We start from the raw sequence: 54810 nt of genomic DNA, 5'->3' as shown, positions 1-54810 counted from the left end.
GCGCGCAGCCGGGCGTCCAGCTCCGCGTGCGCGGCGGCGGCCTCGTCGAGCCGGGCGCGCTCGTCGTCGACGTCGGCGGGGATCCGCGTGGCCTCCTCGAGCGGCACCGCCTCGGCCTCCGCCTCGGCGAGCCGGCGCGCGCGGCGGCGCGAGGCGATGATGCCGAACGCGCCCACGCCGATCTGGAACATGCCGAGCCAGCCGGACGCGTCGTTGACGGGAGCGAGCACGTGCCACGCGCCGAGCGCGATCCAGCCGATGTTGACCCACATGGGCCACGCGAACCCGGATGCGGCGCGCGCGCCCTCCCTGGGCTCGTCCGTGCCGCGTCCCTCGTCGCTCATGCCGTTCCTCCGTGCCGACCCGCCAGTGACCGCGAGTGTGTCACGCGAGGTCGTGAGTCGCCTGGAGCCAGACGAACGTGCGCGGGCTGAGGACGATCCCCTTGGTGAGGCGGAGGCGCTCGTCGCGCACGAGGTCGACGGCGTGCTCCGCGAACCCGCCGAGCGTCTCCGCGGAGACCGTCGCCGGCTCGTCGCCGAGGTTCGCGAGCACGAGGACCGTGCCGTCGTCGTGCGGGCGCTGGTAGCCGAGCACGTGCGGGTCGTTCGCGTCGAAGCCGACGACGCGCGTGCCGCCGAGCGCGGGCGTGGCGCGGCGGACCGCGACGAGCCGGCGGATCCCGGCGTGGATGACGCCCGTGCTCGTGGTGCGGTCGTCGCGCTGGTCGTAGCGCTCGAACGGGTAGAGCGGGCGGTTCACCCACCTGCTGTCGTCGGCGTGCGCGGGGACGTCGTCGTAGCCGTAGTCGTTGAGCTGGCCGACCTCGTCGCCGAGCACGATCAGCGGCAGGCCGCCCGTGCTGAGCGCGATGGAGTGGGCGAGCAGGATCCGCTCGACCGCGCCCGGGTCGTCCTGTTCGAGGCCCGCGAGGGATGCCGTGGTGCCGGCGACCGCGCCGCCCGGGTGCCGGATGCCGCGCGCGTGGCTGCCGGGGAACCCGCCCACGTGGTACTCGGCGAGGAAGCGACGGTGCTCGTCGGGGTCGATGCCGAGGGCGCGCGCGTCGTCGTCGTCGAAGGCGAAGCGGAGCGCGTCGTGGCTGCGGACGCGCGCGGTGCGCGCGGAGCCGGCGGGCACGTCGCCGCGGCGCTCGAGGGCGCGCGCGAGCAGGGCGGCGGATCGGGTGGCGAGCGCCTCCCAGACGAGCGCGGTGAGCGCCGGGTCGTCGGCGAGGCGCACGGCGTCGCCGTCGAGGAGCTCGGCGGATCCGCGGGGGTCGGCATCGGCGGCGACGGCCAGCGCGAGCGCGGGGGAGACGCGGCGTCCGAGGGCGGCGATCAGACGGAGGAGCGCGGCCCGGTCGGCGTCGTGGCGCTCGCCGAGGACGTCGGCGGGATCCACGCGGACCACGTCGGCCCCGGCGGCGGCGAGGGCGACGGCCTCGCGGACGGCGCCGCGGATCCGGTCGGCGAGGGGCGCGTCGGCGTCGACGGGGGAGAGGTCGACCGCGAGCGTGAGGCCGGCGGCGTGCAGGGCGTCGGCGAGGTCGCCGAGGTCGGCCGCGGATCCGAGGCCCGCACGCACGCGCACGCCCGGCGCCGGGAGCGCCGCGGGATCGGGATCGGGGTCGGCGGCGGCGGAGGGCTCGGCGACGGGCGTGATCTGCAGGTGCGTGAGGCCGAGGTCGCGGAGGGCGGGGATCCGCGCGGCGAGGCCACGGAGGTCGTCGGCGTAGCGGTCGACGTAGCAGACGCCGCCCGTGCGGCGGTCGAGGTCGAGGCCGTCGGGGGATCCGTCGGTCGGGGCGCGGCGGGCGCGCACGTCGCCGAGGTCGGCGGCCAGCGCGTCGGCGAGCTCGTCGGCGTCGTCGCCCACGAGCGGACGCAGCTCGGCGGCGACGGCGTCCCGGTCGAACGGGGGCGCGCCGGCCGGTTCGGCGGGGGCGCGGTCCTCGTCGGTGGACGCGTGGTCCGCGCGCGCGTCGTCGCGGTCGTGTCCGCCATCCGCGGGATCGGTCGTGAGCGCTGCGCTCCCCATGCTCGGTCCTTCCTCCGCATCCGGCGGGCACCGTCGCCCGACCCCCTGATCCTACGGGCGGGCGGTGCCCGAGACCCTCTGAACCGTTCGTGCCCTTCGCATCTCCTCGCTCGGCGGCCAGGCGCACCTGCGTCCCGGGCGGCCGCGCGCCTCGCGGGCGCGCGCCCGCACGGGTAGGATCGGACCCGTCGCGACTGGCGTTCGGATGGGTCACCATCGGGGAGCGACTCACACGGTTGGTGGCCGTACGCCTGGGCCACGACGCATCCATTCGTCCACCGTGCTCAAGGAGTCCCATGCCCGTCGACCAGTCATTCAACGCCCCCCTCTCCGAGGTCGACCCGGAGATCGCGGCGGTCCTCGAGCAGGAGCTCGGCCGTCAGCGCGGCACCCTCGAGATGATCGCGAGCGAGAACTTCGTCCCGCGCGCGGTGCTGCAGTCGCAGGGATCCGTGCTCACCAACAAGTACGCGGAGGGCTACCCGGGCCGCCGCTACTACGGCGGCTGCGAGTTCGTCGACGTCGCCGAGCAGCTCGCCATCGACCGGGCGAAGAGCCTCTTCGGCGCCGAGTTCGCCAACGTCCAGCCGCACTCGGGCGCCACCGCGAACGCGGCCGTCCTCGCCGCCATCGCGCAGCCCGGCGACACCATCCTCGGCCTCGAGCTCGCGCACGGCGGCCATCTCACGCACGGCATGAAGCTCAACTTCTCGGGCAAGCTCTACGACGCGGCCGCGTACGGCGTCGATCCCGACACCTTCCTCATCGACATGGACGTCGTGCGCGAGAAGGCGCTCGCGCACCGCCCGCAGGTCATCATCGCGGGCTGGTCGGCGTACCCCCGCCACCTCGACTTCGCCGCGTTCCGCGCCATCGCCGACGAGGTCGGCGCGAAGCTCTGGGTCGACATGGCGCACTTCGCCGGCCTCGTCGCCGCGGGCGTGCACCCCTCGCCCGTGCCGTACGCCGACGTCGTCTCCTCCACCGTGCACAAGACCCTCGCGGGCCCCCGGTCCGGCGTGATCCTCAGCCGCGACACCGCGCTCGCCAAGAAGCTCAACTCCGCCGTCTTCCCGGGGCAGCAGGGCGGCCCGCTCATGCACGTCATCGCGGCCAAGGCCACGGCGTTCAAGATCGCGGCCACCGAGGAGTTCGCGGACCGGCAGCGTCGCACCATCCAGGGCGCGCAGATCCTCGCCGAGCGCCTCGTCGCGGCCGACTCCACCGAGGCCGGCGTCTCCGTCCTCACGGGCGGCACCGACGTGCACCTCGTGCTCGCGGATCTGCGGAACTCGCCCATCGACGGCAAGCAGGCGGAGGACGCGCTGCACGAGGTCGGCATCACGGTCAACCGCAACTCGGTGCCGTTCGACCCGCGCCCGCCGATGGTCACCTCCGGCGTCCGCATCGGCACGTCGGCGCTCGCGACCCGCGGCTTCGGCGAGACCGAGTTCACCGAGGTGGCCGACATCATCGCCGAGACCCTCAAGCCCGGCAGCGACCTCGCCGCCCTCCGCGCGCGTGTGCTCACGCTCACCGACGGCTTCCCGCTCTACGAGGGCCTCACCCAGTGACCGCGGTCGTGCTCGACGGCGTCGCCACCGCGTCGGCCGTCAAGTCCGAGCTGGCCGTCCGGATCCGCGCCCTCCGCGAGCAGGGCCTCGTGCCCGGGCTCGGCACGCTCCTCGTGGGCGACGACCCGGGATCCCGCTCCTACGTCGCGGGCAAGCACCGCGACTGCGCCGAGGTGGGCATCGAGTCCATCCGCGTCGACCTCCCGGCCGACGCCACCGAGGCCGACGTGCGCTTGGCGATCGAGCGGCTCAACTCGGATCCGGCCGTCACGGGCTACATCGTGCAGCTGCCGCTCCCGGCGGGCATCGACGAGAACGCGATGCTCGAGCTCATCGACCCGTCGAAGGACGCGGACGGCCTGCACCCGACCAACCTCGGGCGGCTCGTGCTCGGCGTGCAGGGCGAGCTGACCTCGCCGCTGCCGTGCACGCCCGCGGGCATCGTCGAGATGCTCCAGCGCTACGAGGTGCCGATCGCCGGCCAGCACGTGGTCGTCGTCGGGCGCGGCCTCACGGTCGGGCGCCCGCTCGGCCTGCTGCTCACCCGCAAGGGCCTCGACGCCACCGTCACGCTCACGCACTCCCGCACGCGCGACCTCGAGCAGGAGGTCCGCCGGGCGGACATCGTGGTCGCGGCCGTGGGCGTCGCGCACCTCATCGAGCCGGAGTGGGTCAAGCCGGGCGCCGCGGTGCTCGACGTGGGGATCACGCGCGTCGTGGATCCCGAGACCGGCAAGGCGCGCCTCACGGGCGACGTCGACCCGGCCGTCGCCGAGGTCGCCGGGCACCTGTCGCCGAACCCGCGCGGCGTCGGGCCGATGACCCGCGCGATGCTGCTCGCCAACGTGGTGCAGGCCGCCGAGCGCGACGCGCACCTGGCCGCCGAGCTGCGCGGCTGACGGCGCTCGCCGCGACAGCGCTCGACGCGCGCGCGGCGGCGACGGTGGAGGGGACGGCCGGTCAGGCCGTCCCCTCCTCGCGTCCGGGCTGCGTCGACTCGCCCAGCAGGACGGCCGGCGTCGGGATCGCCCCCGCGTGCAGCCGCGCGTTCTCGACGTAGTGGTCGGCGTTCGCGCGGAGGCCCGCCACCTCCTCGTCGGTGAGCTCGCGCCGCACCTTGCCGGGCACGCCCGCGACGAGCGAGCGCGGCGGGATCACCTGCCCCTCCAGCACGACGGTGCCGCCGGCGAGCAGCGACTCCCGGCCGACGACCGCGCCGTTCATCACGGTGGCGGACATGCCCACGATGCAGTCGTCCTCGATCGTGCAGCCGTGAAGCACCGCGTTGTGGCCGACGCTCACGCCCCGGCCGACCGTGAGCGGGAAGCCCGCGTCGACATGGCAGCTCACGTTGTCCTGCAGGTTGGAGCCCGCGCCGATCCGGATTTCCGCGGCCTCGGCACGCAGCACGGCGTTGAACCACACGCTGGATCCCGCCGCGAGCGTCACCCGCCCGACGACGCGCGCGCCCGCCGCCACGAGGGCGTCGGGCGCGATGTCGGGCGCGGGCGATCCGGGGAGCGCGCGGACGGTGGCCTGGGGATCGACGGTCATGCCGCCAGGGTAGGCCGCGGGGTCAGGCGCGCGGGCGCATCCGCGTGCCGCGCTCCATCGGCGCGAAGCCCGCGGCGACGTAGGCGTCCCACGGGGCGCGGTAGTAGGGGAGCGGCGAGGCGTTGATGAACACGTCGCGCCCGCCCAGCTCGCCGACGCGGCGGCAGACGTCGAGCGCGAGGGTCTGCGCGAGGCCCCGGCGGCGGTGGGCGGGCACGATGCCGAGCGGCTCGAGCTCCGTCCACCCGCTCGCCGGGTCGAGCCACGCCGTGCAGGTGCCGGCGAGCGAGCCGTCGGGGGCCTCGATCACGAGGTCGAGGTCGCGCCGGTACACGGCCGCGGCCTGCATGGCCGCGTAGCCGTCCGCGTCGAAGCGGCTCTCCGCCTCGGGGTCGATGCCCTCGCCGGATCCGTCGGTGAAGGGCAGCTCGACCGGCTTCCAGGCGCGGCGGTGGGCCTCGACCTTGGCCTGCTCCTCGCCCTCCTCGACCGGGCGGATGCGGTACCCCTCGGGCGGCCGCGCTCCCGTGTCGCGGGCGGCGTGGCGGAGCCCGGCGAGCGGGATCGCCTCGTCGACGAAGCCGCGGGCCGCGAGGATCCCGCGCAGCCGGTCCTGGCTGCGGTGCACGGCGACGCTCACGGGCGCGTCCCCGGCCGCGTCGAGGAGCCACGCTGCCAGCAGGTCGGTCGTGCCGTCGTCGCCGGGCGCGCACTCGACGCGCGCGTCGTCCGGCGAGAAGGCGGCCCAGCCGATCACGGCGCCCGCGTCGTCGCGGACCACGGCGATCCGCTCCGGCAGCTGCCCCGTGGACGCCTCCCACGCGAATCCGCCGGGGTGCGTCGACGCGGGGAACCACGCCGACAGCGCGCGCCCGATGTCGCGGACGGCATCGTCCCGGTCGTCGGCGATCTCGGTCAGTCCCGCCGGTGGTCGCATGCCGCCGAGCCTAGGGGCAGGCCCGTCCCTACTGCTCCGCCTTCGCCCCGTCCGACGGCATCACCGTGAAGACGGTCGGGCCCGTGTAGCCGTGCTCCGCGAACGCGCCGTCGATGGCGACCTGGAGGCGCGACAGCGAGTCGACGTCGATGAGCGCGATGGCCGATCCGCCGAAGCCGCCGCCCGTCATCCGCGCGCCGATCGCGCCCTCGTTCTGCGCGACCTCGACCGCGAGGTCGAGCTCCGGGACGCTGATCTCGAAGTCGTCGCGCATCGAGCGGTGGCTCGCGTCGAGCAGCTCGCCGATGGCGCGCGGCCCCTCCTCGCGGAGCGCGCGCACGGTGTCGAGCACGCGCTGGTTCTCCGTGACGATGTGGCGCACGCGGCGGAACGTCTCGTCGTCGAGCACCTCGCGGGCGCGGACCAGGTCGTCGACCGCGAGGTCGCGCAGCGACGACACGCCCATCAGGCGCGCGCCCTTCTCGCACGACTCGCGGCGCGCGCGGTAGCCGCCGTCGGCGTGCGCGTGCGCGACGTGGGTGTCGATCACGGCGATCGTGAGGCCGGCCGCCTCGAGCCCGAGCGGGATGACCTCGGCGTCGAGGGAACGGCAGTCGAGGAACACGCCCGCATCCTGCTGACCGAGGAGGCTCGCGGACTGGTCCATGATCCCGGTCGGCGCGCCCACGATCTCATTCTCGGCGAGCTGGCCGACCGCGGCGAGGGTCGGCCGGTCGAGGCCGAGGCGCCAGATGTCGTCGAGCGCGAGGGCGATGGATCCCTCGAGCGCGGCCGAGGAGGACAGCCCCGCGCCCACGGGCACGTCGCTGTCGATGAACACGTCGAAGCCGGGCACGGCGCCGAGGTCGGCCCCGCGCTGGCCGAGCGCCCAGGCGACGCCGAGCGGGTACGCCTGCCAGCCCTCGATGCGCTCGCCCGTGAGGTCGGCGAGGCGCGCCTCCACGACCTCCTCGGAGAAGGAGCTGGCCAGGCGGATCCGGTCGTCGTCCCGCGGCGCGAGCGCGATGACCGTGCGGCGGTCGATCGCGAACGGGAACACGAAGCCCTCGTTGTAGTCGGTGTGCTCGCCGATGAGGTTCACGCGCCCGGGCGATGACCACACGCCGTGCGGCTCGCGCTCGAAGCGGGCGCGGAAACCCTCGCGCACGTCGTCTCGGATGTCGGTCATGCGTCCTCCACTGCCTTGCGGATCATCTCGGCCGCCTTCTCCGGCGGCACGTCGCCGATCCAGGCGCCCATGGCCGCCTCGGATCCGGCCAGGAACTTGAGCTTGTCGGCCGCGCGGCGCGGCGACGTGATCTGCAGCATCAGCCGGATCTCGTCGCGGTGCGCGTCCACCGGCGCCTGGTGCCAGGCGGAGATGTACGGCGTCGGGGTGTCGTAGAGCCGGTCCATCCCCTGCAGCAGCTTGAGGTACATCGTCGCGAGCTCGTCGCGCTCGGCCGCGGTCGTCTCCGCGAGGTCGGGCACGTGGCGGTGGGGGAGCATGTGGATCTCCACGGGCCAGCGCGCCGCGAACGGCACGAACGCCGTGTAGTGCTCGCCGCGGAGCACGACGCGCTCGGACGCCTGCTCGGTCTCGAGGATCCGCTGGAACAGCCCCGGGCCGAACCGCTCGATCGACTCGACGAGGCGGCGCGTGCGCGGCGTGATGTAGGGGTACGAGTAGATCTGCCCGTGCGGGTGGTGCAGCGTGACGCCGATGGCCTCGCCGCGGTTCTCGAACGGGAACACCTGGCGGATCCCGGGCAACGCGGAGAGGGCGCGCGTGCGCTCGGCCCACGCCTCCACCACGGTGCGGGCGCGCGACGGCGCGAGGCCGCTGAACGAGCCGGTGTGCGCGGGGCTGAAGCAGACGACCTCGCAGCGGCCGACCGAGGTGCGGGTGCGCTCCAGGCCGATGGAGGTGAGGTCGTCGTCGTCCACGGGCGCGTCCACCCCAGCGGTGTCGGCGAGCGCGGGCCCGAAGGACGGCGACTTGTTCTCGAAGACCGCGACGTCGTACATGCTCGGGATCTCGGACGGGTTGGTCGGGCTCGCCGGGGCGAGGGGATCCAGCTCGGCCGGCGGCAGGTGCGCGCGGTTCTGGCGCGCGGCCGCGATGGACACCCACTCGCCCGTGAGCACGTCCTGCCGCATCGTCGCGGTGGGCGGCCGGGGCGCCGCGGGGCGGGCGTCGGCGGCGCGCTCGGGCGGGAGGGTCGTGTCGGCGTCGTCGAAGTAGACGAGCTCGCGGCCGTCGGACAGCAGCGTGCGGCGCTGCGTGATCCCGGACGGCGACGTCGTGACGGTCTGGTCGGCATGCATGATCCCTCGATCCTACGGGCTCTCAGGGCTCGGATCTGCGCTCGCGAAACCTACGGCTTGCGTTCCGGCAAGCGGTGGGCGAGGCTCGCGGGATGGCCGACGACTCCGCTCCCGTCCCCGCGGCGACCCGCCGGTCTCGCATCCTCGAGCGTCTCGCCGACCGCGGCTTCGCGACCGTCGCCGAGCTCGCGGCCGACGCCGGCGTCTCGGCCGTCACGATCCGCGCCGACCTCGACGCGCTCGCCGACTCCGCCGCGGTCCAGCGCGTGCACGGCGGCGCGGTCCTCCGTTCCGGTCTCGCCGCGCGCGAGCAGAGCCTCGAGGTGACGCTCGAGTCGGCCGCGGACGCCAAGCGCGCCATCGGCCGGGCCGCGGCCGACCTCGTGGAGAGCGGCCAGAGCGTGGTGCTCGACGTCGGCAGCACGACGCTCCAGGTGGCCCGCGCGCTCGTGGCGCGCGAGGACCTCGTCGACGTCACCGTCATCACGAACGGCCTCACCCTGGCGCTCGAGCTCGAGCGGGCCATGCCGCGCTTCACCGTGGTCGTCACCGGCGGCACGCTCCGGGCGCTGCAGCACAGCCTCGTGGATCCGCTCGCCACCGTCGTGCTCGACCGCCTGCACCCGGACCTCGCGATCATCGGCTGCAACGGCGTCGACGTGCAGCGGGGGATCACCAACGTGAACCTGCCCGAGGCCGAGGTGAAGCGGCGGATGGTCGCCGCGAGTGCCCGCACGGTGGTCGTCGCGGACGGGGCCAAGCTCGGGCGCACGCACCTCGGATCCGTCGCGCCGCTCGACCTCGTCGACACGCTCCTCACGGACGCCGACGCGGATCCGCACGAGGTCGGCCGGCTGCGCGACGCGGGCCTGCGCGTCGTCGCAGCGGCGGGCGAGCCGTCCGCTGCCGCGCGGCCGTAACGTGGATCCCATGAGACCCGTCACCGGAGAGCAGCACCACCTCGTCCACGCCGGCCCGTCGGGCGAGCTCCGCGCCACCGTCGTGCAGCTCGCCGCCGCGATCCGCGGCCTCACCATCGACGGCGTCGACCTCGTCGAGCCCTACGGCGACGACGTCGTCGCGCCGATGGGCGCCGGCATGGTCCTCGTGCCGTGGCCGAACCGGATCCGCGGCGCCCGCTACGAGCTCGACGGGAAGGCCCAGGCGCTCGACGTCTCCGAGCCGTCGCTCGGCAACGCGTCGCACGGGCTCCTCCGCAACACGGGCTACGCGGCCTCCGACCGCGCCGACGACCGCGTCACCCTCTCCGCGACCGTCTTCCCGCAGCACGGCTACCCGTTCCTCCTCGACACCTCCGTCACCTACCGGCTCACCGACGACGGCCTCGTCGTCACCCACCGGATCCGCAACGACTCCGCCGCCGCCGCTCCCGTCGCGGTCGGCGCGCACCCGTACCTCGCTATCGGCGGCGTGCCATCCGCGGAGCTGACGCTCACCGTCCGCGCCGACACGTGGTCCGAGGTCGACGACGCGCTGATCCCCGTCGCCGACCACCCGGTCGACGGCGCCGCCGAGGACCTCCGCACGGGCCGCGTCGTCGGCGAGCTCGACCTCAACACCGGCTACGGTGACGTCCACGTGGAGGGCGGCATGAGCCGCCATGGCCTCACCGCGCCAGACGGCCGCGGCGTCGAGCTCTGGGCCGACGCGTCGTTCGGGTTCCTGCAGGTCTACACGCCGCGCGAGTTCCCGACCCACGGCGGCCAGGCCGTCGCCATCGAGCCGATGACCGCACCGGCCGACGCCTTCAACTCCGGCGTCGGCGTGCGCCGCCTCGCCCCCGGCGAGGAGTGGACGCTCAGCTGGGGCATCCGCGCGACCGGCTTCTGACGGGGACCCGGACCGGGCCTGTGCACGCGGCCCGCGAGACGCCGTGACGTGTGGCCTGATGGGCGGATCCCCACCGCCAGGAGGCCGAGCATGACGAGACGCCCGCCCGCGACGCCGAGCGCATCTCCACGACGGTCGGTCGTCGCCATGATCGTGCTGGCGGCGGCGATGCCCCTGGCCGCGCATCTGGTTCCCGACCTCGCCGCGGTCTGCTGGTCGGCGGGGCTGCTCCTGGTCGTCCTGGCGCTGGTCGTCGTCGTCCGGCGCCGCCGGCGAGCAGGCTAGCCCTCGTCCTCCTGCGCCCACTGCAGCGCGACCCGCTGCGTGTACCGCTCGAGCGCGATCCGGTTCTCCTCGGGCTCGCGCAGCCCGTCGATGTAGGCGAGCAGCCGTCCGACGACGCCCGAGAGGTACTGCACGCCGCGGTCGTCGTGCTCCTCGAGCGCGGACTTCAGCAGGTCGTAGCGCTCGCTCGTCTCCTCGGCGGTCAGCATCGCGATCACGAGTTCGTCGGCCTGCATGCTCATGCGATCCAGCATCGCATCGCCTCCGCCGTGGCCGTCGCGCGGCAGGCGACGGGATCCCCGTGCGCACGCGGATCCGGGCCCCGTGGAGACCGTCATCGCGCCTCCCCGAACTGGGGGTACGCTCCGGGCGGCAGCAGGCCGCACCCTTGCCCTATCCAGCGTGGGGCGTCCGGTGCTCGGGGGAGCGGATCGACGCGACCCGACCGCGCCCGTCAGCACGGCCCACCCGGAAGGCTCCCCCTTTGCCCGAGTCACGCGCGCACGCGCCTGCGCCCATCACCGACCTGCCCGCCGAGGCACTCGCCCAGGACGCCCCGGCGCCCGCCGAGAGGCCGCCGCTCCTCGGCCGCCGCGCCGTCTTCCTCGCCGCCGTCGGCGCGACCGCGGGTGCCGCATCCGTCGCCGCACCCGCCGTGGCGCAGCCCGCCTCGGCCGCCGCCGTCGTGGGCGACCAGACGCGCGTCTACTACCCGGAGCAGTTCGGGTTCGTGCCGTCGGCGGCCGATCACACCAAGGCCATGGCCGCGTTCTTCGCGGCGCTGCAGAAGACCGGCGGCCGGGGGATCCTGCCGCCGTGCGAGATCCGCGTCACGTCGACCGGCATCGACTACTCGAGCGCCGCCTGGCCCAAGCAGCCCCTCTCGGGCGCGCCGTACGGGTACCCGGCCATCTCCATCGAGGGCTACGGCCGACGTGTCACGACCATCCGGCAGATCGCGGGATCCACGGGCGACGTCTTCAAGGTGCAGGGCAAGATCGGCGCCGACGCCGGTCCCGCCGCGAACAACAAGGCCACGGTCTCGCTCACCGGCTTCAGCATCACCGGCACGCGCACGGGCCGCCACGGGCTGTACCTGCGCTCGCTGCTGCACTGCCGGATCACCGACATCGAGCTGAACTCCACCGGCGGCGCCGGCGTCTTCTTCGCCCGCGCGGCCTTCACCGCGGCCAGCGACGAGTACTCCTACGCGAACGTCATCGAGGGCCTGCGCGTCATCACCGCGGGCACCTGGGGCGTCGACTGCGACGGGGTCAACGCCATCGACATCGTCATGCGCGACACAGAGATCGTGAACTGCACGGCGGGCGGGATCCGCATCGCCCCCACCAACGCGCGCTTCGAGAACACGCGCGTCATCGGCTGCGGGGCCGGCAACAAGGCGGCCCGCGGCTTCCTCGCGATCCCCACGAGCAACGCGTCGTCCATGGTCTCCGAGCTCGGCATCAACGGCATGCGCCTCGAGGGCAACTCCGGCGCGGGCGGATACCAGATGGAGATCGGGGCGGGCGTCGGCGCCACCGTCGTCGGCTACAACATCGTGACGGGCGGCGACGGCGGCGCCCACGGCATCGGCGTCGGCCTCGTCGACCAGGGCGGGAGGCTGGCCCAGGACACGTTCGTCGGCCGCGGCACCATGTTCATGACCCCGAGCAAGTACCCGTCGCAGCGCGTCGTCGTGGTGGGCGCGTTCGCGCGCGACACCCGCGTCGAGCGCCCGTCCCTCCCCAACAACCCCGACACGCCATTCGCCTCGATCGTCACGGACCGGGGCGTCCGCAGCGTCGACGGCTTCGGCCGCGCGCTGACCGATCCGGGGACGGGCTCCGCGCCGGCCGGCTGACGTCCGGGCGCCGCCTCAGTCGGCGAGCGCCGCGAGCGACGTCTGGATCCCGGCCGCGATGACCTCGTGCCCGGTGGCGCTGGGGTGCCACTCGTCCTCCGTGCGGAGGTCGGGACGGTCCACGGGCAGCCAGCTCTCCGGACCCGTGGCGTCGATCACGTGGGCCTTCCCGAGCGCGGGCCCCGTGTACGCGGACGCGAGCTTCTCGTAGCTCTGCACGCCCGTCATCGGCGTGATGATCACGGTCTGGGCGTCGGGCCAGCGCTCCGCGATGTCGGCGAGGGTCCGGGTCACGCCGCTGCGCACCGCGACCTCGCCCGGCTTGATGTCGTTGACGCTGCCCTGGAGGACCACGAGGTCGGGCGTGAAGTCGTCGTCCATCGCGGCCAGGCGATCCGGGTACGAGGGCTGGTCGGACGTGGCGGCGAACCCGGTGCCGGCCGCCGCGTTCAGGCGCACGTCGGTCCAGCCCTCGAGGTCGGCGAGGAGCGCCGGGTAGGCGGGCCGCCCCGACGTCTCGATGCCGTGGCCGAGGATGAAGGAGTCGCCGAACATGAGGACCGCGGGATCCTCGGGGAGCTCCAGCGGCGCCACGGGCGCGATCGTGTTGCCGGGCCCGGAGACGAAGCCGGACTCCGCGACGGCGCCCGCGTTCTCGACGGGTTCCGCGCCGGTGCCGAGCGCCGCGACGACCAGGCCGACCGAGCACGCCGCGACGGCGGCCGCGGCCGTCCAGCCGGCGATCCGCCATGCTGCCCGCGCCTTCGCGCCCGCCCGGTATCCGTATTTCCCCACCCGTGAACCGTACGTTCGATCGCGGTCGGCGGTGGCGTCGAAGTCCCACCCCGTTCGGGGGGCGATCACCCCGCCACTGGGATCACCACTGGATCCGCCTCCCGCCGCCGCCCTCCGACACGAGCCGGACACATCGACCCGATACGGTGCCGAGCATGTCTGGGGGAGACGGAACGACGGTCACTGCTGCGCGCGCGGACTGGGTGGATGCGGCCAGGGCGATGGCCATCCTGCTGGTGGCGCTGTTCCATGCGGGCCTCCTGCTGATGCAGGAGGACCTCGCCTCACCGGTCTGGGCGACCATCAACAGCGCGTTCGTCACCTTCCGGATGCCGATCTTCTTCCTCGCCTCGGGGCTCCTCGCGGGGTCGGCCGTGCGCCGCTCCTGGCCGGAGCTCTGGAACTCCCGCATCGCGATCCTCGTGTGGGCGCTGGCGATCTGGTCGGTTCTGCGCTTCCTCTACTTCTCGCTGGTGCCGCTCGACTCGCGTCCGCACGAGGGCGACCCGCGGGCGCTGCTGCTCGCGTTCGTGTTCCCCGCGACGGGCCTCTGGTTCCTGCACGCGCTCGCCGTGTTCCTCGTGGTGGCGAAGATCGCGCACGGGCGCGTGCCGCCGTGGATCCAGCTGGGCGTCGCCGCCGTCCTCTCCGCCCTCTTCCTCAGCGTGCTGCGCATCGGCAGCCTCAGCTGGGACGGCATGGCGAAGTACCTCGTCTTCTTCCTCATCGGGCTGCACGCCAAGGACCTGGTGTTCCGCGTCGCGTCCCGGCCGCGGCCCGTCGCGGCCGCGGCCGCCCTGGTCGCGTTCGGCGCGGCGGGGGTCGCCGTCGAGCTGACCGGCATCAGCGGCGTCCCCGGCGTGCTGCTCGTCGTCTCGTGCCTAGCGATGGCGGTCGGCGTGCTGTGGGCGGCCCTGCTCGCGCGCACGCGGCTCGTGCGACCGCTGCGCTTCCTCGGCCGGAACACGCTGCCCATCTACGTGGCGCACGTCCTCGTGATCGCCGCGGCCTGCGCCGTGCTCGACGCCGTGGGCTTCCAGGCGTCCGGCGCCATGCCGTACCTGCTGCCCCTGGTGGTGAGCGTCGTCGCGATCGCGGCGTCCCTGGCCCTGCACGCGGTGGCGATGCGCACGCCGCTGCGGTTCCTCTACCGCACGCCGCCGTTCCTCGTGCTGGACCGGGGCGGTCGGGGCTGATCCCGCAGGGCGCCGGCGTGCCGGGCGTCCGTCGATCCGTGCCGGTGGGCCCCGTCGGGCTCGAACCGACGACCCAGGGATTAAAAGTCCCTTGCTCTACCAACTGAGCTAGAGGCCCGCGCCCCCGATGCTACGGGATGGGCGGGGGCCGCCTCGGAGCGGGGCGACGTCGCGCGAGGCCGCTCGGGAGGATCCGTCCGGCGTACGCTTGCCGGGATGTCCGGCGAATACCACAAGCCCACCAAGTTCTCCGGGGCCAAGTTCGAGAGCATGCTCGGCGGCGACGACCCCGCCACGATCAGCCGCGTGGCCCACGAGACCGCGTCGGCGCTGCTGGCGCGCGTGCGGGCGGATCCGGACCCCGCGGTCGTCGAGCGCCTCATCGCGTACACCGACGAGCACGGCATCGACGCGGTCGCCGAGCTGTGGTCGCGCGCCAGCCCGCGCAGCCTGCCGGGCGCGCTCTGGCGGCTGTACCTCATGCGCGCGCTCATCCGGCAGGATCCCGACGGCATCAGCCTCCTCTACCAGCGCGGGACCGAGGTGGCCACGACCATCGACCCGGTCGTCGCCGGCGCCACCGCTCCGACCGGCCCGGCGGAGATCGTCGAGCTCGCCGACAGCATCCTCCGCGGCCTCTTCACGGGCGACTTCGCGGTGGCCCTCGACCGCGCGGGCGCCTTCAGTCGGCTGGCCGCCCTCGGCGCCACGAGCGTCGCGGACGACCTCGACGCGACGGCGTCGCCGGAGCGCGCGGGGGACCTCACCACGCGCGCCCTCCGCCTCTCGCAGATGGCCGCCGACCTCGTGCAGTGCGCCCGGCTCTGGCGGAGCGACCGCCTCGACTGACCCGTCCCACGCGTGGATCCGCCCGTTCGCTGTGAGCGCGACCCCCGGGACGACAGCCCGCGCCGACTCGGTTACAGTGGTTCCTGGTCGGGCCGCAGTACTCCCGGGTACCAATATTCGCCGCTCCGAGCGGCCTCGCGCCGAGAGGCGTCCTGCGGCCCGGCTCCTCATCTCCCTCCCCCTCCTCCGCGGAGGGACGGCCCCCGTGCGAGCGGCCGAGATCCCCGCGTCCGCACCGCCGAATCCCCACGGCCTGTGACCAATCCGTGACGCGACTCGCGCCGAAGAGTCATCGTGAGGCGCTCACCCGCCTCGCATCCGTCACCCGCGAGGGTGCGACCCGCATCGGTCGGGTCCTGCCCGCGTGGCAGGCCGCCCGGCCATCCCAGATGTCCCGCACCGCGGGATCCCGGCTGGTGCGGGGCACCGCATGCCCGCGGATCGGCTCCCCACCATCCGCACCACGACCGGAAAGCACCACATGACCTCCCCGCAGCACCACCCAGGCCAGGCGGGCCCCGCCCTGCCTGCATGCGGTTCGCTCGCGGGTCTGAGATGCTGGGGCTCGTGCCTTCATCGATCGAGCGTCCCCACCTCCCAGGGCCGGCGGACCCCGAGTCGAAGGAGTCGCTCCTCGGCCGCGTCGCCCAGGGCGACCGGCGTGCCTTCTCGGAGCTCTACGACCAGCTCGCTCCCCGTGTCCTCGGACTCGTCCGCCGACTCCTCGTCGACCACGCGCAGTCGGAGGAGGTCACGCAGGAGATCTTCCTGGAGATCTGGCAGTCCGCTTCCCGCTTCGATCCCGCCAAGGGCGCAGCGACCACGTGGGTGCTCACCATGGCCCACCGCCGCGCGGTCGACCGCGTGCGCGCCTCCCAGTCCAGCCGCGATCGCGATGTCCGCATCGGCATCCGCGACCACGAGAACGGCTACGACCAGGTCTCCGAGACCGTCGAGATCAGCATCGAGCACGAGAGGGTCAAGAAGGCCATGACGAAGCTCACCGAGATCCAGCGCCAGGCCGTCTCCCTCGCCTACTACGGCGGCTACAGCCACAGCGAGGTCGCGTCGATGCTCGACGTGCCCATCGGCACCGTGAAGACACGCCTGCGCGACGGCATGATCCGCCTGCGCGACGAGATGGGGGTCGCATCATGACCACCGACGACGACATCCGCACGCTCACCGCGGCGTACGCGCTCGGAGCGGTCGACGCCGAGGAGGCCGCCGAGTTCGAGGCCCTGCTCGAGCGCGACCCCGTCCTGCGCGCCGAGGTCGAGGAGCTGCGGGCGACCGCGGCCGACCTCGCCTGGACCGCCGAGCCGGTGGATCCCTCGCCGCGCCTCAAGGTCGACATCATGGCCATGCTCGACGCCACGCCGCAGCTGCCGCCGCTCGTCGCGCCGACCGCGGCGACGGACGACGACCGCCGACCCGCGCCCGTCACCGAGCTGCGTCCCGCGGCCTCCGCGGGCGCTGTCCCCGGTTCCTCCGCGTCATCGTCCTCCGCTCCGCGCGAGCGCCTCGGATCCGCATCCGCCCGCGCCTCCGAGCGGTGGTTCCGCAAGCCCGGAGCCCTCATCGGCGTCGCCGCGGCGGCCGTCGTGCTCGTCGTGGGCGGCGTGGTCGTCGGCACGAACGTGGGCGGCCCCGGCACCTCGCAGGCGCCGGTCGCCTCCGCCTACGAGCGGGTCACCACGGCCTCCGACGTCGTCATCGACAAGCGCGACGTCGTCGGCGGCGGCACGGCCACGGTCTACTTCTCCGCCTCGGAGGCCAAGACGGCCGTCGTCCTGAACGACGCCTCGCCGCTGCCCGAGGGCCGCGTGCTCCAGATGTGGTACGTCGGCGCATCCGGTCCCGTGTCCGCCGGGGTCATGCCGGCCGCGGACGGAGCGGGTCACGCCGTGCTCGACGGCAGCTACACCCCCGGCGACACCGTGGCCATAACGGTCGAGCCCGAGGGCGGATCCGAGCAGCCCACCACCGAGCCCATCGTGGCGGTCACCAGCACCTGATCGGCGCCGCACGGCCCGTTCATCGGAAAGGCCCCCGCATCCTGAGGATGCGGGGGCCTTCGCCGTGCGAGGAGTCGGGATCAGCCGAAGCGGCCGCTCACGTAGTCCTCGGTCGCCTGCACGCTGGGCTTGGAGAACATCGTGGTGGTGTCGTCGTACTCGATGAGCTTGCCGGGCTTGCCGGTGCCGGCGATGTTGAAGAAGGCCGTGCGGTCGGAGACGCGGCTGGCCTGCTGCATGTTGTGGGTCACGATGACGATCGTGTACTGCGCCTTGAGCTCCTCGATGAGGTCCTCGATGGCGAGCGTGGAGATGGGGTCGAGCGCGGAGCACGGCTCGTCCATCAGCACCACGTCGGGCTGCACCGCGATGGCGCGCGCGATGCAGAGGCGCTGCTGCTGGCCGCCCGAGAGGCCGGATCCGGGGAGGGCCAGGCGGTCCTTCACCTCGTTCCAGAGGTTGGCGCCCTGCAGGGACTGCTCGACGAGCGCGTCCGCGTCCGACTTGGAGATCTTGCGGTTGTTGAGCTTGACGCCCGCGAGCACGTTGTCGCGGATCGACATGGTGGGGAACGGGTTCGGCCGCTGGAAGACCATGCCGACCTGGCGGCGCACGAGCACCGGGTCGACGCCGGGGCCGTAGAGGTCGTTGCCGTCGACCAGCACCTCGCCCTCCACGTACGCACCGGGGATCACCTCGTGCATGCGGTTGAGCGTGCGGAGGAAGGTCGACTTGCCGCAGCCGGACGGGCCGATGAACGCGGTGACGGTGCGCGGCTCGATCCGCAGGTTGACGTCCTCGACCGCCTTGAACTTGCCGTAGTAGACGTTCAGGTCGTTGACTTCGATGCTCTTGGACAAAGGTGTTCCTACCGATCGGGTGAGTGGGCCGGGGGAGCGGGTGCTAGCGGCCGAGCTTGGGGGCGAAGATGCGGGCGATGAGCCGGGCGATGACGTTCAGCACCATGACGATGAGGATCAGCACGAGCGCGCCGGTCCACGCGCGGTCCACGTAGGCGAACGCGTCGCTGCCCTGGTCGGCGTACTGCCGGAACACGAACACCGGCAGGGTCATCATCTGGTCCTTGAAGGGGTTGTAGTTCATGCTCTGCGTGAACCCGGCGACGATGAGGAGCGGTGCGGTCTCGCCTATGACGCGGGCGATCGCGAGCATCACGCCCGTGACGATGCCGGCGAGCGACGTGGGCAGCACGATCTTCACGATCGTCAGCCACTTCGGCACGCCGAGCGCGTAGGAGGCCTCGCGGAGCTCGTTCGGCACCAGCTTGAGCATCTCCTCGGCGCTGCGCACGACCACGGGGATCATCAGCACCGAGAGCGCCAGCGCGCCGCCGAAGCCGAGGCGGACGCCGGGGCCGAGGAATATCACCAGCAGCGCGTACGCGAACAGGCCCGCGACGATCGAGGGGATGCCCGTCATGACGTCGACGAAGAACGTGATGGCACGGGCCAGGCGGCCGCGGCCGTACTCGACGAGGTAGATGGCCGCCATCAGGCCCACGGGGATGGAGATCACCGCGGCGATGGCCGTGACGATCAGCGTGCCGATGATGGCGTGGAGGCCGCCACCGCCCTCGCCCACCACGTTGCGGAGGCTCGAGTTGAAGAACAGCGGGTCGAAGCGGTTGGAGCCGTTGGTGACCGCCGTGAACACGAGCGAGATGAGCGGGATGAGCGCGAGCACGAACGCGACCGTGACGAGGATCGTGATGACCCGGTCCTTCGCCTTCCGCTCGCCCTCCACGGCGAGGGAGAAGCAGAACAGCGCGACGCCGAACAGGATCGTGCCGAACACGGCCGTGCCGACGAGGTTGAAGCTGTCCGCGGCGCCCGAGAGCTCGAGCACCAGGAACACGGCCGCCATGACGAGCCAGGACACGACGAAGATCGCCGGGGCCGTGAACCGGTGCAGCTTGCCGGCGGTGAGGGAGTTGGGGAGGGTGCTCGCGACGGGACGCGTGCGGGAGGGTGCGGTCGTCGCCATTAGTTCGCTCCGGAGAAGGCCTTGCGGCGGCTGATGATGTAGCGGGCCAGCATGTTCACGGCCAGCGTGATGACGAAGAGCATGAGGCCGGATGCGATGAGCTCGTTGATCTTGAGGCCGTACGCCTCGGGGAAGCTCAGCGCGATGTTCGCGGCGATGGTGTTCGAGTTCGTGGACTGGAACCAGGCGAAGTTCACGACCGCGGCGGGGGAGAGGACGATCGCGACCGCCATCGTCTCGCCGAGGGCGCGGCCGAGGCCGAGCATGGAGGCGGAGATGATGCCGGGGCGGCCGAACGGCAGGACGGCGGTCTGGATCATCTCCCAGCGGGTCGCGCCGAGGGCGAGCGCCGCCTCCTCGTGCAGCTTCGGCGTCTGCAGGAAGACCTCGCGGCAGAGCGCGGTGACGATCGGCAGGATCATGACGGCGAGGACCACCGCGACCGTGAAGATCGTGCGGCCGGTGCCCGAGACGGGGCCGGCGAAGAGCGGGAACCAGCCGAACGTGTCGGTGAGGAACGTGTAGAACGGCTGCAGGAACTTCGCCAGCACCGCGATGCCCCAGAGGCCGAACACCACGGAGGGGACGGCGGCGAGCAGGTCGATGACGTAGCCGAGGCCCTGGGCCAGGCGGCGGGGCGCGTAGTGCGAGATGAAGAGCGCGATGCCGATGGCGACGGGGACGGCCATGAGCATGGCGAGCGCCGCGGCGTAGACGGTGCCGAACATGAGCGGCCCGACGTAGGCCCAGAAGCCGCCGCCGCCGGAGATCTCGGCAGGAGGTGCGGTGAGGGCCGGGATGCTCTGCACGATGAGGAACAGCGCGACGGCCGCGAGGATCACGAGGATCAGCGTGCCTGACCCGCGGGAGAGGCCGGAGAAGACGCGGTCGCCCACGCGGGCCTTGGGCTTCGCGTCCCGGGAGCTGCGGGGAGCTGCGGTGGCGGCGGCGACGTCGCGCGGCCGATCGGACTCGGGAGCCTGGGGAGGCTGCGGGGCGGCGGTCGTCATGGGTCGGGATCCCTTGGGTCGAGACGGTGGGGCTGGGGGCGGCGGGGCCGCCCGTGGGAGCGCCCCCTGACCCGCGCTGGCGCGGATCAGGGGGCGGACGGCTGGTGCTACTTGATCGACTCGACCGCGGTCTTGACCTGAGCGGAGACCGTGTCGGAGAGCGGCGCGGCGCCGGCCTTCTCGCCGGCGAGCTGCTGGCCCTCGCTGCTGGTCACGTAGCCGAGGTAGGCCTTGACGAGCTCGCCGACGGCCGGGTCCTTGTACTCCTGGCAGGCGATGAGGTAGCTGACGAGGACGATCGGGTAGACACCCGACTCGGTGGTGGAGTAGTCGATGTCGAAGACGACGTCGTTCGCCTCGCGGCCCTCGGCCTCGGGCGAGGCCTCGACGACGGCGGCTGCGGCCTCGGGCGAGTAGCCGACGAACTCGTCGCCGACCTTGATCTTCGCGACCCCGAGGGTGCCGGCCTTGGACGCGTCGGCGTAGCCGATGATGTTGGTGCCGCCCTTGACGGCGTCGACCACGCCGGTCGTGCCCTGGGCCGCCTCGCCACCCTGGTAGGGCCAGACGCCCTTGGGCTCCGCGTCCCAGACCGTCTTGGCCGTGGTGTTGAGGTACTTCGCGAAGTTCTCGGTGGTGCCCGAGTCGTCCGAGCGGTGCACGGCGGTGATGCCGGCGTCGGGCAGGGTGGCGTCGGGGTTGAGCGCGACGATGGCCGGGTCGTTCCACTTCGTGATGGTGCCCTTGAAGATGCCTGCCGTGGTGGCGGCGTCGAGGTTCAGGTCCTTCACGCCCTCGACCTGGAAGATCAGCGCGATGGGGGAGATGTACGCGGGGAGGTCGATCGGCTTGACGCCGTCGGCGCACTGGCCGAACGTGCCCGTGAGCTCGTCGGTCTTGAGCGCGCGGTCGGAGCCGGCGAAGTTCGCGTTCTGGCCGCCGGCCATGAACGCCTCGCGGCCGGCGCCGGAACCCTCGCCGGCGTAGGTGACGGTGACGCCGGGGTTGGCGGTCTGGAACGCGGCGTTCCAGGCCTCCTGGGCTGCGCCCTGGGAGGTGGCGCCGATGCCGTTGAGCGTGCCGGACAGGGTGGACGCCGATGCGTCGCCGCCCTCGGCGGGCGCCTCGTTGGAGGCGCAGGAGGAGAGTGCGAGTGCGGTGACGGCGGCGAGCGCTGCTGCGCTGCTGAGACGCGAGATCTTCACGTGATGGAGCCTTCCGGGTATTTCTTGCTGTGAGGAGGCAGGTGCATGCCCCTCGACGAAGCTATGTCGGGCTCTTGACCGGTTCGGCCGATATCGGTGAACGGGAGGTGAACAGACCGCGTGGATCGGCACGGGCTCAGGCGTGCGGGCGCACAGTTGTCGGTCGGCCGTGTTCGGGGTTTCGAGGCGGCCGGGCGCCGTCAGGCCGACGGCCCGTACGTCTCCACCGCGAGGATCCCCGCCTCGGGGTCCGACGCCGACAGGTGCACCACCGAGAACTCGGCGGGTGACAGCATCCCCGCCCGCGGCATGCGGCTCGCGCGGGGCGTCTCGGTGGCGAGGGCGATCTCGTGCAGGATCTCCGGCAGGACCGGGCTGTGGCTGCAGAGCACGGCGCTGCGGGCCTTGCGCACGCGCTTCGCGACGGTCTCCCGCACGGATCCTCCGTAGGTCTCGTACGCGTCCTGGCTGATGCCCGCGTCCTCCTTCACCCGACGGCCGAGGGCCTCCGCGAGGGGCGCCACCGTCTGCATGCAGCGCTCGGCGGTGCTGCTCGTGACGACCCGCGGACCGAAGGCGAGGAGCGTCGGCACGATCGCCCGCGCGTCCTCCCGCCCGCGCGCGCTGAGCGGCCGCGACGCGTCCGCTCCATCCCACTCGTACGGCTGCACGGCGTGGCCGTGGCGCAGGGCGATGAGGGCGAACGACCGGTGCGAGCCCGTCTCCACGAGCCCGGCGAAGAGGTCGAGGATCTGCACCTCGCCCGGGTAGTCGAGGCGCTTGCGGGCGTTGGGGATCGAGACCCACTCGACGCTCTCGACCTCGTCGTCCGGCTCGAAGCGGCTGGCCTCGACCATGGCGTCGGTGGCCTCCGCCGCCCAGTAGCTCACCGACTTGCGGCGACCGCCGGAGATGCCGTACTCGATGGCGCCGAGCGGCACGCCGAGCGCGACCCGGAGGCCGGTCTCCTCGTGCACCTCGCGGACGGCGGTCTGCGGGAGCGTCTCGCCGGGATCCACCTTGCCCTTCGGCAGGGAGGTGTCGCGGCGTCGCGTGCGGTGGATGATGAGCACCCGGATCCGGCCGTCTACCACGCGCCAGACGACGGCGCCCGCGGCGAAGACGGAGGGGGCAGGGGGCACGTCCCCCACGCTAGCGGGGCCGGGGCTCCGTGGAGCCCCGCTCAGCGGAGCACGCGCCGCTTGCGCTTGGACACGATGCCCATCACCGCGGTCTGCAGGTCCTCCAGCGTGGTGCCGTCCGCGCCCTTGTTGCGGCGCGTCCACTCGCCGGCGGAGTCGAGGATCCACGCGGAGGTCGTGTCGGCCATGGCGCGGTCGAACAGGTCCTCGATCTCCTGCAGGTGCGCGGGATCCACGAGCCGCACGAGCGCCTCCACCCGGCGGTCGAGGTTGCGGTGCATCATGTCGGCGCTGCCGATGAAGGTGGCCTGGTCGCCGTCGTTGACGAACGAGAACACGCGGCTGTGCTCGAGGTAGCGCCCGAGGATCGACCGCACCTCGATGTTCTCGCTGAGCCCCGGCTGCCCCGGCGTGAGCGAGCAGATGCCGCGCACCCAGACCTGCACGGGAACGCCCGCGTTGCTGGCCCGGTAGAGCGCGTCGATGATCTTCTCGTCGACGATGGAGTTGACCTTGATGCGGATGCCGCTCGGCTTGCCGTCGAGCGCGTTCTGCGTCTCCACCGCGATGCGCTTGAGCAGGCCCTTCCGAAGGTGCAGCGGCGCGACGAGCAGGCGCTTGAACTTCTTCTCGATGCCGTAGCCGGAGAGCTCGTTGAACAGGCGCGTGAGGTCCTTGCCCACCACGTCGTCCGCCGTGAGGAGCCCGAGGTCCTCGTAGATGCGGCTCGTCTTGGGGTTGTAGTTGCCCGTGCCGATGTGGCTGTAGTGCCGTAGCACCCCGCCCTTCTCCTGGCGGATGACGAGCGCGAGCTTGCAGTGCGTCTTGAGGCCCGCGACGCCGTAGACGACGTGCACCCCGGCCTTCTCGAGCTTGCGGGCCCACGTGATGTTGGCCTGCTCGTCGAAGCGGGCCTTGATCTCCACCAGCGCGAGCACCTGCTTGCCCGCCTCGGCCGCGTCGATGAGCGCCTCGACGATGGGGCTGTCGCCGCTCGTGCGGTAGAGCGTCTGCTTGATGGCGAGCACGTGCGGATCCGCGGCGGCCTGCTCGAGGAACGCCTGCACGCTCGTGGTGAACGACTCGTAGGGGTGGTGCAGCAGGATGTCCTGCTGCGCGATGGAGCGGAAGATGTCGGCCCGCGAGTTGTCCTCGGCGGGCTTCAGCGCGACGGCCGTGGTGGGCACGTTGTTCGGGTAGTGCAGCGCCGGGCGGTCGAGCTTGGCGAGGTCGAACAGGCCGCCGAGGTCGAGCGGGGACGGGAGCGTGAACACCTCCTGCTCGGTGATGTCGAGCTCGCGCATGAGCAGGTCGAGCGTGACCGCGTCCATGTCGTCCGAGATCTCGAGGCGGATGGGCGGGCCGAACCGGCGGCGCAGCAGCTCCTTCTCGAGGGCCTGGATGAGGTTCTCGGTCTCGTCCTCCTCGATCTGCACGTCCTCGTTGCGCGTGACGCGGAACACGTGGTGCTCGACGATCTCCATGCCGGGGAACAGCGTCTGCAGCTGGTTCGCGATGAGGTCCTCGAGCGCGATGAAGTCGATGGGGCCGGAGCGCGTGTCGGGCGTGAGCGGCATGAAGCGCGGCAGCATCTGCGGCACCTTGATGCGCGCGAACTCCTGGCGGTTCGTCTTCGGGTTGCGGATGCGGACCGAGAGGTTGAGCGACAGGCCCGAGATGTAGGGGAACGGGTGCGCGGGATCCACCGCGAGCGGCATGAGCACGGGGAACACCTGCTCGGAGAACAGCTCGTGAAGGCGGTCCTGCTGCGCCTCGTCGAGCGAGTCCCAGCGCACGATGCGGATGCCGTGCTCCTCGAGCGCCGGGCGGACGCTGTCGTTGAAGGCCGCCGCATGGCGGACCTGCAGGCGGTAGGCGGTCTCGTTGATGGCGGAGAGCACCTCGGCGGGGGTGCGGCCGATGTTCGTGGGGACGGCGAGGCCCGTGGCGATGCGGCGCTTGAGGCCGGCGACGCGGACCATGAAGAACTCGTCGAGGTTGCTCGCGAAGATGGCGAGGAAGTTGGCGCGCTCGAGGACCGGCAGCTCGGGGTCCTCCGCCAGCTCGAGGACGCGGCGGTTGAACGCCAGCCAGCTCAGCTCGCGGTCGAGGAAGCGCCCCTCGGGGAGGGTCCCGTCGTCCTCGAGGAGCTCGTCCTCGTCATCGAAGTCGTCCAGGGATTCGGCGACCGCCTTCGCATCGCCGATGTACGTCTCGCTGTCCATCCGCCCATCATGGCATCGCGGTGTGCGCTCCGCCCTCCGGCAGGTGAACGCAGGGTGAACCGCATCGGGGGAGCGCCGGGGGAGGCGCGGGGATCAGGCGCGGCGGTACTGGACGTCGACCGCGGCGTCGCGGAAGGCGGCTCGGCGGTAGAGCGCGAGGGCGGGCGCGTTGTCGGCCTCGACGTAGAGGTCGACCTCGTCGTGGCCGCGCTCGGCGAGCAGATCGAGACCGGCGGCGAGGAGGGCGGATCCGAGTCCGCGGGCCGCGCGGTCGGGATCCACGCCCAGCACGTACACCTCGGCCTGGCCGCCCTCCACCTTGAGCCAGTGGAAGCCGGCCAGCCGGCCGTCCGCGTCGCGGGCGAGGAGCAGGAGGGCCGGGTCGAACCACGGCTCGGCGATGCGGTCGCAGAGGTCGGCGCGGGTCATGCGGCCCTGCTCGGGGTGGCTCGCGAAGGCGCGCGCGTTGAGCGCGACCCAGTCGTCGGCGTCCTCGGCGGTGAAGGGGGAGAGCGCGAGGCCCGCCGGCATCGGGCGCTCGCCGAGGCCCGTGCGCGCCTCGGCGACCGCCGCGCGCAGCTGCAGGAGCTCGCGGGCCCGGTCGAGGCCCGTCGCGGCGGCGAGGGCGCGGGCCGCGGGGTGGTCCCCGTGCGCCCAGACGGAGGCCGGCGATCCCGCGGCCTCCGCGAGCACGGCGTCGAGGAGCGCGCGACCTACGCCCCGGCGGCGGTGGGCCGGATCCACGACGAGCTCGGCCTCGATGCCGCCGTCGCCCCGCGCGACGACAGCAGCGCCGATCGGGCGCTCGTCCGTCCCCTGGACGACGAGGAGGGCGGGGCCGTCCTCCGTGCCGAGCGTCAGGCGGGTCTGCTCGTTGAACGGGGCGACGGCGTCGTCCGCGCGTGCGCGGTCGGCGAGCTCGAGGCTCCTGCGGACGACGTCGGGGGTGGGCTCGACGCGGGCGACGCGCGCGGCGTCAGGCTCCGGCGGGGGCGGGAACGCGCTCACTGTCCTCCTCGTACACGTTGAAGCGGTAGCCGACGTTGCGCACCGTGCCGATGAGCGACTCGAGGTCGCCGAGCTTGGCCCGCAGGCGCCGCACGTGCACGTCGACCGTGCGCGTGCCGCCGAAGTAGTCGTAGCCCCACACCTCGCTGAGCAGCTGCTCGCGCGTGAAGACCCGCGACGGGTGGCTCGCGAAGAAGCGCAGCAGCTCGAACTCCTTGAAGGTGAGGTCGAGCGGCTTGCCGTGCACCTTGGCGGAGTAGCTGGCCTCGTCGATGACCACCCCGGACGCCTGGATCTTGCTGCCCGTGTGCTCGAGCGCCGCGCGGCCGATCACGAGGCGCACGCGCGCGTCGACCTCGGCGGGACCGGCGGAGTCGAGGATCACGTCGGTCGCGCCCCAGTCGGCGCTGACCGCCGTGAGGCCGCCCTCGGTGAGCACGAGGATGAGCGGCGTGCCGCCGCCCGTGGTGGTGAGGATCTTGCAGAGCGACTTCGCGCTGGCGAGGTCGCGCCGGGCGTCCACGAGCACGAGGTCGGCAGCGGGGGCGTTCACGAGGCTCGCCGCATCCGCCTGGACGTGCCGCGTCCGGTGGCTGAGGAGCCCGAGCGCCGGGAGCACGTCGGTGTCCGCGGACGAGGTCAGGATCAACAGCTGGGCCACAGGGATCCTCCATGGATGAATTCCCCCCATGATACGTGGGGCAGGATTGCAGGGTGACCTCCCCCCTGCGCAGCCTCGTCCCCGTCTGGCTGGCCGCCGCCGTCGGCGCGGTCGTGGTGGCGGTGGCCGTCGGTCCCGACGCCGCCCCGCGCTGGTTCCCCCTCGTGCTCGCCACGTGCGTCGTCGCGACCTTCGTGATCCAGCTGGCCCTGCCCCGCAAGACGGGCTTCGTCGACCGCGCCGTCGGCAGCGTCGTCGGGGCCGTGCTCGTGCTCGTCGCGGCCACCGCCGTCGTTCTCCTCGTGCCCGTCGCCGCCTAGACCGGCCGGTCGGATCCGGCCGCCCGTGGGGTAGATTGGGGCCATGTCGTCGCTGCTTGCTCTGGAACTCTTCTTCACCGGACTGCTGGTCCTGGCGAGCCTCTCCATCGGCTGGGTCTCGCTCGTCGTGGTCTACAACCTCTTCCGCGGCCAGCGCTGACCGCGCGCCGCATGATCGAGATCCCGACCGGCCTCCCCGCCGAGCTCGTCCCGCTGTCCTGGCTCCTCGGCGTGTGGGAGGGCACCGGCGTCGTCGAGTACGCGGTCGGGGACGACGTCGTCCGCCGCGAGTTCGGCCAGCGCATCAGCTTCAGCCATGACGGGCTGCCGCACCTCAACTACTCCTCGTACGCGTGGGTCGAGGGCGACGACGGCCCCGTGCCGTTCGTCACGGAGACCGGCTACTGGCGGCTGCGACGCCGGGTCACCGACGGCGACCCGGGGCCGGCGATGCTGCCGCCCACGGGCGAGCGTCCGTTCACGACGGCCGACGAGGTCGAGACGCTCCGCAACGCGGACGGCGGGTTCGACGTCGAGGTCGCGCTCGTCCACCCGGGCGGGGTCAGCGAGCTCTACGTCGGCCAGGTGAAGAGCGCGCGCATCGACCTCGCGACCGACGCCGTGCTCCGCACCGAGGGAGCCAAGGCGTACACGGGCGCCACGCGGCTGTACGGGCTCGTCGAGCGCGACCTGCTCTGGGCGTGGGACATCGCGGCGCTCGGCCAGCCGCTGCGCACGCACGCCTCCGGGCGGGTGTCGCATGTCGACTGACCCCGTTCCCGCCGTCGCCCGCTCGCCCTTCCTCGACCTGCCCGGCGCAGTCGCGTCCGACGGGCCGGACGCCGGCGTGCCCGCGCACCTCGGGTCGCTCGTCGCCGAGCAGCGCGCGCTCGCCGCGGGCACCGCGATCGTCGACCTCTCGCACCGGGCCGTCCTCTCCGTCGCGGGGGAGGACCGGTTGACGTGGCTCGACTCCATCACGAGCCAGTCGCTCCGCGGCCTCGCGCCGGGCGACTCCGCGGAGACCCTCTTCCTCGACCAGAACGGGCGCCTCGAGCACGCGGTCGGCGTGCTCGACGACGGCGTCACCACGTGGCTCCTCCTCGGCGCCGGCGATGCGGATGCGCTGCTCGCCTACCTGCAGCGCATGCGCTTCATGCTCCGGGTCGAGCCCGCCGATCGCACGGCCGAGATGGCCGTCATCGGCACGCTCGGCGAGCCCGACCTCCCCGTCGCCGCGCCCGCCGGCGTGCCGCTCGTGTGGCGGGACCCGTGGGTCCACGTCGTCCCCGGCGGCCACCAGTACGCGGCCGCCGCGCCGCACCCGGCCGAGGGGTGGACCTGGAGCGAGCGCCTCGTGCCGCGGTCCGAGCTGCCGGCCGTCGTCGCGCGCGCCGCGTCAGGCGACCTGCCCGTCGCGGGCGTCCTCGCGGCCGAGGCCCTGCGGATCGCCGCGTGGCGACCGCGCTTCGCCACGGAGGTCGACGACCGCACCATCCCGCACGAGCTCGACTGGCTGCGCAGCGCCGTGCACCTCAGCAAGGGCTGCTACCGCGGCCAGGAGACTGTCGCCAAGGTGCACAACCTGGGCCGGCCTCCGCGCCGCCTGGTTCTGCTGCAGCTCGACGGATCCGACGCGGTGCTGCCGGGCGCGGGATCCGAGGTGCGGCTCCCCGGCGCCGCCGACGGCACCGCGGGCGAGGTCGTCGGGGCCGTCACCTCGAGCGCGCTGCACCACGAGCTCGGCCCGGTCGCGCTCGCGGTCGTGCGCCGCAACGTCGATCCCGCCCTCCAGCTCGAGGTCGTCGCCGACGACGTCCGGGTCCAGGCCATGCAGGACGTGATCGTGCCCACCGACGCCGGCCGCTCCGCCGACGTCCCGCGCCTGCCGCGGCTCGGTGCGGTCCGCCGCTGAGCGCGCGCGGGAGCGGTCGGCCCGTGCCGCCCGCACCCTGAGGCACCGGGCGGATCCGCGGGCCGCGCTCCTGCGTCTCTGGGGATCCGCGCCCGCCGCCCTGCAGATCGCCGTCGCGGCCACCGGCGGCTGGGCCTTCGCGCACCACGTGCTCGGGCACGACACGCCGCTGCTCGCGACGACCGTGACCATCACGAGCCTCGGCTTCGTCCGCGACGCACGGCCCGTGCGCGTGCTGGAGACCGCGATCGGCATGACCGTCGGGATCACGCTGAGCGAGGTGCTGCTGCTCGGCATCGGCCGCGGTGCCTGGCAGCTGTTCGTCATCATCCTGGCGACCCTGCTGGTGGCGCGGCTGCTGTCGTCGAACGCCGCGTTCGCGGTGGCCGCCGGCGTGCAGGCCGTGCTCGTCGCGCTCCTGCCCGCGCCGCCGGGCGGGGTGTTCGTCCGCAGCGTCGACGGGCTCGTCGGCGGCGCGGTGGCGCTGCTCGCGACCGCGCTCATCCCGCGGGATCCGCGGCGCCAGGCCCTGCGCGAAGCCCGCCGCGTCTTCTCCGAGTGCTCCTACGCGCTCACGTCGCTCGTCTCCGCGCTGCGGCTCGGCGACGCGACCGCGGCCGACCGCGCGCTCGACCGCCTCCGCCGCACCCAGCCGCTCATCGACGCGTGGAGCGCGGCGGCCGACTCGGCGCTGTCCATCGCGCGGATCTCGCCCTTCCTCCGCCGCCACCTGCCGGAGCTGCGGGCCCAGCGGCGCGTGCTCGACGGCATGGACCTGGCCGTGCGGAACCTCCGCGTCATCTCCCGCCGCATCGACTTCCTCGTGGTCGACGGGGTGCGCCGCCCGGTGCTCGCGGAGCTGCTCGCGACCGTCTCCAACGGCGTGAACCTCCTCGGCCAGAGCCTGTCGGATCCGTCGGCCGCGCCCCTCGCCCAGCAGAACCTCGTGCTGGTGGCCGTCCGGCTGGATCCGCGCGAGCTCATCCCCGGCGCCCCCGTCGGCGAGGTCATGCTCGTCATGCTGCTGCGGCCGCTCCTCGTCGACCTCCAGGTGGCGGCGGGAGTGGACGCGGACACCGCACGTGCCGCGCTGCCCGAGGTCTAGGCCGGCGCCACCGCGGACCACGGCACCGTCAGCTCCCCGAGCCGCCAGCGCGCGTGCCCGCCCTCGACCGGCACGCCTGCGTCGCGCATCCGACGCACCGTGCCCAGCCACTGCTGCCGCGGGCCGTACACGCCGAGCGGGGCGCTGAGGATCCAGCTGCGGTCGAGGAGGGCGAGCACCTCGTGCACGCGCTCGCCGGGGACGTTGCGGTGGATGAGCGCCTTCGGCAGCCGCTCCGCCACGATCGACGGCAGCTCCAGCCCCGCCAGGCGCAGCGAGATCGTGAGGCTGCGCGGGCCGTCCTCGCGCACGTCAACCCAGCTCGCGACCCGGCCGATCTCGTCGCACGTGCCCTCCACCACGGATCCGCCGGGCGCCAGCCGCGCCGCCATGCGCGCCCATGCCGCGGGCACGTCGGCCTCGTCGTACTGCCGCAGCACGTTGAACGCGCGGATCACGGTCGCCCGCTCGCCACCGGGCAGCGGCACCTCGAACCCGCCGCGGACGAAGGAGATCCGCTCGCGGGCGGAGGCGTCGGGCCACGCCGCGAGCTGCTCGCGGGCCCGCGCCACGCGTCCCGGCTCGATCTCGATGCCCACGACGCGCACGTCCGGCCGCGTCGCGCGCAGCCGCCGGTGCATCTCGAGCGCCGTGATCCCGCTCGCGCCGTAGCCGAGGTCCACGACGAGCGGCGCGGGAGCGGTGCGCAGGGAGCCGAGGGTCGCGATCCACCTGTCGACGCGCCGGAGGCGGTTCGTGTTGGTCGTCCCGCGCGTCACGGAGCCGACGGGGGAGGCGGCGCCCGGCATGGGTCCAGTCTCCCATCGCTCGATAGGCTTGAGGCATGGCTGAACCCCGCACCCTCGTGCTGCTGCGTCACGGCAACAGCGACTGGAACCAGAAGAACCTGTTCACCGGATGGGTGGACGTCGAGCTGAGCGAGCAGGGCGTCGCGGAGGGGCAGCGCGCCGGCGAGCTCCTCGCCGAGTCCGGCATCCTCCCCGACGTGCTGCACACCTCCGTCCTCATCCGCGCCATCGACACCGCCAACATCGCGCTCAAGCGCGCCGGCCGCTCGTGGATCCCCGTCCAGCGCACCTGGCGCCTCAACGAGCGCCACTACGGCGCGCTGCAGGGCAAGGACAAGGCGCAGACCCTCGCCGAGTACGGCCCCGAGCAGTTCGCCACCTGGCGCCGCTCGTTCGACGTGCCGCCGCCCCCCATCGCCGACGACGACGAGTACTCGCAGTCGCGCGACCCGCGCTACGCCGACCTCGGCGAAGCGCTGCCGCGCACGGAGTGCCTCAAGGACGTCATCGAGCGGATGCTGCCCTACTGGGAGTCCGACATCCAGCCCGACCTCGCCTCGGGCCGCACCGTGCTCGTCACGGCGCACGGCAACTCGCTGCGCGCGCTCGTGAAGCACCTCGACGGCATCTCCGACGCGGACATCGCGGAGCTCAACATACCCACGGGCATCCCGCTCGTGTACCGCCTCGACGAGGACTTCCGCCCGATCGTCCCCGGCGGCGAGTACCTCGACCCGGAGGCGGCCGCCGCAGGCGCCGCGGCCGTGGCCGCGCAGGGCAGCAAGAAGTAGCGCCACCCGCCCGTACGACGAGAGCCCGACCGGATGATCCGGTCGGGCTCTCGTCATCGCTGCGGGTCGCGGCCCGCGGCGGGATCAGGCGTCGGCCTGCACCCAGTCGCCGGTCGCGAGGTACTGCACGGTCTTCGCGATGGACACCGCGTGGTCGGCGAAGCGCTCGTGGTAGCGGCTGGCGAGCGTGGAGTCGACCGTGTCGACGGCCGCGCCCTTCCAGGTCTCGCCGAGCACCTTGTCGAAGACGCTGAGGTGCAGCTCGTCGATGCGGTCGTCGTCGTTGCGGATCTCCTCGGCGAGCTTCGGGTCCTCGGTGGTGAGGAGGTCCGTGAGCTTGCGCGCGATGGCCACGTCGAGCTGGCCGAGCTCGAGGAAGGTGGGGCGGAGCGACTTCGGGACCACCTTGTCCGGGAAGCGGTAGCGCGACAGCTGCGCGATGTGCTCCGCGAGGTCGCCCATGCGCTCGAGCGACGCGCTGATGCGGAGCGCGCTCACGACGATGCGCAGGTCGCGGGCGACCGGCTGCTGGCGGGCGAGGATGTTGATCGCGAGCTCGTCGAGGCTCGTGGCGAGCTCGTCGATCCGGCGGTCCTGCTCGATCACGGTCTCGGCGAGGCTGACGTTCGACTCGTTGAACGCGCGGGTCGCGTTCTCGATGGAGATGGCGACGAGCGCGGAGATCTCGATGAGACGCTCCTGGACCTCGTGGAGCTCCTGCTGGAACACTTCGCGCATGGGGGACGTCCTTTCAGGCCGCCCCGCTGCGAGGGGCGGGGTGGTTCTCGGGCACGGCGGACCCCTGGTGACGGGCCCACATCCTCCGACTCTGGTCATGCGAGGTTAACGCACGGTGCCGGCCAGCTGAATTCGCGGCCTCGTGGCCCCCGTGGCGGGGCCGGACGGCCGGGACGCCCCGATGCCGTCTCCTAGTGTGGGCGCATGGACACCGGTGCGTTGGTGCTCGTCTGCCTCCTCATCGGATTGGCGGTCGGCGCGGGATTCGTGTGGCTGCTGAACCACGCGGCGGACCGCGGCGACCGCGCCGTCGAGATCACGAACCCGGTCGTCCCCGACGGCGTCGACCAGGTGCTCGACGCGCTCGAGTCCGCGGGCATCGTCCTCGACCCCTCCAACAACGTGATGAAGGCGTCGCCGGGCGCCATCTCCTCCGGCCTCGTCTTCCACCAGGCGCTGGTCCACCCCGAGCTCGTCTCGATGGTCGACCGCGTGCGCCGGTCCGGCGAGCCGCTCGCCGAGGAGGTGTCGCTCGCGCGCGGCCCGTTCGGCGCGGCCGAGTTCCAGATGCACGTCCGCGTCGCCCGCCTCGGCACCCGCTACGTGCTCCTGCTCGCGCAGGACCGCACCGAGTCGCACCGCCTCGACCAGGTGCGGCGCGACTTCGTGGCCAACATCAGCCACGAGCTCAAGACGCCCATCGGCGCGGTCGGGCTCCTCGCGGAGGCGCTCGACTCGTGCGCCGACGACGCCGTGCAGGTGCGGCGGTTCGCCGCCCGGCTGACCACGGAGTCGGCCCGGCTCGCGCGCATCACGCAAGAGATCATCGAGCTGTCGCGGCTCGAGGCGGCCAACGCGCTCGAGAAGGCCGAGCCCGTCGACGTCGACCACGTCATCAGCGTCGCGCTCGACCAGGTGCGGCTCGGCGCGGAGCTCCGCGGCATCGAGCTCGCACGGGGCAAGCGGTCGCGCTCGACCGTCTACGGCGACGAGGCCCTCCTCGTCGTGGCCGTGCACAACCTGCTGAGCAACGCGGTCAACTACTCCCCGGACGGCTCGCGGGTCGGCATCGGCGTCATGGTCGACGACGGCGCCGTCGAGGTCGTGGTCACCGACCAGGGCATCGGGATCCCCGAGGATGAGCAGGGCCGGATCTTCGAGCGCTTCTTCCGCGTCGACCAGGCCCGTGCCCGCGACACCGGCGGCACGGGACTCGGGCTCAGCATCGTCAAGCACGTCGTGCAGAATCATGGCGGCGACGTGCGGGTCTGGTCCCGCCCCGGCCGCGGCTCGACCTTCACCATCCGCCTCCCCGAGGCATCGCAGACCCCGGCGCTCGCCGGTACGGACATCGGAGAACCCACGTGACACGCATCATGCTCGTCGAGGACGAGGCGTCGCTCAGCGAGCCGCTCGCCTTCCTGCTCCAGCGCGAGGGATACGAGGTGGACGTCGTCGAGGACGGTCCCGCCGCGGTGGCCTCGTTCGACAAGGACGGCGCCGACCTGATCCTGCTCGACCTCATGCTCCCCGGCCTCCCCGGAACCGAGGTGTGCCGGGAGATCCGCACGCGCTCGGCCGTGCCGATCATCATGCTCACCGCCAAGGACTCCGAGGTGGACATCGTCGTGGGCCTCGAGCTGGGGGCCGACGACTACGTGACGAAGCCGTACTCGACGCGCGAGCTGCTGGCGCGGATCCGCGCCGTGCTCCGCCGCCGCGTCGAGGTCGACGACGAGCCGCTCAACGTGCTCGAGGTCGGCTCCGTGCGCATGGACGTGGAGCGCCACACGGTCGAGGTCGACGGCCGGGAGATCGCGATGCCGCTGAAGGAGTTCGAGCTGCTCGAGCTGCTGCTGCGGAACGCCGGGCGCGTGCTCACGCGCGGCCAGCTCATCGACCGGGTGTGGGGATCCGACTACTTCGGCGACACGAAGACGCTCGACGTGCACATCAAGCGGATCCGCTCCAAGATCGAGCGCGAGCCGTCGGACCCCGTGCTCCTCGTCACCGTCCGCGGGCTGGGCTACCGCTTCGAGGCCTAGGCCGCCGACCGGCCGGCCGGCACGACGAAGGCCCCGTCCCGTGAGGGGCGGGGCCTTCGTCATGCGGGGCCGCGAGCGCGACCGGCGGGCTAGTTCGTGCTGTCCCCGAGGCCCTCGTCGCCGTCCGTGGTGCCTGGCGTCGTGGTGACCTTCGTGTCCGGGGTGGATCCGGTCTCGCCGGGCACGAGGTTCGTGTACGTCTCCTGGTCGCCGTTGAGCACGGGGACGTCCATCTCGACGCCCTCGGCGTCGCCGTACTGGATGTAGATCTTGGTGAGCGAGCCCGGCGTCGGGTCGACGGAGTCGAAGGTGATGCGCTGGGAGTCCTCGGCGCCGAACTTCGTGAGGCCGGGGGCCGCCGTGACGGTGCGCGTCTCGCGGTCCGCGCTGCCCTCGGTGAGCTCGTGCTGGAAGGAGACGCGCTGGCTGTCGCCCGAGTTGTTGACGAGCGTGACGACGAGGCTCGCGCCGGCCGCGGATCCGCCCTCGGTGAGGAGGATGGCGTTGCGCACCTCGATGTCGCCGACCGTGGCGTCGAAGCCGTCGCTCGGGAAGTAGGAGATTTGCGTGGCCTGGGGCGTGATGAACGTGCACGACGACGTGCCGACCGCGATCAGGGCCGCGAGGACGATGGACGATGCGGTACGCGCTCTCACGGGACCCTCCGGTTGTCGCGCGGGCCGGCGCCGGGGCGTCCGGAGGCGTCCGCGCTGGATCAGCTGACCCGCTCAGCCTACGGGATCGGGTGGCGGGCGACCGCCCGCGGGCGCGCGGGACCCGGCTGGTATCCTGAGGGGAAGTCCACAGAACGGGGAACCCATGCTCTTCGAGGTCGGCGAGACCGTCGTGTACCCGCATCACGGGGCGGCGACCATCATCGAGGTGAAGAAGCGCATCATCCGCGGCGAGGAGAAGCTGTACCTCAAGCTCGACGTCAACCAGGGCGGCCTCCAGATCGAGGTGCCCGCGGAGAACGTCGACATGGTCGGCGTCCGCGACGTCATCGGGCGCGAGGGCGTGGAGAGCGTCTTCGCGGTGCTCCGCGCCGAGTTCACCGAGGAGCCCACCAACTGGTCGAGGCGCTACAAGGCGAACCTCGAGAAGCTCGCGTCGGGCGACGTGCTGAAGGTGGCCGAGGTCGTGCGCGACCTGTGGCGTCGCAACCAGGACCGCGGCCTGTCCGCCGGCGAGAAGAGCATGCTGCAGAAGGCCCGCGGCATCCTCGTGGGCGAGCTGGCCCTCGCGGAGAAGACCGACGAGGAGCACGCGTCCACGCTGCTCGACGAGGTCCTCGCCTCCTGATCGCCCGGCGTCGGCGCGCGTCGCCGCCGGTAGCCTGACCGCATGAGCCACGACCCCGTCGTCCCGTCCGCCCCCGCGAGCGATGGCGGCGCGACTGGCGGGCCACGAATCGGCGTCGTCGTGGTGGCCGCGGGAAGCGGCACGCGGCTCGGGGCGGGGATCCCGAAGGCGCTCGTGGAGGTCGGCGGCGTGACGCTGCTGGCCCGCTCGCTGTCCTCGGTCCTCGGCCTCGCCGAGGAGGCGCACGTCGTCGTCGTGGCGCCGGACACGCACCTGGCCGAGACGTCCGCCGTCGTCGACGGCGTCGCGGGGGCGGCACGCGGATCCGTCGTGGTCGTGGTCGGAGGAGCGACCCGGCAGGGGTCCGTGCGGGCGGGCCTCGCCGCGCTCGCCGGATCCGTCGACACGGTCCTGGTGCACGACGCCGCGCGCGCGCTCACGCCCACCGCCCTGTTCGCGGCCGTGGTTCAGGCCGTCCGGGCGGATGGCGCCGGCGTCGTCCCCGGCCTGCCCGTCACCGACACCGTCAAGCGCGTGGATCCGGCGGGGGAGTGCCTCGGCACCGTCGACCGCAGCGACCTGGTCGGCGTCCAGACCCCGCAGGGATTCCCGCGGGCAGCGCTCGACGCCGCGTACGCACGGGCTGCCGCCGAGCACACGGACGACGCGGCCCTGTTCCAGGCGTCGGGCGGACGCGTCCGGGTGATCCCCGGCGACGCCCTCGCCTTCAAGGTCACCACCGCGTGGGACCTCCGGCGCGCGGAGGAGCTCGTCGCCAGGGACGCGGGCGCGGGATCCGCCGCCTCGCGCCTCCGCTCGGGCATCGGCACCGACGTGCACGCGGTCGACGCCACGCAGCCGCTCTGGCTCGCCGGCCTGCACTGGCCGGGCGAAGCGGGTCTCGCCGGCCACAGCGACGGCGACGCGGTCAGCCACGCGATGTGCGACGCGCTCCTCTCCGCAGCGGGTCTCGGCGACATCGGCGGGATCTTCGGCACCGACGACCCGGAGCTCGACGGCGCGCACGGCGAGGTCTTCCTGCGGAGGACCGCTGGGCTCGTCCGCGACGCCGGCTACCGGATCGTGAACGTCGCCGTGCAGGTCATGGCCGTCCGCCCCAAGCTGTCCCCGCGGCGGGCCGAGGCCGAGGGGATCCTCTCGGCCGCCGTGGGCGCGCCCGTCTCGCTCGCCGGCACGACCACCGACGGGCTCGGCTTCACGGGTCGCGGCGACGGCGTCGCCGCGGTCGCGACGGCCCTCGTCGAGCGCCTCTGACCGCGCTGTCGCGACGGCCGTGGACCGCCCTCCCGGCCCGTCATCCGGCGGGGGCGCGGATGCGCGCTGACTAGGATCTCTCTGTGACCCTGCGCCTCCATGACTCCCGGACGCAGTCCCTGCGGGACTTCGTGCCGCTCGTCGACGGCAGGGTCGGCATCTACGTCTGCGGCCCCACCGTGCAGTCCGCGCCGCACATCGGCCACCTCCGGAGCGCGCTCGCGTACGACCAGCTGCGCCGCTGGCTCACCCACCGCGGGCTCGACGTGACGCTCGTGCGCAACGTCACGGACATCGACGACAAGGTCATAGACAACGCGCGCCGCGGCCAGGAGGCCGGCGGCACCGAGGAGTGGTGGGCGCTCGCCTACCGCGTCGAGCTCGAGTTCTCCCGCGCGTACTCGGCCCTCGGGATCCTCCCGCCCAGCTACGAGCCGCGCGCCACCGCGAGCATCGGCGAGATGCAGGAGATCATCCGGCGCCTCGTCGAGCGCGGCCACGCGTACGCGGCCGGCGACGCATCCGGCGACGTCTACTTCGACACCGCCTCCTGGCCCGAGTACGGCGAGCTCACGCGCCAGCGCGCCGCCGACATGGAGGCCGCCGCCGACGCGGATCCGCGCGCCAAGCGCGACGTGCGCGACTTCGCCCTCTGGAAGGGCGCCAAGCCCGGCGAGCCCGCGAGCGCGTCCTGGCCGTCGCCGTGGGGCGCCGGCCGCCCGGGCTGGCACATCGAGTGCTCCGCCATGTCCACGCGATACCTCGGCGCCGAGTTCGACATCCACGGCGGCGGACTCGACCTCCGCTTCCCGCACCACGAGAACGAGCTCGCGCAGTCGCGGGCCGCGGGGGATCCGTTCGCCCGCTACTGGCTGCACAACGGCCTCGTCGCCGTCGCCGGCCAGAAGATGAGCAAGTCGCTCGGCAACTCGCTCTTCGCCGCCGACCTGCTCGCCTCCGCGCGGCCGGTGGTTGTGCGCTACTTCCTCGGATCCGCGCACTACCGCTCGACCCTCGAGTTCCACGACGGCGCGCTCGCCGAGGCCGAGGCCGCCCTCGACCGCATCGAGACCTTCCTCGACCGCAGCGCCCGCCGCCTCGCCGGCACGCGCTTCCAGGCCGCGCCCGCCTCGACGGACGGCGCGCCCGCCGCCGTGCCCGCCGAGTTCGCCGAGGCCATGGACGACGACCTCAGCGTCCCGCAGGCGCTCGCCGTGCTCCACGACGCCGTCCGCGCGGGCAACGCCGCCCTCGACGCCGGCGACCTCCAGGAGGCGGCGTCGCTGCGCGCGGACGTCTCCGCGATGGTGGCCGTGCTCGGGATCGACCCGCTGGCCGACGAATGGCGAACCGCCTCCGACCAGCCCGCGCGCCGTGCGCTGCAGGCGCTGGTCGAGCACCGGATCGCCGAGCGACAGACCGCGCGGGAGGCCAGGGACTTCGCCCTCGCCGACCGCATCAGACAGGAGCTGGCCGAGGCCGGCATCACGATAGAGGACTCGCCTGGCGGGTCGCATTGGAGCATCGATGGCGAATAAGCCCAGCCGCTCAGGCGCGGTACGGAAGACCAAGAAGGGCCCGCTCAAGGGATCCGGAGGGCAGGGCAGGCAGGCCCTCGAGGGCAAGAAGCCCACGCCCAAGGCCGAGGACCGGCCGTACCACCCCGCCGGGAAGCGCAAGCTCGCGAAGGACCGGTACGAGGCGGCGTCCGCGGGCGCCAACCGCGGCCGCGATGAGCGCGCCGATCGCGCCGCGGCACCTCGGTCCGCGGCGCCGCGCGCCCGCGCGACCGACCGGCCCGCCGGGGCCGACGCCCCGCGCGCCCGCCGCGCGAAGCAGCAGGACGAGTCCGAGGTCGTCACCGGTCGCAACTCGGTCGTCGAGGCGCTCCGGGCCAAGATCCCCGCGACCGCGCTCTACATCGCCTCGCGCATCGAGTACGACGACCGCGTCAAGGAGGTCCTGTCGCTCGCCACCGGGCGCGGGATCCCCGTGCTCGAGGTCATGCGCCCCGAGCTCGACCGCATCGCGGGCCACGACGCCGTCCACCAGGGCCTCGCGCTCAAGGTGCCGCCCTACGAGTACGCGGACGCGATCGAGCTGCTCGACAAGACCATCTCGCGCGGCCAGCTGCCGCTCCTGGTGGCCCTCGACGGCATCACCGACCCGCGCAACCTCGGGGCGATCATCCGCTCGGTCGCCGCGTTCGGCGGCCACGGCGTGATCGTGCCGCAGCGTCGCTCGGTCGGCCTCACCGCCAGCGCGTGGAAGACCTCGGCCGGTGCCGCGGCGCGCACGCCCGTCGCCATGGCGTCGAACCTCACCCAGACGCTGAAGGCGCTCAAGCAGCGCGGCGTCTTCGTGGTCGGCCTCGACGGCGGCGGCGACATGTCGCTGCACGAGTTCACGCTCGCCGACCGGCCGATCGTGGTCGTCGTCGGATCCGAGGGCAAGGGCCTGTCGCGCCTCGTCACCGAGACCTGCGACACCGTGGTGTCCATCCCGATCGGCGCCTCCACCGAGTCCCTCAACGCCGGCATCGCCGCGAGCGTCACGCTCTACGAGATCGGCAAGCTGCGCGCCGCGAAGCGGAAGTAGCGCACCGAACGCAGGAGGAGCCGGGACCCCAGGGTCCCGGCTCCTACTGAGTTCGCCCCACGCAGAGGCGGTCAGACCTTCGTGCGCCAGTCCTCCGCGGCCTCGGCCTCGGTGATCGGGACGTCCGACTCGTCCTCGATGACGCCGATCGACTCGGTCGGCGGGTCGATGACCGTCGCCTCGTCGCGCCGGTGGCGGAGGATGTCCTGCACGTACGCGGTCACGGCCTCGGCGAGCGGGATGTCCCTGCTGAGCTTCTGCGACATGTACCAGCGGTGCTCGAGCAGCTGGTGGAAGATCTCGGCGGGCTCCAGCTTGCCGCGGAGGTCGCGGGGGATCGCCCGCACGACGGGCTCGAAGACGCGCGCGACCCACTCGTGCGCCACCATCTCCTCGTCGAGATCCTGCTTGTCGAACGTCGCCGTGTACGAGTCGAGGTCGTTGAGGAGTCGACGCGCCTGGTTCTCCTGCGCGTCCACTCCCGTGAGGCGCAGCAGCCGGCGCTGGTGGTGCCCCGCGTCGACGACCTTGGGCTGGATGCGCACCTGCGAGCCCTCGGCGGTCGTGCGGATCGCGAGCTCCTCGATGTCGAAGCCGAGGTCGTTGAGGCGGTCCACGCGCTCGTTGATCCGCCAGCGCTCCGAGGTCGGGAACTCCTCGCGTCCGGTGAGCTCCTTCCAGAGCGTGCGGTACTGGGCGACGATGCGCGTGCTCGTCTCGAGCGGGTCGAGCCCCTCCTCGATGCGGCCGCCCGCCTCGAGGTCCATGAGCTCGCCGGCGATGTTGACGCGCGCGATCTCGAGGTCGTTCTCGCGCTGCCCGTTGGAGAGGCCGCCGTTGAAGAGCTTGCCGGTCTCCGCGTCCACCAGGTAGGCGGCGAAGGCTCCCGCGTCGCGGCGGAAGAGGGTGTTCGACAGGGAGACGTCGCCCCAGAAGAAGCCGATCATGTGCAGCCGGACGAGCAGCACGGCCAGGGCGTCGACGAGGCGCGTCGCCGTGTCCGGCCGCAGCTGCTGCGAGAAGAGCGCCCGGTAGGGGAGCGAGAACTTGAGGTGCCGGGTGACGAGCACCGACTTGAGCGGGTCGCCGTCCTCGTCGGTGCGGTTCATGATCACCGCGACGGGCTCCACGCACGGGATCTCGAGCCGCTGCAGCGTCCGCAGCATGTCGTACTCGCCGCGGGCCATCTCGTCCGTCGTCTCCTTGATGGCGATGACGTAGCCGGACAGGTTCGCGAAGCGCACGAGGTGCCGCGAGATGCCCTTCGGGAGCGTCGCGATGGCCGAGGACGGCCACTCGTCGAGCGGCAGCTGCCAGGGCAGGTCGAGGAGCGCGGGATCGACCGTCGCCGAGGTGATGTTCAGGGATCCGGCCATGCTGCGACCCTACCCGACCCCGGAAACCAGGCTGCCGCGGCCCCCGGTGCTCCCGGCGGGGGAGCGTGGGGACCGCGGCAGCGGTGGTGGGTCGGCTCGATCAGCCCGCGGCGACCGGCGCGTTGAGGCGGAGGCCGCTCTCGGCGTCGAAGGCGTGGAGGTGGCCGGGCTGCGGCGTGATGAAGACGGTGTCGCCGGCGTTCGGGTGCAGGCGGCCGTCGACGCGCGCGACGAGGTCGGTGCGCTTGCCCTCGATGTCGGTGTGGCCGTAGAGGTAGCCGTCCGCCCCGAGCTCCTCGACGAGGTCGACCGTGACCGAGAGGCCCTGGCCCTGCGAGGTGCTGACGACGACGTCCTCGGGGCGCACGCCGATGGTGACCGCTCCGCCGGTGGCGTTGGTGAGCACGTCGCGCTCCACCGGGACCACGGCGGTGCCGAACTGCACGCCGCCGTCGACGACGTTCGCCGTGAAGAGGTTCATCGCGGGCGAGCCGATGAAGCCGGCCACGAAGACGTTCTGCGGCTTCTCGTAGAGGTCGCGCGGGGTGCCGACCTGCTGGAGGACACCGTCCTTGAGGACCGCGATGCGGTCGCCCATGGTGAGCGCCTCGGTCTGGTCGTGGGTGACGTAGACCGTGGTGACGCCGAGGCGGCGCTGGAGCGACGCGATCTGCGTGCGGGTCTGGACGCGGAGCTTCGCGTCGAGGTTCGACAGCGGCTCGTCCATGAGGAACACCTGCGGCTGGCGGACGATCGCACGGCCCATGGCCACGCGCTGGCGCTGGCCGCCGGAGAGGGCCTTGGGCTTGCGGCTGAGGTAGGGCTCGAGGTCGAGGAGCTTGGCGGCCTCTAGGACGCGGGTGGCGCGCTCGTCCTTGCCGACGCCCGCGATCTTGAGCGCGAAGCCCATGTTCTCGGCGACCGTCATGTGCGGGTACAGCGCGTAGTTCTGGAAGACCATCGCGATGTCGCGGTCCTTCGGCGGCACGTCCGTGACGTTGCGGTCGCCGATGAAGATGTTGCCGTCGTTGACCTCCTCGAGGCCCGCGAGCATGCGGAGGGTGGTCGACTTGCCGCAGCCGGACGGGCCGACGAGGACGAGGAACTCGCCGTCGGCGACCTCCAGGTCGATCTGGTCGACCGCGGGGCGCGTCGAGCCCGGGTAGAGGCGCGTGGCCTTGTCGAAAGTTACAGATGCCATTTCGGTGTTCTCCTTCACGGGCAGGTACGTGCCCGACGATCCGTGGTGATGGATGTGATGCTCATGGCTCATCGCTGTGGGCGACGACGACCACCCGATGAGTATTGCACGCGGGTCTCTGGTCGGGAAGCCCGGCACGATGCGGATCGGCGGCTATTCCCCACCCGGGGACAGGGTGTCGCGGGCCTGTATCGTCTCCTGCGGCGATGCACCCGCGCCCGCCGCGTCACCGCTTTCCCAGACTGGCCGCCTAGAGTCCTGAGGTCGTCCGGGAGCCCGCCCGCGCCCGACTCCCCATCCACTGAGCGAGGATCCATGAGCAGCACGCCGCCCGCGCACGAACCGCACGGCGGTCACCGACGACGCCGCGAGGCCGCTCGGGAGAAGGCGCGGCTCAACCGCATGAAGCAGCGTCGTCGCGATGTCGTGGGCCGGTACGCCATCCGCGGCGGCATCGCCGCGGCGCTGGTCGCGGTGGTCGTGGTCGTGGGCCTCGTCGTCGTCCAGGGCGCGCGTCCCGCAGGGCCCGGGCCGCAGAACATGGCGAGCGACGGCATCCTCATCGGGAAGGACCTCGCGGCCACACCCACGAAGGCCCTCGACCCGGAGCAGGATCCGGTGCCCACCGGCTCCGAGGCGGCGGGCGTCGCCCACATCCGCGTCTACGTCGACTACCTCTGCACCGCGTGCAAGGAGTTCCAGGACACCAACGGCGCGCAGATGGAGGGCTGGCTCCAGTCGGGTGCGGCCACGGTGGAGATCCACCCCGTCGCGATCCTCACCAGCAAGTCGCAGGCCTACTCCCTCCGGGCGGCCAACGCGGCCGCGTGCGTCGCCGACGCGGCGCCCGACGACTTCTGGGCCTTCAACTCCGCGCTCTTCGCGGAGCAGCCCGCCGAGCAGAGCACGGGCCTCAGCGACGATCGCATCGTCGAGCTCGCCGGGCAGGCGGGCGCCGGCTCGTCCGACATCGCGAAGTGCGTCTCCGACCAGCGGTTCCAGTCGTGGGTCAACGCCGCGACCGACCGCGTCCTGGACGGCGACATCCCCGACTCGAACGTCGACAAGGTCGTGGGCGCGCCGATCATCGTGGTGGGCGACCGCCAGTACACGGGCCAGCCGGACGACGCGAAGGCGTTCGCCGCCTTCGTGCTCCAGGCCGCAGGCCAGGACGCGACGACGACGCCCACCCCGACCCCCGCGCCGTCCGAGATGCCGACGACCGCCCCGTAGCGCGGCTCGTATGATGGATCGACGGCCCGCGAGGTCCGTCGGCCGGCCTGGCGCAATTGGTAGCGCACCGCACTTGTAATGCGGCGGTTACGGGTTCGAGTCCCGTGGCCGGCTCTCGATGCCGCTCGCTCAGTCGAGGACGGTGATCATCCGCTCGCCGTCGACGGTCGGACGCGGGCCCTTGTCGTCGTCGGCGACATCGCCGACGTAGAGCCAGCCGAGCAGGTCCTCGCCGTCGCGCAGGCCGTGCATCCGTCGCACCGGCTCGCTGCGCGTGAGGCTGCCGGTGCGCCAGAACACGCCCCATCCCTGCTCCTCGAGCAGCAGGGTGAGAGCGTGCGCGACACCCGCGGCGACCGCCTCCTGCTCCCAGTCCGGCGCCTTGCGGCTCGGGGTGCGGCTGGCGACGACGGCGATCAGGAGGCTCGCGCGATGCGTCTTCTTGCGATGCTTGCCGGATCCGGGATCGCCTGCCGCCTCGTCCATCGCGGCGCCGAGGCTGTCGCGCGCGCCTCCGCGGATCTCGATGACCCGCCACGGCCTCAGCCCGCCGTGGTCGGCGAGCCGTGAGGTGGCCTCGACGAGCGGGACGAGATCCTCGTGCGTCGGGGCGGCTTCGCCCACGGACGAGCGGGACCGCCGACCACGGAGCGCCTCCAGGACGGCTCCGCCCTGCGCGGGGGTGCCGGGCCCGGACGGGTCGGGGGTGCCGCCCGCCCGATGCCGCGGCACGTCGATCACTCCGCGGTGCGGAACGACATGGAGACCGAGTTCATGCAGAACCGGTCGCCGGTGGGGGTCTGCGGCGCGTCGTCGAAGACGTGCCCGAGGTGCGATCCGCAGCGGGCGCAGACGACCTCGACGCGCTTCATGCCGAGGCTCGTGTCCGTGTACAGCTTGACGGCGTCGCTCTCCTTCGGAGCGTAGAAGCTCGGCCACCCGCAGTGGGAGTCGAACTTGGTGTCGCTCGTGAACAGCTCGGCGCCGCAGGCCTTGCACCCGTAGACGCCGGTGCGCTCCTCGTCCAGCAGCTCGCCGGTCCAGGGGCGCTCGGTGGCCTGCTGGCGCAGCACCGCGTATTCCTCCGGGGAGAGCTCCTGGCGCCACTCGTCGTCGGTCTTCTCGATCTCGTAGGCCATGTGCGGGTCCTTTCTCGCTGGTCGATCCTAGGGGCGGCGTCCCAGCGCGCCTCCATGGACAACCGCCGCGGGCCCCCGTCGATTCCTGCATGCGGGGGACGATCCGCTCCGGGATGCGAGCGGACGCGATGCGATGCCGCCGTGCCCGTCGCGGTGCGTGGACACCCCGGCATGCTGCGCGAGGCGCTCAGCGAGGCGCACCTAGTATGTGGGGGATGTCGGGGAAGGAGCATGCCGTGGACCAGCGCGAGACCAGCTCCACGACCGCTCCGGCGGCCGGACCGCATCCGGTCGTCGAGCTCGACGCCCGCGCCCGCGCGGTCCTCGACTTCGAGCGGGACTGGACGCGTCACGCCGGGGCGAAGGAGGAGGCCATCCGCCAGGCCTTCGGCCTCTCGGCCACGCGCTACTACCAGCTGCTCGGATCCCTGCTCGAGACGCGCGAGGCCCTCGCCTACGACCCCCTGCTCGTCGGGCGCCTCCTGCGACTCCGCGAGACGCGCGCCGCCGCGCGCGCAGCACGCGCCCTGCCCACCGGTCTCCCGCACCGACCGACCGCGCGCTGACCCCGCGCCCCACCGAGGAGACACGAGACCCCCATGCCCTCCCACGCTCCCGACCGCTTCGACGAGGTCCCCGGCGACCTGAGCCGAGTGGGCGCCCATCGCGCGCCCCGTCCGCCTCACCACCGCTTCCGCGCCTTCGCGTGGGCGGCCCTCGCGACCGGCCTGCTCGTGGGCCTCGGCGTCGTCGGGCTCTTCGTCATCAACGACCGGGTCTCGTTCACCGACATCATCCCGAGCGGCGGCTCCTCCGAGGAGGCCGCGCCCACCGAGGAGCCGACCGCCGCTCCCACCGCAGTGCCCGGCATGGTCGTGACCGTCCTCAACGGCACGAGGACGTCGGGTCTCTCGGCCCGGGCCGCGACGGCGCTCCAGAAGGAGGGCTGGGCCATCGCGTCCCGCTTGAACGCCAGCTCCACCGACATCGCCACCACGACCGTCTACTACTACGACGACGCGGACGAGGGTGCCGCGCGCGGCCTCGTCGCAGCGCTGGGGGTGGGGGACGTGGCGCAGTCCGACCAGTTCCGACCAGCCGAGGGCACGGCGGCGGCCCAGGCGTCGAAGCTCACGGCCGTGCTCGGCGCCGACTACGCGGCCAAGGGCTGACCGCCTCCGTATCGGCCCGCCGAGCCGTCCCCGTGGAGTAACCCGACGGGGCATCGTCGGCTCTGTCTATCGTGCTGCCTGGTCGCACGCCCGCCGCGTCCAGGTGCTGCGCGCCGTACGTCCCTAGGGCGTGGCGCGGGGTCGATGCAGGGCCCCGCGGCCGACCCGGGGGTGGCGGCACCGCGCCCCCGACACCGCGCATTCGCACATGGAGAAGCACATGGCCAACGGCACCGTGAAGTGGTTCAACGGGGAGAAGGGGTTCGGGTTCATCACCGTGGACGCCGTCGAGGGCGGTCCTGCCCAGCAGGACGTCTTCGTCCACTACTCGGCGATCGAGATGTCCGGCTACAAGGTCCTCGAGGAGGGGCAGCGCGTCGCCTTCGAGATCGGCCAGGGCTCCAAGGGCCTGCAGGCGGAGAACGTCACGTTGGCCTAGGGAGCATCCCGCCACGACGCCGTCGCCCGTCCGGGCGGCGGCGTCGTCGCATCCCGACCGGCGTCCGGCCTGTGGGCGGCTCGCTTGCACTCCCGTAGGGCGAGTGCCAGAATCGTCCCTGGCACTCCCTCACGGGGAGTGCTAGACGACTGCCTTTTTCCTGACGTCCGGGAGGGACGAGAGATACACATGGCTAAGATCATCGCTTTTGACGAAGAAGCCCGCCGCGGCCTCGAGCGCGGCCTGAACATCCTGGCCGACGCGGTCCGCGTGACCCTCGGCCCGCGTGGCCGCAACGTCGTCCTCGAGAAGAAGTGGGGCGCCCCCACCATCACGAACGACGGCGTCTCCATCGCCAAGGAGATCGAGCTCGACGACCCGTTCGAGAAGATCGGCGCGGAGCTCGTCAAGGAGGTCGCCAAGAAGACCGACGACGTCGCCGGTGACGGCACGACCACCGCGACCGTCCTCGCGCAGGCGCTGGTCCGCGAGGGCCTCCGCAACGTCGCCGCGGGCGCCGACCCCATCAGCCTCAAGCGCGGCATCGAGAAGGCCGTCGCGGCCGTCACGGAGGAGCTCAAGGCCGCCGCGAAGGAGATCGAGACCAAGGAGGAGATCGCCGCCACCGCGTCCATCTCCGCCGGCGACGCCACCATCGGCGCCATCATCGCCGAGGCGATCGACAAGGTCGGCAAGGAGGGCGTCGTCACCGTCGAGGAGTCCAACACCTTCGGCACCGAGCTCGAGCTCACCGAGGGCATGCGCTTCGACAAGGGCTACCTGTCGCAGTACTTCGTCACGGACCCCGAGCGCCAGGAGGCCGTGTTCGAGGACGCGTACATCCTGATCGTCAACTCGAAGATCTCGAACATCAAGGACCTCCTGCCCATCGTCGACAAGGTCATCCAGTCGGGCAAGCAGCTCCTCATCATTGCCGAGGACGTCGACGGCGAGGCCCTGGCCACGCTCGTCGTGAACAAGATCCGCGGCATCTTCAAGTCGGTCGCCGTCAAGGCCCCCGGCTTCGGCGACCGTCGCAAGGCGCAGCTGCAGGACATCGCCATCCTCACCGGTGGCCAGGTCATCGCCGAGGAGGTCGGCCTCAAGCTCGAGAACGTCACCCTCGACCTGCTCGGCACGGCCCGCAAGGTCGTCATCACCAAGGACGAGACCACGATCGTCGAGGGCGGCGGAGACGCCACCGAGATCGCGGCGCGCGTGCAGCAGATCCGCAACGAGATCGGCAACACGGACAGCGACTACGACCGCGAGAAGCTCCAGGAGCGCCTCGCGAAGCTGGCCGGCGGCGTCGCCGTCATCAAGGCCGGCGCCGCGACCGAGGTGGAGCTCAAGGAGCGCAAGCACCGCATCGAGGACGCCGTCCGCAACGCGAAGGCCGCCGTCGAGGAGGGCATCGTCGCCGGTGGTGGCGTCGCCCTCATCCAGGCAGGCAAGCTCGCGTTCGAGAAGCTCCAGCTCGAGGGCGACGAGGCGACGGGCGCGAACATCGTCCGCGTCGCGGTCGACGCTCCGCTCAAGCAGATCGCCCTCAACGCGGGCCTCGAGCCCGGTGTCGTGGCCGAGCGCGTCCGCAACCTCCCCTCGGGTCACGGCCTCAACGCCGCAACGGGCGAGTACGTCGACATGCTCGCCGCGGGCATCAACGACCCGGTGAAGGTCACGCGCTCGGCTCTGCTGAACGCGGCGTCCATCGCCGGTCTGTTCCTCACGACCGAGGCGGTCGTCGCCGACAAGCCCGAGAAGAACCCGGCCCCGGCCGGCGACCCCACGGGTGGCATGGACTTCTAGTCCGACCGGGTGGGGCGGAGACGCCCCGCCCACCAGCACGATCAGCACGGAGAAGCGGGCGGTCCCTCACGGGGCCGCCCGCTTCGTCGTGCGCTGATGCTCCTGCGGCGGTCGACGGCCGCCGCATCGCGCTAGTGCGCGAACATGCGGGCGTTGCCCTCCTCCACCTCCGCGTACTGCCGGGCGGCGGAGCTCAGCGCCTGGTTGATGCTCGCCAGCGCCTCCTCGACGCGCTGTTGCGTGCCCTTCCACTCGGCGACCACGCCCTGGAAGGCCGTGGCCGCGCTACCGGACCACGAGCCCTGCAGGTCGGCGAGCTGGCCGTGCAGGCCCGCCACCTCCGCCTGGATGCGGCCGATGCTGCCCTGGACCGCCGCGGTGGCCGACAGGACGGCCTCGCTGTCCACCTGATACCTCGTCATGCGTCTCCTCCTTCTCGTCGTGGGACGGGCGGAGGCTATGCGGAGATCAGGACGCGGGGGCGGGCGGGGTGCTGGGCGTGGAGGCCGTCGAGCCCTCGGCGCTGGGGAGGAGGGGCAGGATCACGCGGAAGGTCGCGCCGCCGCCCTCGGTCTCGACCACGTCGACGCGGCCGCGGTGCGCGGCGACGATGGCGGACACGATGGCGAGACCGAGCCCGCTGCCGCCGGTCTCCCGGGTGCGCGACGTGTCGGCGCGCCAGAAGCGCTGGAAGATCTTCTCGCGGATCTGCGGGGGCACCCCGTCTCCGTGGTCGCGGACCTCGATGCGCGCCTCGCGTGCGGCCTCGTCGACGACGGTGGCGAGCTCGATCGGGCTGCCGGCGGGCGTGAAGCGCACCGCGTTGCCGATGAGGTTGGTCACCACCTGCCGGATCTTGTTCTCCTCCGCCTGGACCATGGCGAAGCCCTCGGCGGGGATGCGTGCGTCGTCGTCGCCGGGGCGGGCCGGGGCGAGGGCGTCCGTCGCCGTCTCGCCGGGGCGGCGCGAGCGCCGGGAGCGGAACCGCGACAGCGTGGCGCCGGCGAAGGCGATGGGCCCGGTCGCGTCGTTCCCGGACGTCGTCGCGGTGCCGCGCTGCGCGTCCGGGGACAGGTCCTGGGTGGGCTCGAGGCCGTCGGCGTCGAGGATCGGGCCGACGGGGTTGACGAGGACGGGCGGGAGCGCCGTGACGGTGCGCGTCTGGGAGGAGGCCATCGCGTCGAGGGCGGCGTCGCGGGCGATGGGGTAGAGGTCGACGGGTGCGAGCTGCAGCGGCTTCGTCTCGTCCAGCCGCGCGAGCTCGAGGAGGTCCTCGACCAGCCCGCCCATGCGGATGGCCTCCTTCTCGATGCGCTCCATGGCCTGGGACACGTCCTCGGGCGTCTGCAGCGCCCCCATGCGGTAGAGCTCGGCGTAGCCGCGCACGGAGACCAGCGGCGTGCGGAGCTCGTGGCTGGCGTCGCCGACGAAGCGCCGCATCTGGTCGATGGTCTTGGCGCGGTCGGCGAAGGCACGGTCGATGCGGCTGAGCATCATGTTGAGGGAGCGGTTGAGGCGTCCGACCTCGGTGTTCGGGGTGGCGCCGCCGAGTCGCTGGCTGAAGTCGCCGCCCGCGATGGCGGCCGCGGTGCGCTCGACTTCGCGCAGCGGGCCGAACGTGCTGGTCACCAGCATGCGCGTGACCGCGGCGCCGAGCACGACCACGGCGAGGCCGAAGCTCGCGAAGATGACGATGTACGTGGCGACGAGGTCGTCCACCTGCTCGAGCGGGCGGGCCACGACGAGCGTCGAGTACTCCATGGCGTCCGGCGAGGCGTTCTGCGACACCCGGACGATGCCGTGCCACGCCTTCTTGCCGGAGTTGTCCGAGAAGACGACGATCTCGTTGTTGATCTGCGAGGCGCGCGCCAGGTCGAGGCCGAACACCCGCGGGTGCTCGGCGGAGTCGCCCGTCCAGTTGTCGGCGAGCACGTCGCCCTGGGCGTCCAGGAGCACCACGAACCAGGCCGGATCGGCGGTTGCCACGTCGTCCTGGGTGAAGGTGTCCGGCATCGAGGCGTCCGTGTTGAGCACCTTCGGGAGCTGCGTGATGGTGACCCGGAGCTGCGCGTCGAGCTGGCTCACCATCTGCTGCCGCAGCAGGTACATGGTGCCGGCGCCGGAGACGAGGAGGCCCAGCAGGAGCAGGAGCACCGTGACGCTCGTGATCTTGGTGCGCAGGGAGACGTTGTTCCACTTCTCCGACACGTAGTCGTGCACTGGCCGCACCTCGTGTTCCCGTCTCGCTGACCTGGGTCGAGGATATGCGACCCAGCATGTGCGGACGGCCGGGCGCCCAGCGGGCGTCCGGCCGTTCAGGTGCAGCGGGTCCTCATGCGGGCCCGGAGGGTCAGGACTTGGCGGCCTTGAGCATGTAGCCGAACCCGCGCTTGGTCTGGATGACCGGCTCCGAGGAGTGCTGGTCGAGCTTGCGGCGCAGGTAGGAGATGTAGGACTCGACGATGCCCGCGTCTCCGTTGAAGTCGTACTCCCACACGTGGTCGAGGATCTGGGCCTTCGACAGCACGCGGTTGGGGTTCAGCATGAGGTAGCGGAGGAGCTTGAACTCGGTGGGGCTCAGCTCGATGGGCTCCTCGCCCACGAGGACCTCGTGCGTGTCCTGGTCCATGGTGAGCTCGCCCGCGCGGATGATGGCGTCCTCGTCGGCGTGCATCGTGCGGCGGAGGATCGCCTTGATGCGCGCGACGATCTCGTCGAGGCTGAACGGCTTGGTGACGTAGTCGTCGCCGCCGACGGTGAGGCCCGTGATCTTGTCCTCGGTGTCGTCCTTCGCCGTGAGGAAGAGGATGGGCGCCGTGTACCCGGCGGCCCGGAGCCGCTTGGTGACGCCGAAGCCGTTCATGTCCGGCAGCATCACGTCGAGGATGATGAGGTCGGGTTCCTCCTCGAGGACGGCCGAGATCGCCTGGGCGCCGTTGCCGACGGCGCGGACCGCGAACCCGGCGAACCGGAGGCTCGTGGTCAGCAGGTCGCGGATGTTGGGTTCGTCATCGACGATAAGGATCTTCGGGCCATCGCTCATGGGATGAAGTATCTGCGCGCTCGCTGGGAGCGGCCTGGACGCGCAGGGCGAGCGGCCCCGGCGGATGCGCGCCGGAGATCAGGCCGCGATGCCGGCGGCGTCGAGGATCGTGTAGCTGTAGCCCTGCTCGGCCAGGAAGCGCTGGCGGTTCTGGGCGAAGTCCTGGTCGACGGTGTCGCGGGAGACGAGCGTGTAGAAGCTCGCGGATAAGCCGGACGCCTCGGGGCGGAGCAGGCGACCGAGGCGCTGCGCCTCCTCCTGGCGGGAGCCGAACGAGCCGGACACCTGGATCGCGACCGTGGCGTCGGGCAGGTCGACCGAGAAGTTGGCGACCTTGCTCACGACGAGGACCCGCTCGGTGCCGTCGCGGAACGCCTGGTAGAGCCGCTCGCGCTCGGCGACGGGCGTCGCGCCCGTGAGCTTCGGGGCGCCGAGGGCCTCCGCGAGCTCGTCGATCTGCTCCAGGTACTGCCCGATGACGAGGATGCTCTCGCCGCGGTGCCGCTCGACCAGGGCGCGCGTCACGTCGAGCTTGGCCGGCGCGGTGGCGGCGAGGCGGTATCGCTCGTCGTCCGCGGCCGCGGCGTAGACGAGGCGCTCGTCGTCGGGCAGGTCGATGCGCACCTCGAAGCACTCGGCGGGGGAGATGAAGCCCTGGGCCTCGATCTCCTTCCAGGGCGCGTCGAACCGCTTCGGGCCGATGAGGCTGAACACGTCGCCCTCGCGGCCGTCCTCCCGCACGAGCGTGGCCGTGAGGCCGAGGCGGCGGCGGGCCTGGAGGTCCGCGGTCAGCTTGAAGACGGGCGCGGGCAGGAGGTGCACCTCGTCGTAGACGACGAGGCCCCAGTCGAGCGCGTCGAGGAGCGCGAGGTGCGCGTACTCGCCCTTCCTCTTGGCGGTGAGGATCTGGTACGTCGCGATGGTCACGGGCTTGACCTCACGGGACTGGCCCGAGTACTCGCCGATCTCGTCCTCGGTGAGCGTGGTGCGCTTGAGCAGCTCCGAGCGCCACTGGCGGGCCGACACGGTGTTCGTGACGAGGATCAGCGTGGTGGTCTTGGCTCGGGCCATGGCGGCGGCTCCCACGAGCGTCTTGCCGGCGCCGCAGGGGAGGACGACCACGCCGGATCCGCCGTCGAGGAAGTGGTCGACCGCGTCGGTCTGGTAGCCGCGGAGCGTCCAGCCGTCCTCCACGAGCGCCATGTCGTGGGGCGTGCCGGGCGTGTATCCGGCGAGGTCCTCGGCGGGCCAGCCGATCTTCACGAGCTCCTGCTTGAGCTGCCCGCGCGCCCACGCCTGCACGCGGTAGGTCGTCGCGTCCACGCGCTCCGTGAGCAGCGGCGCGATGCGGCGGGAGCTCGCGACCTCCGAGAGGACGGCGGACTCCGTGCTCGAGATCTGCAGCTCCCCGTCCGAGTCACGCCCGATGACGAGGCGGCCGTAGCGGCCGACCGTGTCGGTGACGTCGACCGTGACCGACTGCGGCACGGGGAACCGGGAGTAGCGCTCGAGGGTGGCGAGCATGTCCTCGGCCGTGTGCCCGGCGGCGCGGGCGTTCCAGAGGCCGAGCCGGGTGATCCGGTACGTGTGGATGTGCTCGGGCGCGCGCTCCAGCTCGGCGAAGACAGCTAGGTCGTGGCGCGCGTCCTCGGCGTCGGCGTGGGCCACCTCGAGGAGGACGGTGCGGTCGCTCTGGACGATGAGGGGGCCGTCGGGCATGCCCGCCAGCCTAGGCGCGCTCATGCGCTCGCCGGCGCGGGGGAGATCTCCACGACGCTCGACAGGGGCAGGGTGCGCTCGACGTCGGCGACGCGGTCGCGGGCGCGCAGCCGCCCGCCGGCCACGCTGGAGGGCTCGAGCACGTGGTCCACCTCGCGGCCGTCCGGCATGCGCACGCGGACGCGGAGGGCGGCCTTCGCGCGGATCGCCACCTCGAGCTGGCGCGTCGTCCACGCGGCGCCGTCGTCGGGGCCGTCGGCCGCGCGGACACGGGACACCAGGGCGTCCGCGGCGTCGGGCTCGGGATCCGCGGCGGTCGACGACGCGGGGGCGGTCCGCGGGGCCGGTGCGATGCGGTGCCCTGCCGCGTCCTCGCGGACGGGGGCGAGCCGGGCGGCCGCGAGCGCGCGCTCCACGGCGTCGGGCGATGCGGCGGACGTGAGCACCGCGTCGCCCGCGCGCACGAGCCGCAGCGGCGCGAGGTCGCGGTCGACGAGGAGGGTGGCGAGCAGCGGCCCGTCGTCGGAGACGATCGCCGACCGGGCATCCGGGACCGCGTCGGAGGGCGACGCCGGGCGGACGCGGAGGCGGCCGAAGCGCGCGGCGGCCTCGTCGAGGAGGTAGTCGAGGGGCTGGGGGATGCCGGTCAGCGAGATCTCCGCCAGGAGGGCGCGGATGGCGTCGGCCGTCGCGCCGGTCGCGAGGGCGCGCGTGACGGATGAGGCGGAGATCCGGTAGGTCGCGGCCAGCCCCCGCCCCTCGGCGTCGGCGACCTCGAGCAGGCGCGACTCGACCGCGGGATCGAGCGGCCCGGGGGAGACGACGGTGAGGTCGTGCTGCAGGTAGACCCGATCGACCTCGGCGGGCAGGTGCGGCGCGAGCGCGGTGGCCGCGGCCCCCGCCCCCGTCGTGAGAAGGGCGCGGCCCGCCGAGCTCGGGACGTCGCCCGTCGAGATGCCGAGGAGCCCGGCGTCGCGCGTGAAGGCGGTGATGCGCTCGCCGATCCAGGCGGATCCGCCGGGGAAGCGCCAGAGGACGCTGTCGACGAGCCCCGCTCCCCACGACGCCTCGGCGCGCTCGGCGAGGATGCCGCGGGTCGCGGGCGCCAGCGCCTCCAGCCAGGCCGCGGCGAGTGCCTCCCACCGCTCGGCGGTCGGCCGTGCGGACCAGGCGGCGGAGGTCGTCGTCGTCGACCAGGCGCGATCCGACCGGGCGACGAGCGTCGCGCGGTCGGCGAGGGACAGGTAGGCGGGGACGTCGTCGAGGTCGGCGCCGAGCGCGGCGGCCAGCCGGCGCGCGTCGGGAAGGGACATGCCGCCTCGGCTCAGCTCGCGCGCGGGCTCGCGGGACAGCTCGTCCACGAGGGCGGCGACGGCGACCACCGACCGGAACGCGCTCTCGCCCGCCCGTCGGTCGACCTCGTCGGGATCGACGCGGGGGACGGCCGCGAGCGGGGCGGGCGGTGCGAGGCGGGCCAGCTCGTCCGTCCCCGGGAGACCGGCGGCGGGCCAGGCGGCGAGGGCGGCCGCGACCTCCGGATGCGTCGTGATGCCCGTGTCGTCCACACCGGCCAGGAGCGTGTCCGCGGCGCGGCGTGCTGCGTCCGTCAGCTCCGCCGGATCCAGCTGGTCCTCGCCCGAGCGTCTGGCCAGCGAGTCCCGGACGGCGCCCAGGGAGATCGGCCCGGCGGTCGCCCCCTCCTCGGCGGCGACCGCGAGGACGGCCAGCGCCGTGCGGTCGAGCTGCTCCAGGGCCCGCGCGACGGCGTCCGGGGCGAGCAGCGCGTCGGCGAGGTCGAAGAGGTCGGCGACGCGCGCGGCGTCGACGTGGCGGTCACGGACCAGGGTGGCGAGCGCGGCGTCGTCGAGCGCGCGCAGGCGGGCCGCGAGCACGAGGGCGTCGGTCATGGTCGTCCCGCTAGCGGGACGTGCCGTCCATGCGACGACGGCGACGGACGCTGATGATCAGGATCGCGATGAAGAGGAGCGCGGCGATGGGGATGCCCACGGCCGGCAGCAGCAGGATGACCTGCCACATGGGGGTGCTGTACTGCGACGCGTCGACGGCGATGAGCGGCGCCAGCAGGATCGCGAGGATGCTCAGCACTGCGACCAGCAGGATCCCGGCGAGCATGTACGCGAGGATGCGCTCGGCCCGTCCCTCGCTCGGTGCGGTCTCGGATGCCATCCCGTCAGACTACGCCGTGGCACGCGCCCGGGCGCGTCGGATCCGAGC

55 protein-coding genes, 2 tRNA genes and 1 riboswitch (1 of these 58 running past the window's edge) are annotated in these 54810 nt (G+C 72.8%); of the genes, 27 read left to right on the top strand and 30 right to left on the bottom strand.

Translation table 11 applies throughout. The features are described from left to right. Together NL142_RS13220 and NL142_RS13215 are read right to left on the bottom strand one after the other, a co-directional pair. Positions 1-344 carry the 5' portion of a hypothetical protein gene (locus tag NL142_RS13220; protein ID WP_435080116.1) on the bottom strand. 157 nt of this gene lie to the left of the window's left edge, so 344 of the gene's 501 nt are visible here — the first part of the coding sequence; it begins with the start codon at positions 342-344; its stop codon lies off the left edge, out of view. 40 nt (positions 345-384) lie between these two features. Continuing rightward, the gene (locus NL142_RS13215) at positions 385-2040 is read right to left on the bottom strand and encodes an alpha-amylase family glycosyl hydrolase (RefSeq protein ID WP_435080115.1); all 1656 of its coding nucleotides are present in this window, start codon (positions 2038-2040) and stop codon (positions 385-387) included. A 180-nt stretch (positions 2041-2220) separates the two neighbouring features. Further along, a riboswitch (ZMP/ZTP riboswitch) is annotated at positions 2221-2304 on the top strand. A 32-nt stretch (positions 2305-2336) separates the two neighbouring features. On the opposite strand from NL142_RS13215, the gene glyA reads away from it, so the two are divergent. Together glyA and NL142_RS13205 are read left to right on the top strand one after the other, a co-directional pair. Next, the gene (gene glyA, locus NL142_RS13210; protein ID WP_160448208.1) at positions 2337-3614 is read left to right on the top strand and encodes a serine hydroxymethyltransferase; all 1278 of its coding nucleotides are present in this window, start codon (positions 2337-2339) and stop codon (positions 3612-3614) included. Continuing rightward, a complete protein-coding gene (locus NL142_RS13205; protein WP_435080114.1) occupies positions 3611-4513 on the top strand; it encodes a bifunctional methylenetetrahydrofolate dehydrogenase/methenyltetrahydrofolate cyclohydrolase in 903 nt (300 codons plus the stop codon). The genes glyA and NL142_RS13205 overlap by 4 nt, the downstream gene beginning before the upstream one ends. A gap of 61 nt (positions 4514-4574) precedes the next feature. Here the strand turns inward: NL142_RS13205 and NL142_RS13200 are convergent, their stop codons facing one another. From NL142_RS13200 to galT, 4 genes are read right to left on the bottom strand one after another with little or no spacing between them, the layout of a single operon-like run. After that, on the bottom strand, positions 4575-5168 hold the full coding sequence (locus tag NL142_RS13200) for a gamma carbonic anhydrase family protein (RefSeq protein WP_435080113.1): 594 nt from the start codon (positions 5166-5168) through the stop codon (positions 4575-4577). A 22-nt stretch (positions 5169-5190) separates the two neighbouring features. Beyond that, on the bottom strand, positions 5191-6105 hold the full coding sequence (locus NL142_RS13195; protein WP_435080112.1) for a GNAT family N-acetyltransferase: 915 nt from the start codon (positions 6103-6105) through the stop codon (positions 5191-5193). Positions 6106-6133: 28 nt separating this feature from the next. Beyond that, complete coding sequence (galK, locus tag NL142_RS13190) at positions 6134-7294, bottom strand: galactokinase (protein ID WP_435080111.1); 1161 nt, start codon at positions 7292-7294, stop codon at positions 6134-6136. Continuing rightward, positions 7291-8433 carry a galactose-1-phosphate uridylyltransferase gene (gene galT, locus NL142_RS13185; protein ID WP_435080110.1) on the bottom strand — a complete coding sequence of 381 codons (1143 nt, stop codon included), beginning with the start codon at positions 8431-8433 and terminating at the stop codon, positions 7291-7293. The genes galK and galT overlap by 4 nt, the downstream gene beginning before the upstream one ends. Positions 8434-8525: 92 nt before the next feature. Here galT and NL142_RS13180 point away from each other — a divergent pair, with 92 nt between their 5' ends. From NL142_RS13180 to NL142_RS13170, 3 genes are all read left to right on the top strand, one after another. Then, a complete protein-coding gene (locus tag NL142_RS13180) occupies positions 8526-9353 on the top strand; it encodes a DeoR/GlpR family DNA-binding transcription regulator (RefSeq protein ID WP_435080109.1) in 828 nt (275 codons plus the stop codon). A gap of 10 nt (positions 9354-9363) precedes the next feature. Continuing rightward, positions 9364-10284 (top strand): aldose 1-epimerase family protein, encoded by a 921-nt coding sequence (locus NL142_RS13175; RefSeq protein WP_435080108.1) that lies wholly within the window; start codon positions 9364-9366, stop codon positions 10282-10284. Between the two features lie 90 nt (positions 10285-10374). Further along, the gene (locus tag NL142_RS13170; protein WP_435080107.1) at positions 10375-10569 is read left to right on the top strand and encodes a hypothetical protein; all 195 of its coding nucleotides are present in this window, start codon (positions 10375-10377) and stop codon (positions 10567-10569) included. On the opposite strand, the gene NL142_RS13165 is transcribed toward NL142_RS13170, so the two are convergent. Beyond that, positions 10566-10811: a hypothetical protein gene (locus tag NL142_RS13165; RefSeq protein WP_234425060.1), complete on the bottom strand. Its 246-nt coding sequence runs from the start codon at positions 10809-10811 to the stop codon at positions 10566-10568. The two genes, NL142_RS13170 and NL142_RS13165, sit on opposite strands and share 4 nt — an antisense overlap. Positions 10812-11053: 242 nt before the next feature. Here NL142_RS13165 and NL142_RS13160 point away from each other — a divergent pair, with 242 nt between their 5' ends. Further along, positions 11054-12433 (top strand): hypothetical protein, encoded by a 1380-nt coding sequence (locus NL142_RS13160; RefSeq protein ID WP_435080106.1) that lies wholly within the window; start codon positions 11054-11056, stop codon positions 12431-12433. Between the two features lie 15 nt (positions 12434-12448). On the opposite strand, the gene NL142_RS13155 is transcribed toward NL142_RS13160, so the two are convergent. Then, on the bottom strand, positions 12449-13228 hold the full coding sequence (locus NL142_RS13155) for an SGNH/GDSL hydrolase family protein (protein ID WP_435080105.1): 780 nt from the start codon (positions 13226-13228) through the stop codon (positions 12449-12451). 221 nt (positions 13229-13449) lie between these two features. Here NL142_RS13155 and NL142_RS13150 point away from each other — a divergent pair, with 221 nt between their 5' ends. Continuing rightward, a complete protein-coding gene (locus NL142_RS13150; RefSeq protein ID WP_435080104.1) occupies positions 13450-14424 on the top strand; it encodes an acyltransferase family protein in 975 nt (324 codons plus the stop codon). A gap of 45 nt (positions 14425-14469) precedes the next feature. Here the strand turns inward: NL142_RS13150 and NL142_RS13145 are convergent. Then, positions 14470-14542 (bottom strand) — tRNA-Lys (locus NL142_RS13145). A gap of 98 nt (positions 14543-14640) precedes the next feature. Between NL142_RS13145 and NL142_RS13140 the strand changes: the two genes are divergently transcribed. The 3 genes from NL142_RS13140 (at position 14641) to NL142_RS13130 (ending at position 17291) form a co-directional block, all read left to right on the top strand. After that, positions 14641-15273 carry a DNA-directed RNA polymerase subunit beta gene (locus NL142_RS13140; RefSeq protein WP_194685003.1) on the top strand — a complete coding sequence of 211 codons (633 nt, stop codon included), beginning with the start codon at positions 14641-14643 and terminating at the stop codon, positions 15271-15273. 555 nt (positions 15274-15828) lie between these two features. Continuing rightward, positions 15829-16431 (top strand): sigma-70 family RNA polymerase sigma factor, encoded by a 603-nt coding sequence (locus NL142_RS13135; protein WP_435080103.1) that lies wholly within the window; start codon positions 15829-15831, stop codon positions 16429-16431. Then, positions 16428-17291 (top strand): anti-sigma factor, encoded by an 864-nt coding sequence (locus tag NL142_RS13130; protein WP_435080102.1) that lies wholly within the window; start codon positions 16428-16430, stop codon positions 17289-17291. The genes NL142_RS13135 and NL142_RS13130 overlap by 4 nt, the downstream gene beginning before the upstream one ends. A gap of 80 nt (positions 17292-17371) precedes the next feature. On the opposite strand, the gene pstB is transcribed toward NL142_RS13130, so the two are convergent. From pstB to NL142_RS13090, 8 genes are all read right to left on the bottom strand, one after another. Next, complete coding sequence (gene pstB, locus NL142_RS13125; protein ID WP_012298002.1) at positions 17372-18151, bottom strand: phosphate ABC transporter ATP-binding protein PstB; 780 nt, start codon at positions 18149-18151, stop codon at positions 17372-17374. Positions 18152-18194: 43 nt separating this feature from the next. Then, positions 18195-19295: a phosphate ABC transporter permease PstA gene (pstA, locus tag NL142_RS13120; RefSeq protein WP_194685001.1), complete on the bottom strand. Its 1101-nt coding sequence runs from the start codon at positions 19293-19295 to the stop codon at positions 18195-18197. Then, entirely contained in the window at positions 19295-20305 is a 1011-nt protein-coding gene (pstC, locus tag NL142_RS13115; protein ID WP_435080101.1) for a phosphate ABC transporter permease subunit PstC, read from the bottom strand. Before pstC ends, pstA begins: the two co-directional genes overlap by 1 nt. Positions 20306-20412: 107 nt before the next feature. Further along, positions 20413-21510, bottom strand: a complete 1098-nt coding sequence (locus tag NL142_RS13110) for a phosphate ABC transporter substrate-binding protein PstS (protein ID WP_435080100.1) — start codon at positions 21508-21510, stop codon at positions 20413-20415. Between the two features lie 200 nt (positions 21511-21710). Beyond that, entirely contained in the window at positions 21711-22661 is a 951-nt protein-coding gene (locus NL142_RS13105; RefSeq protein WP_435080099.1) for an NUDIX hydrolase, read from the bottom strand. Between the two features lie 32 nt (positions 22662-22693). Beyond that, the gene (locus NL142_RS13100) at positions 22694-24877 is read right to left on the bottom strand and encodes an RNA degradosome polyphosphate kinase (RefSeq protein ID WP_104235137.1); all 2184 of its coding nucleotides are present in this window, start codon (positions 24875-24877) and stop codon (positions 22694-22696) included. A 93-nt stretch (positions 24878-24970) separates the two neighbouring features. Continuing rightward, complete coding sequence (mshD, locus tag NL142_RS13095) at positions 24971-25885, bottom strand: mycothiol synthase (RefSeq protein WP_435080098.1); 915 nt, start codon at positions 25883-25885, stop codon at positions 24971-24973. Beyond that, a complete protein-coding gene (locus NL142_RS13090) occupies positions 25854-26546 on the bottom strand; it encodes a response regulator transcription factor (RefSeq protein ID WP_194684996.1) in 693 nt (230 codons plus the stop codon). Before NL142_RS13090 ends, mshD begins: the two co-directional genes overlap by 32 nt. 53 nt (positions 26547-26599) lie before the next feature. On the opposite strand from NL142_RS13090, the gene NL142_RS13085 reads away from it, so the two are divergent. The 4 genes from NL142_RS13085 (at position 26600) to NL142_RS13070 (ending at position 29886) form a co-directional block, all read left to right on the top strand. After that, on the top strand, positions 26600-26866 hold the full coding sequence (locus NL142_RS13085) for a hypothetical protein (RefSeq protein WP_194684995.1): 267 nt from the start codon (positions 26600-26602) through the stop codon (positions 26864-26866). Between the two features lie 171 nt (positions 26867-27037). Further along, on the top strand, positions 27038-27637 hold the full coding sequence (locus NL142_RS13080; RefSeq protein ID WP_012039187.1) for a heme-binding beta-barrel domain-containing protein: 600 nt from the start codon (positions 27038-27040) through the stop codon (positions 27635-27637). Then, positions 27627-28781, top strand: coding sequence for a CAF17-like 4Fe-4S cluster assembly/insertion protein YgfZ (locus NL142_RS13075; protein WP_435080097.1), 1155 nt, complete (start codon positions 27627-27629; stop codon positions 28779-28781). Before NL142_RS13080 ends, NL142_RS13075 begins: the two co-directional genes overlap by 11 nt. Then, entirely contained in the window at positions 28765-29886 is a 1122-nt protein-coding gene (locus tag NL142_RS13070) for an FUSC family protein (protein ID WP_435080096.1), read from the top strand. The genes NL142_RS13075 and NL142_RS13070 overlap by 17 nt, the downstream gene beginning before the upstream one ends. On the opposite strand, the gene NL142_RS13065 is transcribed toward NL142_RS13070, so the two are convergent. Then, the gene (locus NL142_RS13065) at positions 29883-30695 is read right to left on the bottom strand and encodes a class I SAM-dependent methyltransferase (RefSeq protein WP_194684992.1); all 813 of its coding nucleotides are present in this window, start codon (positions 30693-30695) and stop codon (positions 29883-29885) included. The genes NL142_RS13070 and NL142_RS13065 overlap by 4 nt on opposite strands. Positions 30696-30730: 35 nt before the next feature. Between NL142_RS13065 and NL142_RS13060 the strand changes: the two genes are divergently transcribed. Next, entirely contained in the window at positions 30731-31486 is a 756-nt protein-coding gene (locus NL142_RS13060) for a phosphoglyceromutase (RefSeq protein WP_435080095.1), read from the top strand. A gap of 84 nt (positions 31487-31570) precedes the next feature. Here NL142_RS13060 and phoU read toward each other — a convergent pair whose 3' ends face one another. Beyond that, positions 31571-32224 carry a phosphate signaling complex protein PhoU gene (gene phoU, locus NL142_RS13055; RefSeq protein WP_012039182.1) on the bottom strand — a complete coding sequence of 218 codons (654 nt, stop codon included), beginning with the start codon at positions 32222-32224 and terminating at the stop codon, positions 31571-31573. Positions 32225-32428: 204 nt separating this feature from the next. Here phoU and NL142_RS13050 point away from each other — a divergent pair, with 204 nt between their 5' ends. Together NL142_RS13050 and NL142_RS13045 are read left to right on the top strand one after the other, a co-directional pair. Further along, on the top strand, positions 32429-33592 hold the full coding sequence (locus NL142_RS13050; protein WP_435080094.1) for a sensor histidine kinase: 1164 nt from the start codon (positions 32429-32431) through the stop codon (positions 33590-33592). Next, positions 33589-34269, top strand: a complete 681-nt coding sequence (locus NL142_RS13045; RefSeq protein ID WP_012039180.1) for a response regulator transcription factor — start codon at positions 33589-33591, stop codon at positions 34267-34269. Before NL142_RS13050 ends, NL142_RS13045 begins: the two co-directional genes overlap by 4 nt. Positions 34270-34358: 89 nt before the next feature. Here the strand turns inward: NL142_RS13045 and NL142_RS13040 are convergent, their stop codons facing one another. Further along, positions 34359-34925: a hypothetical protein gene (locus tag NL142_RS13040; RefSeq protein ID WP_435080093.1), complete on the bottom strand. Its 567-nt coding sequence runs from the start codon at positions 34923-34925 to the stop codon at positions 34359-34361. A gap of 163 nt (positions 34926-35088) precedes the next feature. Here NL142_RS13040 and NL142_RS13035 point away from each other — a divergent pair, with 163 nt between their 5' ends. The 4 genes from NL142_RS13035 to rlmB all read left to right on the top strand — a co-directional run bounded on the left by NL142_RS13035 (position 35089) and on the right by rlmB (position 39444). Beyond that, complete coding sequence (locus NL142_RS13035) at positions 35089-35571, top strand: CarD family transcriptional regulator (RefSeq protein WP_043586044.1); 483 nt, start codon at positions 35089-35091, stop codon at positions 35569-35571. Between the two features lie 42 nt (positions 35572-35613). Further along, a complete protein-coding gene (gene ispD, locus NL142_RS13030; protein WP_194684988.1) occupies positions 35614-36846 on the top strand; it encodes a 2-C-methyl-D-erythritol 4-phosphate cytidylyltransferase in 1233 nt (410 codons plus the stop codon). Positions 36847-36929: 83 nt separating this feature from the next. Then, complete coding sequence (cysS, locus tag NL142_RS13025; protein ID WP_435080092.1) at positions 36930-38384, top strand: cysteine--tRNA ligase; 1455 nt, start codon at positions 36930-36932, stop codon at positions 38382-38384. Then, on the top strand, positions 38374-39444 hold the full coding sequence (gene rlmB, locus NL142_RS13020) for a 23S rRNA (guanosine(2251)-2'-O)-methyltransferase RlmB (RefSeq protein WP_194684986.1): 1071 nt from the start codon (positions 38374-38376) through the stop codon (positions 39442-39444). The genes cysS and rlmB overlap by 11 nt, the downstream gene beginning before the upstream one ends. A 71-nt stretch (positions 39445-39515) precedes the next feature. Here rlmB and NL142_RS13015 read toward each other — a convergent pair whose 3' ends face one another. Beyond that, positions 39516-40820: a DUF4032 domain-containing protein gene (locus tag NL142_RS13015; protein WP_012039174.1), complete on the bottom strand. Its 1305-nt coding sequence runs from the start codon at positions 40818-40820 to the stop codon at positions 39516-39518. 100 nt (positions 40821-40920) lie between these two features. Further along, a complete protein-coding gene (locus NL142_RS13010) occupies positions 40921-42021 on the bottom strand; it encodes an ABC transporter ATP-binding protein (protein ID WP_045529457.1) in 1101 nt (366 codons plus the stop codon). A gap of 315 nt (positions 42022-42336) precedes the next feature. Here NL142_RS13010 and NL142_RS13005 point away from each other — a divergent pair, with 315 nt between their 5' ends. Further along, positions 42337-43254: a DsbA family protein gene (locus tag NL142_RS13005; protein WP_435080091.1), complete on the top strand. Its 918-nt coding sequence runs from the start codon at positions 42337-42339 to the stop codon at positions 43252-43254. Positions 43255-43295: 41 nt separating this feature from the next. Continuing rightward, positions 43296-43368: transfer RNA gene (locus NL142_RS13000), tRNA-Thr, on the top strand. A 15-nt stretch (positions 43369-43383) separates the two neighbouring features. On the opposite strand, the gene NL142_RS12995 is transcribed toward NL142_RS13000, so the two are convergent. Together NL142_RS12995 and msrB are read right to left on the bottom strand one after the other, a co-directional pair. Then, positions 43384-43986, bottom strand: a complete 603-nt coding sequence (locus tag NL142_RS12995) for a nitroreductase family protein (protein ID WP_435081601.1) — start codon at positions 43984-43986, stop codon at positions 43384-43386. A 5-nt stretch (positions 43987-43991) separates the two neighbouring features. Next, a complete protein-coding gene (gene msrB, locus NL142_RS12990) occupies positions 43992-44393 on the bottom strand; it encodes a peptide-methionine (R)-S-oxide reductase MsrB (RefSeq protein ID WP_012039170.1) in 402 nt (133 codons plus the stop codon). Positions 44394-44629: 236 nt separating this feature from the next. Between msrB and NL142_RS12985 the strand changes: the two genes are divergently transcribed. The 4 genes from NL142_RS12985 to groL all read left to right on the top strand — a co-directional run bounded on the left by NL142_RS12985 (position 44630) and on the right by groL (position 47813). Beyond that, positions 44630-44959, top strand: a complete 330-nt coding sequence (locus NL142_RS12985; protein ID WP_435080090.1) for a DUF3263 domain-containing protein — start codon at positions 44630-44632, stop codon at positions 44957-44959. A 33-nt stretch (positions 44960-44992) separates the two neighbouring features. After that, positions 44993-45565 (top strand): LytR C-terminal domain-containing protein, encoded by a 573-nt coding sequence (locus tag NL142_RS12980; RefSeq protein ID WP_435080089.1) that lies wholly within the window; start codon positions 44993-44995, stop codon positions 45563-45565. Between the two features lie 220 nt (positions 45566-45785). Next, positions 45786-46004, top strand: a complete 219-nt coding sequence (locus NL142_RS12975) for a cold-shock protein (protein ID WP_012039167.1) — start codon at positions 45786-45788, stop codon at positions 46002-46004. Between the two features lie 189 nt (positions 46005-46193). Next, positions 46194-47813, top strand: coding sequence for a chaperonin GroEL (groL, locus tag NL142_RS12970; RefSeq protein WP_043586031.1), 1620 nt, complete (start codon positions 46194-46196; stop codon positions 47811-47813). Positions 47814-47944: 131 nt separating this feature from the next. Here the strand turns inward: groL and NL142_RS12965 are convergent, their stop codons facing one another. The 6 genes from NL142_RS12965 to NL142_RS12940 all read right to left on the bottom strand — a co-directional run bounded on the left by NL142_RS12965 (position 47945) and on the right by NL142_RS12940 (position 54762). Next, the gene (locus tag NL142_RS12965) at positions 47945-48235 is read right to left on the bottom strand and encodes a WXG100 family type VII secretion target (RefSeq protein ID WP_015491075.1); all 291 of its coding nucleotides are present in this window, start codon (positions 48233-48235) and stop codon (positions 47945-47947) included. A gap of 46 nt (positions 48236-48281) precedes the next feature. Further along, positions 48282-50042: a sensor histidine kinase gene (locus NL142_RS12960; protein WP_435080086.1), complete on the bottom strand. Its 1761-nt coding sequence runs from the start codon at positions 50040-50042 to the stop codon at positions 48282-48284. Positions 50043-50163: 121 nt separating this feature from the next. Beyond that, a complete protein-coding gene (locus NL142_RS12955) occupies positions 50164-50856 on the bottom strand; it encodes a response regulator transcription factor (RefSeq protein ID WP_012039163.1) in 693 nt (230 codons plus the stop codon). A 78-nt stretch (positions 50857-50934) separates the two neighbouring features. Further along, the gene (locus NL142_RS12950; RefSeq protein WP_194684981.1) at positions 50935-52575 is read right to left on the bottom strand and encodes a DNA repair helicase XPB; all 1641 of its coding nucleotides are present in this window, start codon (positions 52573-52575) and stop codon (positions 50935-50937) included. A 20-nt stretch (positions 52576-52595) separates the two neighbouring features. After that, on the bottom strand, positions 52596-54482 hold the full coding sequence (locus NL142_RS12945) for a helicase-associated domain-containing protein (protein ID WP_435080083.1): 1887 nt from the start codon (positions 54480-54482) through the stop codon (positions 52596-52598). A gap of 10 nt (positions 54483-54492) precedes the next feature. Further along, the gene (locus tag NL142_RS12940; RefSeq protein ID WP_012039160.1) at positions 54493-54762 is read right to left on the bottom strand and encodes a hypothetical protein; all 270 of its coding nucleotides are present in this window, start codon (positions 54760-54762) and stop codon (positions 54493-54495) included. Positions 54763-54810: the final 48 nt, after the last annotated feature.

Origin of the sequence: Clavibacter quasicaliforniensis (assembly GCF_051201715.1) — a bacterium.
Lineage (GTDB): Bacteria > Actinomycetota > Actinomycetes > Actinomycetales > Microbacteriaceae > Clavibacter > Clavibacter seminis.
Note: the sequence above shows the minus strand (reverse complement) of the source record. Positions and strands in the feature narration are given on the sequence as shown.

Excerpts from the sequence above, each read along its gene's own strand:
- NL142_RS13215 (WP_435080115.1), bottom strand. The coding sequence starts at position 2,040 with ATGGGGAGCGCAGCGCTCACGACCGATCCCGCGGATGGCGGACACGAC.
- glyA (WP_160448208.1), top strand. The coding sequence starts at position 2,337 with ATGCCCGTCGACCAGTCATTCAACGCCCCCCTCTCCGAGGTCGACCCG.
- NL142_RS13200 (WP_435080113.1), bottom strand. The coding sequence starts at position 5,168 with ATGACCGTCGATCCCCAGGCCACCGTCCGCGCGCTCCCCGGATCGCCC.
- NL142_RS13195 (WP_435080112.1), bottom strand. The coding sequence starts at position 6,105 with ATGCGACCACCGGCGGGACTGACCGAGATCGCCGACGACCGGGACGAT.
- galK (WP_435080111.1), bottom strand. The coding sequence starts at position 7,294 with ATGACCGACATCCGAGACGACGTGCGCGAGGGTTTCCGCGCCCGCTTC.
- galT (WP_435080110.1), bottom strand. The coding sequence starts at position 8,433 with ATGCATGCCGACCAGACCGTCACGACGTCGCCGTCCGGGATCACGCAG.
- NL142_RS13180 (WP_435080109.1), top strand. The coding sequence starts at position 8,526 with ATGGCCGACGACTCCGCTCCCGTCCCCGCGGCGACCCGCCGGTCTCGC.
- NL142_RS13175 (WP_435080108.1), top strand. The coding sequence starts at position 9,364 with ATGAGACCCGTCACCGGAGAGCAGCACCACCTCGTCCACGCCGGCCCG.
- NL142_RS13170 (WP_435080107.1), top strand. The coding sequence starts at position 10,375 with ATGACGAGACGCCCGCCCGCGACGCCGAGCGCATCTCCACGACGGTCG.
- NL142_RS13165 (WP_234425060.1), bottom strand. The coding sequence starts at position 10,811 with ATGAGCATGCAGGCCGACGAACTCGTGATCGCGATGCTGACCGCCGAG.
- NL142_RS13150 (WP_435080104.1), top strand. The coding sequence starts at position 13,450 with ATGGCCATCCTGCTGGTGGCGCTGTTCCATGCGGGCCTCCTGCTGATG.
- NL142_RS13140 (WP_194685003.1), top strand. The coding sequence starts at position 14,641 with ATGTCCGGCGAATACCACAAGCCCACCAAGTTCTCCGGGGCCAAGTTC.
- NL142_RS13135 (WP_435080103.1), top strand. The coding sequence starts at position 15,829 with ATGCTGGGGCTCGTGCCTTCATCGATCGAGCGTCCCCACCTCCCAGGG.
- NL142_RS13130 (WP_435080102.1), top strand. The coding sequence starts at position 16,428 with ATGACCACCGACGACGACATCCGCACGCTCACCGCGGCGTACGCGCTC.
- pstA (WP_194685001.1), bottom strand. The coding sequence starts at position 19,295 with ATGGCGACGACCGCACCCTCCCGCACGCGTCCCGTCGCGAGCACCCTC.
- pstC (WP_435080101.1), bottom strand. The coding sequence starts at position 20,305 with ATGACGACCGCCGCCCCGCAGCCTCCCCAGGCTCCCGAGTCCGATCGG.
- NL142_RS13100 (WP_104235137.1), bottom strand. The coding sequence starts at position 24,877 with ATGGACAGCGAGACGTACATCGGCGATGCGAAGGCGGTCGCCGAATCC.
- NL142_RS13080 (WP_012039187.1), top strand. The coding sequence starts at position 27,038 with ATGATCGAGATCCCGACCGGCCTCCCCGCCGAGCTCGTCCCGCTGTCC.
- NL142_RS13075 (WP_435080097.1), top strand. The coding sequence starts at position 27,627 with ATGTCGACTGACCCCGTTCCCGCCGTCGCCCGCTCGCCCTTCCTCGAC.
- NL142_RS13065 (WP_194684992.1), bottom strand. The coding sequence starts at position 30,695 with ATGCCGGGCGCCGCCTCCCCCGTCGGCTCCGTGACGCGCGGGACGACC.
- NL142_RS13060 (WP_435080095.1), top strand. The coding sequence starts at position 30,731 with ATGGCTGAACCCCGCACCCTCGTGCTGCTGCGTCACGGCAACAGCGAC.
- phoU (WP_012039182.1), bottom strand. The coding sequence starts at position 32,224 with ATGCGCGAAGTGTTCCAGCAGGAGCTCCACGAGGTCCAGGAGCGTCTC.
- NL142_RS13050 (WP_435080094.1), top strand. The coding sequence starts at position 32,429 with ATGGACACCGGTGCGTTGGTGCTCGTCTGCCTCCTCATCGGATTGGCG.
- NL142_RS13035 (WP_043586044.1), top strand. The coding sequence starts at position 35,089 with ATGCTCTTCGAGGTCGGCGAGACCGTCGTGTACCCGCATCACGGGGCG.
- ispD (WP_194684988.1), top strand. The coding sequence starts at position 35,614 with ATGAGCCACGACCCCGTCGTCCCGTCCGCCCCCGCGAGCGATGGCGGC.
- rlmB (WP_194684986.1), top strand. The coding sequence starts at position 38,374 with ATGGCGAATAAGCCCAGCCGCTCAGGCGCGGTACGGAAGACCAAGAAG.
- NL142_RS13015 (WP_012039174.1), bottom strand. The coding sequence starts at position 40,820 with ATGGCCGGATCCCTGAACATCACCTCGGCGACGGTCGATCCCGCGCTC.
- NL142_RS13010 (WP_045529457.1), bottom strand. The coding sequence starts at position 42,021 with ATGGCATCTGTAACTTTCGACAAGGCCACGCGCCTCTACCCGGGCTCG.
- NL142_RS13005 (WP_435080091.1), top strand. The coding sequence starts at position 42,337 with ATGAGCAGCACGCCGCCCGCGCACGAACCGCACGGCGGTCACCGACGA.
- msrB (WP_012039170.1), bottom strand. The coding sequence starts at position 44,393 with ATGGCCTACGAGATCGAGAAGACCGACGACGAGTGGCGCCAGGAGCTC.
- NL142_RS12980 (WP_435080089.1), top strand. The coding sequence starts at position 44,993 with ATGCCCTCCCACGCTCCCGACCGCTTCGACGAGGTCCCCGGCGACCTG.
- NL142_RS12975 (WP_012039167.1), top strand. The coding sequence starts at position 45,786 with ATGGCCAACGGCACCGTGAAGTGGTTCAACGGGGAGAAGGGGTTCGGG.
- groL (WP_043586031.1), top strand. The coding sequence starts at position 46,194 with ATGGCTAAGATCATCGCTTTTGACGAAGAAGCCCGCCGCGGCCTCGAG.
- NL142_RS12965 (WP_015491075.1), bottom strand. The coding sequence starts at position 48,235 with ATGACGAGGTATCAGGTGGACAGCGAGGCCGTCCTGTCGGCCACCGCG.
- NL142_RS12955 (WP_012039163.1), bottom strand. The coding sequence starts at position 50,856 with ATGAGCGATGGCCCGAAGATCCTTATCGTCGATGACGAACCCAACATC.
- NL142_RS12950 (WP_194684981.1), bottom strand. The coding sequence starts at position 52,575 with ATGCCCGACGGCCCCCTCATCGTCCAGAGCGACCGCACCGTCCTCCTC.
- NL142_RS12945 (WP_435080083.1), bottom strand. The coding sequence starts at position 54,482 with ATGACCGACGCCCTCGTGCTCGCGGCCCGCCTGCGCGCGCTCGACGAC.
- NL142_RS12940 (WP_012039160.1), bottom strand. The coding sequence starts at position 54,762 with ATGGCATCCGAGACCGCACCGAGCGAGGGACGGGCCGAGCGCATCCTC.